Annotated in this window: 36 protein-coding genes and 3 pseudogenes (2 of these 39 running past the window's edge); 13 read left to right on the top strand and 26 right to left on the bottom strand. The window is 46.8% G+C overall.

Features of this window, described 5'->3' with window-relative positions; translation table 11 throughout:
* Both H6F73_RS15055 and petN read right to left on the bottom strand, forming a co-directional pair.
* Window positions 1–477 carry the 5' end (the start) of an AI-2E family transporter gene (locus tag H6F73_RS15055; protein ID WP_190759500.1) on the bottom strand. Its footprint begins 576 nt before the window's first position, so only the first 477 of its 1,053 coding nucleotides appear in the window; it begins with the start codon at window positions 475–477; its stop codon lies off the left edge, out of view.
* Window positions 478–1,010: 533 nt separating this feature from the next.
* Window positions 1,011–1,100, bottom strand: coding sequence for a cytochrome b6-f complex subunit PetN (gene petN / locus H6F73_RS15060; protein ID WP_190669395.1), 90 nt, complete (start codon window positions 1,098–1,100; stop codon window positions 1,011–1,013).
* Window positions 1,101–1,184: 84 nt separating this feature from the next.
* Between petN and H6F73_RS15065 the strand changes: the two genes are divergently transcribed.
* On the top strand, window positions 1,185–1,643 hold the full coding sequence (locus H6F73_RS15065; protein WP_190759501.1) for a hypothetical protein: 459 nt from the start codon (window positions 1,185–1,187) through the stop codon (window positions 1,641–1,643).
* Window positions 1,644–1,782: 139 nt separating this feature from the next.
* On the opposite strand, the pseudogene H6F73_RS15070 reads toward H6F73_RS15065, so the two are convergent.
* From H6F73_RS15070 to H6F73_RS27285, 4 genes and pseudogenes are all read right to left on the bottom strand, one after another.
* Window positions 1,783–2,427: pseudogene (locus tag H6F73_RS15070) on the bottom strand (SDR family oxidoreductase); the annotation flags it as partial.
* Window positions 2,428–2,820: 393 nt separating this feature from the next.
* The gene (locus tag H6F73_RS15075) at window positions 2,821–3,438 is read right to left on the bottom strand and encodes a class I SAM-dependent methyltransferase (protein WP_190759502.1); all 618 of its coding nucleotides are present in this window, start codon (window positions 3,436–3,438) and stop codon (window positions 2,821–2,823) included.
* 32 nt (window positions 3,439–3,470) lie between these two features.
* Window positions 3,471–4,211: pseudogene (locus tag H6F73_RS27280) on the bottom strand (adenylate/guanylate cyclase domain-containing protein); the annotation flags it as partial.
* 132 nt (window positions 4,212–4,343) lie between these two features.
* Window positions 4,344–4,958: pseudogene (locus H6F73_RS27285) on the bottom strand (DUF3365 domain-containing protein); the annotation flags it as partial.
* Window positions 4,959–5,131: 173 nt separating this feature from the next.
* Between H6F73_RS27285 and H6F73_RS15085 the strand changes: the two are divergent.
* Window positions 5,132–5,905 carry a methyltransferase domain-containing protein gene (locus tag H6F73_RS15085; protein WP_347239540.1) on the top strand — a complete coding sequence of 258 codons (774 nt, stop codon included), beginning with the start codon at window positions 5,132–5,134 and terminating at the stop codon, window positions 5,903–5,905.
* A gap of 79 nt (window positions 5,906–5,984) precedes the next feature.
* On the opposite strand, the gene H6F73_RS15090 is transcribed toward H6F73_RS15085, so the two are convergent.
* From H6F73_RS15090 to H6F73_RS15115, 6 genes are all read right to left on the bottom strand, one after another.
* Window positions 5,985–6,464 carry a nuclear transport factor 2 family protein gene (locus tag H6F73_RS15090; protein ID WP_190759504.1) on the bottom strand — a complete coding sequence of 160 codons (480 nt, stop codon included), beginning with the start codon at window positions 6,462–6,464 and terminating at the stop codon, window positions 5,985–5,987.
* A gap of 166 nt (window positions 6,465–6,630) precedes the next feature.
* A complete protein-coding gene (locus tag H6F73_RS15095) occupies window positions 6,631–7,380 on the bottom strand; it encodes an SDR family oxidoreductase (RefSeq protein ID WP_190759505.1) in 750 nt (249 codons plus the stop codon).
* Window positions 7,381–7,658: 278 nt separating this feature from the next.
* Window positions 7,659–8,576: a cobalamin-binding protein gene (locus tag H6F73_RS15100; RefSeq protein WP_190759506.1), complete on the bottom strand. Its 918-nt coding sequence runs from the start codon at window positions 8,574–8,576 to the stop codon at window positions 7,659–7,661.
* A gap of 42 nt (window positions 8,577–8,618) precedes the next feature.
* Window positions 8,619–9,848, bottom strand: a complete 1,230-nt coding sequence (locus tag H6F73_RS15105; RefSeq protein ID WP_190759507.1) for a DUF445 family protein — start codon at window positions 9,846–9,848, stop codon at window positions 8,619–8,621.
* A 171-nt stretch (window positions 9,849–10,019) separates the two neighbouring features.
* Window positions 10,020–10,715, bottom strand: coding sequence for a bifunctional demethylmenaquinone methyltransferase/2-methoxy-6-polyprenyl-1,4-benzoquinol methylase UbiE (gene ubiE, locus H6F73_RS15110; protein WP_190759508.1), 696 nt, complete (start codon window positions 10,713–10,715; stop codon window positions 10,020–10,022).
* 209 nt (window positions 10,716–10,924) lie between these two features.
* Window positions 10,925–11,863, bottom strand: coding sequence for a response regulator (locus H6F73_RS15115; RefSeq protein ID WP_190759509.1), 939 nt, complete (start codon window positions 11,861–11,863; stop codon window positions 10,925–10,927).
* A 545-nt stretch (window positions 11,864–12,408) separates the two neighbouring features.
* Between H6F73_RS15115 and H6F73_RS15120 the strand changes: the two genes are divergently transcribed.
* Entirely contained in the window at window positions 12,409–15,054 is a 2,646-nt protein-coding gene (locus H6F73_RS15120; protein WP_190759510.1) for an esterase-like activity of phytase family protein, read from the top strand.
* A gap of 583 nt (window positions 15,055–15,637) precedes the next feature.
* Window positions 15,638–26,392 (top strand): cadherin-like domain-containing protein, encoded by a 10,755-nt coding sequence (locus H6F73_RS15125; protein ID WP_190759511.1) that lies wholly within the window; start codon window positions 15,638–15,640, stop codon window positions 26,390–26,392.
* Between the two features lie 65 nt (window positions 26,393–26,457).
* Here the strand turns inward: H6F73_RS15125 and H6F73_RS15130 are convergent, their stop codons facing one another.
* The 8 genes from H6F73_RS15130 to purS all read right to left on the bottom strand — a co-directional run bounded on the left by H6F73_RS15130 (window position 26,458) and on the right by purS (window position 38,225).
* Window positions 26,458–26,976, bottom strand: a complete 519-nt coding sequence (locus H6F73_RS15130) for a chemotaxis protein CheW (protein WP_190759512.1) — start codon at window positions 26,974–26,976, stop codon at window positions 26,458–26,460.
* Between the two features lie 205 nt (window positions 26,977–27,181).
* Window positions 27,182–30,043, bottom strand: coding sequence for a hybrid sensor histidine kinase/response regulator (locus tag H6F73_RS15135; protein ID WP_190759513.1), 2,862 nt, complete (start codon window positions 30,041–30,043; stop codon window positions 27,182–27,184).
* 90 nt (window positions 30,044–30,133) lie between these two features.
* A complete protein-coding gene (locus H6F73_RS15140; protein ID WP_190759514.1) occupies window positions 30,134–33,721 on the bottom strand; it encodes a PAS domain S-box protein in 3,588 nt (1,195 codons plus the stop codon).
* Between the two features lie 725 nt (window positions 33,722–34,446).
* Window positions 34,447–34,968 (bottom strand): chemotaxis protein CheW, encoded by a 522-nt coding sequence (locus H6F73_RS15145; protein WP_190759515.1) that lies wholly within the window; start codon window positions 34,966–34,968, stop codon window positions 34,447–34,449.
* A gap of 81 nt (window positions 34,969–35,049) precedes the next feature.
* Window positions 35,050–35,409, bottom strand: a complete 360-nt coding sequence (locus tag H6F73_RS15150) for a response regulator (RefSeq protein ID WP_190759516.1) — start codon at window positions 35,407–35,409, stop codon at window positions 35,050–35,052.
* Window positions 35,410–35,796: 387 nt separating this feature from the next.
* Complete coding sequence (locus H6F73_RS15155; protein WP_190759517.1) at window positions 35,797–36,213, bottom strand: response regulator; 417 nt, start codon at window positions 36,211–36,213, stop codon at window positions 35,797–35,799.
* Window positions 36,214–37,144: 931 nt separating this feature from the next.
* Window positions 37,145–37,858 carry a phosphoribosylformylglycinamidine synthase subunit PurQ gene (purQ, locus tag H6F73_RS15160; protein ID WP_190759518.1) on the bottom strand — a complete coding sequence of 238 codons (714 nt, stop codon included), beginning with the start codon at window positions 37,856–37,858 and terminating at the stop codon, window positions 37,145–37,147.
* 85 nt (window positions 37,859–37,943) lie between these two features.
* Window positions 37,944–38,225 (bottom strand): phosphoribosylformylglycinamidine synthase subunit PurS, encoded by a 282-nt coding sequence (gene purS, locus H6F73_RS15165; RefSeq protein ID WP_190759519.1) that lies wholly within the window; start codon window positions 38,223–38,225, stop codon window positions 37,944–37,946.
* Between the two features lie 197 nt (window positions 38,226–38,422).
* Between purS and H6F73_RS15170 the strand changes: the two genes are divergently transcribed.
* Entirely contained in the window at window positions 38,423–38,827 is a 405-nt protein-coding gene (locus tag H6F73_RS15170; protein ID WP_190759520.1) for a Fur family transcriptional regulator, read from the top strand.
* Window positions 38,828–38,990: 163 nt separating this feature from the next.
* Here the strand turns inward: H6F73_RS15170 and H6F73_RS15175 are convergent, their stop codons facing one another.
* Both H6F73_RS15175 and H6F73_RS15180 read right to left on the bottom strand, forming a co-directional pair.
* Window positions 38,991–39,953: an SPFH domain-containing protein gene (locus H6F73_RS15175; RefSeq protein ID WP_190759521.1), complete on the bottom strand. Its 963-nt coding sequence runs from the start codon at window positions 39,951–39,953 to the stop codon at window positions 38,991–38,993.
* A gap of 132 nt (window positions 39,954–40,085) precedes the next feature.
* Window positions 40,086–40,517, bottom strand: coding sequence for an NfeD family protein (locus H6F73_RS15180; RefSeq protein ID WP_190759522.1), 432 nt, complete (start codon window positions 40,515–40,517; stop codon window positions 40,086–40,088).
* Between the two features lie 419 nt (window positions 40,518–40,936).
* Between H6F73_RS15180 and H6F73_RS15185 the strand changes: the two genes are divergently transcribed.
* Entirely contained in the window at window positions 40,937–42,880 is a 1,944-nt protein-coding gene (locus H6F73_RS15185) for a protein phosphatase 2C domain-containing protein (protein ID WP_190759523.1), read from the top strand.
* Window positions 42,881–43,783: 903 nt separating this feature from the next.
* Window positions 43,784–46,441, top strand: coding sequence for a type I DNA topoisomerase (gene topA / locus H6F73_RS15190; protein WP_190759524.1), 2,658 nt, complete (start codon window positions 43,784–43,786; stop codon window positions 46,439–46,441).
* A gap of 49 nt (window positions 46,442–46,490) precedes the next feature.
* Here topA and H6F73_RS15195 read toward each other — a convergent pair whose 3' ends face one another.
* From H6F73_RS15195 to ald, 3 genes are all read right to left on the bottom strand, one after another.
* The gene (locus H6F73_RS15195; RefSeq protein ID WP_190759525.1) at window positions 46,491–47,876 is read right to left on the bottom strand and encodes a tyrosinase family protein; all 1,386 of its coding nucleotides are present in this window, start codon (window positions 47,874–47,876) and stop codon (window positions 46,491–46,493) included.
* Window positions 47,877–48,622: 746 nt separating this feature from the next.
* Window positions 48,623–49,759, bottom strand: coding sequence for a tyrosinase family protein (locus H6F73_RS15200; protein WP_190759526.1), 1,137 nt, complete (start codon window positions 49,757–49,759; stop codon window positions 48,623–48,625).
* A 1,232-nt stretch (window positions 49,760–50,991) separates the two neighbouring features.
* The gene (gene ald, locus H6F73_RS15205; protein WP_190759527.1) at window positions 50,992–52,086 is read right to left on the bottom strand and encodes an alanine dehydrogenase; all 1,095 of its coding nucleotides are present in this window, start codon (window positions 52,084–52,086) and stop codon (window positions 50,992–50,994) included.
* Between the two features lie 90 nt (window positions 52,087–52,176).
* Here ald and H6F73_RS15210 point away from each other — a divergent pair, with 90 nt between their 5' ends.
* The 5 genes from H6F73_RS15210 to H6F73_RS15230 all read left to right on the top strand — a co-directional run bounded on the left by H6F73_RS15210 (window position 52,177) and on the right by H6F73_RS15230 (window position 54,926).
* A complete protein-coding gene (locus H6F73_RS15210) occupies window positions 52,177–52,443 on the top strand; it encodes a TOBE domain-containing protein (RefSeq protein WP_242072451.1) in 267 nt (88 codons plus the stop codon).
* Between the two features lie 94 nt (window positions 52,444–52,537).
* On the top strand, window positions 52,538–52,708 hold the full coding sequence (locus H6F73_RS15215) for a hypothetical protein (RefSeq protein ID WP_190669447.1): 171 nt from the start codon (window positions 52,538–52,540) through the stop codon (window positions 52,706–52,708).
* Between the two features lie 243 nt (window positions 52,709–52,951).
* Entirely contained in the window at window positions 52,952–53,245 is a 294-nt protein-coding gene (locus H6F73_RS15220) for a hypothetical protein (RefSeq protein WP_190669450.1), read from the top strand.
* 133 nt (window positions 53,246–53,378) lie between these two features.
* A complete protein-coding gene (locus H6F73_RS15225) occupies window positions 53,379–53,816 on the top strand; it encodes a heavy metal-responsive transcriptional regulator (protein WP_190759528.1) in 438 nt (145 codons plus the stop codon).
* 3 nt (window positions 53,817–53,819) lie between these two features.
* The gene (locus H6F73_RS15230; protein WP_190759529.1) at window positions 53,820–54,926 is read left to right on the top strand and encodes a WD40 repeat domain-containing protein; all 1,107 of its coding nucleotides are present in this window, start codon (window positions 53,820–53,822) and stop codon (window positions 54,924–54,926) included.
* An 81-nt stretch (window positions 54,927–55,007) separates the two neighbouring features.
* On the opposite strand, the gene H6F73_RS15235 is transcribed toward H6F73_RS15230, so the two are convergent.
* Window positions 55,008–57,191, bottom strand: a complete 2,184-nt coding sequence (locus H6F73_RS15235; protein ID WP_190759530.1) for a nuclease-related domain-containing DEAD/DEAH box helicase — start codon at window positions 57,189–57,191, stop codon at window positions 55,008–55,010.
* 467 nt (window positions 57,192–57,658) lie between these two features.
* On the opposite strand from H6F73_RS15235, the gene H6F73_RS15240 reads away from it, so the two are divergent.
* A protein-coding gene (locus tag H6F73_RS15240) for a putative Ig domain-containing protein (RefSeq protein ID WP_190759531.1) crosses the window boundary here: on the top strand, window positions 57,659–57,671 show its beginning. The gene runs 3,182 nt beyond the window's last position; the window shows 13 of its 3,195 coding nt (coding positions 1–13); the start codon lies at window positions 57,659–57,661; its stop codon lies off the right edge, out of view.

The raw sequence follows: 57,671 nt of genomic DNA on the forward strand, positions 1-57,671 counted from the left end.
TGCTAAAAATATTTGTAAAATAGCCATACTTGAAACAACGCCGGCTAAAGCTTGAGTCCGCAGTTGTTCTTCCACAACACGCAAATTCACTTGAAGACTTCGCGCTCGCAAAAAGTTTTCTATCCGTTCTGAGAGTGGGGCGAGAGCGTTGACAAAGTCAGTGACGCTATCAATCAATTGCTGCCCTTGGGATAAAAGTGCGACACCTACGGTAACAGTCATACCGCCAATCACCAAAAAGCCCAGCAAAAAAACAACGCCAACTGCGGCTCCGTGAGGTAAAAACCGGCGCAGCCATCTCACGGGATAGCTCAGCAAAAAAGCAAGAATTGCTGCAATTGTAAAAACAACAATAACCGTTTCAAAATACTGTAAAAGCCGCAGGCCAGCCCATCCAGCAGCAAAGAATAGTAAAAAACGAATTAATGCTAAGTTACTTAGCCTATCCCAAAAATTTTTAGTAGCAGGATTACTCATTTTTATCACCGGCCCTGAATAAATATATGAAATAGTTTTTTATGTAACAGACATTTAAGCACTGGCAAAATGGCCAGCAACTTTAACAGCACTCGTCGTGGGTACAGAAGAAATTTAATAAGCCCATAATGGCCGGCAATTCCTGCCCGCTTTTGAGTCCTATTAATTGAAAACTCTAACAGCAGCCGATTAGACCACTATCCTCAGAATAAATTAACACCAAGGGCGGCTTTGGCAAATCTATCGCCCGGTACATCTAGCTTTTGCCTCTCCCTGCGTCTGGGTGGCTGCAAATTTTACTGTTCAGATATATTTTCACTCAGTAATCTATTGGCTTGTGTATCGCAGACATCTAATGCTTGTTGGCTGCAAGCATCGAATATTCACCTCGAACTTTTCAGCCAAAAGCCGGCAGTCTCACCCCACAAAATCCGTTGTTCCCCAAATTGCAGCCAGAACCGCACAAAAAAGGGGCCGACAAACAGCCCGCCCCACAAGACATTCAGGGGAGTCTCTCCCTTGTTGCCCCGATTCTACAAACCGTTGCGGCCCCAGACCACCATTGCAATAGAGAACGTGAATACAACTAGCAGCGAAGTCCAACCAAGCGTCAGAATATCCATAGCTATGCCTTAAGAAAAACCGTCCAAAATAACTCCAAGCCTTATATTATGTCAATTTGAGCCATCTCGGTCAGTGACATTATCGTGAACAACTCCTCAGAACTCGATCTCGCAGCAGAACGTATAGAATCGCTCAAAGCCGGCATCTTGTCTGCTTTTGCCTTATTGCTGGCTTTTGGTGCAATCACCGCGATTAATCAGCTAATCTTGGCCAAGCAGTTTGACCCCCTTGTCGGTTTGCAGATCGCAACTGTCGATATTCATTTGCTCATTAGTAGCGCAGTTGCGTGGCTGAGTGGCTTTCTCTTTGGCATCACTTACCGCTACATTATCCGGCAAGACAATAATTCTCACCTTCAAGAGGGCGCGGTGCTCGCCTTCGGACTGGTGCGCGGATTGGCCCAGCTAGATGTGGGACTGAAGTTTCAGGACAGCTTTTGGCCATTTGTCGTTCTGGCGCTGGAGAGTGTGCTGCTGTTTGCGATCGCCCGTTTCACCCTCGACTTGGCCATTCAGAGCCGGTGGGTTAAGCCTTTTAAATGAGCCGGTGAATTTGAAAGGCTTAACCCCTATCCGCTTAAGTGTGAGGGAAGGGAACAAAATCTTCCCTTAAAAACCCTTTTTTAAACCGGCTAGGGGGATTTCAAAACAGCAAAAAGAAAAGTCTATTTTGCCGGCACACTTAATTTAACTTAAATTCTGCGAACTCTGGCTGACCGTACATCATATTGCGATCAACTGCTGACAAAATTTTATTATTTGCCGCTTCTGAAGCCAGACACTGACACACTAAATGCGCCACATCCGCCCGATGAATGGTGCCGGCAACCCGATGATCTTCGGTGAGGATGCCATTGCCGGTTGCCGGTTCCGATTTTAACCCGCCCGGTCGAATAATCGTGTAAGTCAGTCCACTATTGATCAAATGTTGCTCAGCTTTTTCTTTCTCAACTAAAACCGGCCCTAAAGTTTGTAAAGCTTGCGGCGGCAATGCTACCACACTATCGCCGGCACCAATTGAAGAAACCAAAATAAACTTTTGCACACCTGCTTTCACGGCAGCATCAATCAGGTTTTTATTGCCTAAATAATCCGCTCTTTCCCCCTCTTTGGGCAAACCGCCAATTGTGCTAATCACGGCATAAACCGGCTCATCTCCCTGCATCGCCTGCTCAACAGCCGCCACATCCAAAGCATCGCCCATCGCGACTTTAAGACCCATCGATTCCAGTTGAGTTCGGTTTGTCTCGCTTCTCAGTAGTGCTTTCACCTTCACCGCTTGGTTCATCAAACAGAAAGCGATTTGCTCACCCACTCCCCGACTCGCGCCGGCTAGAAAAACATAAGATTATGTTGTCATTTTCTCATCCTTTAGTTAACCCTTCTTGATCACAATATACAATAGTGCCGGTGTTAACTTGCCGATCAGATGTAGGTTGGGTTGACATAGGAACCCTCCGTTTCACTTCGCCCAACCTATGATCATGGGTTTGCCCTTGAATCATATTAAATACATACGCAAACACTGCTGCTGCCCTATTCCAATCCAACACTAGACCTATTAAAAAATTTTAAAAGCCCACTGTTAAACGCATTAAATTATTAACTTAATCTGCGCTTATCTGCATTTATCTGCGCTTTAAAGATAAAAAAAGTAGATTAAATTTTTAACACTGACATCGAATAATTTATACAGTATTATCTTAAAAATACATTAATTTCATGAATGACTTTTACGCCCCACAATAACCAGCCAAGATTGCTGTTCACAGGGCAATCCCGGCGGGCGATAATAATGATGCAAAATCTCGAAACCGGCAGTTTCTAAACAAGGAGAGAGGGTTTCATATTCCCAGCCGGCAACGTAGCGATAGCCGGTAGGACGTGCACTGTAACCCTCCGTATCGCCGCGACACAGCGACATCACAATTGCACCACCGGCAACTAGGGAGTTGTGCAAATTCTTCAGTACCTTTACCATTTGGCTGCTAGGAACGTGAATCAGCGACGCATTCGCAAAAATCCCATCAAACGTTGCCTGGGGTAGATCCAGACTCAAAAACGACTGCTGCCAAACCTCACAACCGGCTGCCTGCTGCGCCATTTCCACAAATGCCGGTGTCGCATCCAAACCAATCACCGTATGTCCCTGACCTTTGAACGCCACCAAATCGCGTCCAGGGCCACAACCCACATCCAGAATTTTACCGGGATTTCTGGGCATTGCTGCAACTAATGCCTCCCGATTTTGGGACACATCATGATCCCAAGTGCCGGCGCGAAACGATTCAGCCGTTAATTGGTACTCCGCGATTGTCAGTTGTTCGTGTTTCTCCAAAGTTCCGCACCCTTTTGAACCTCACTCACATCTTACTCTGCCGTTCTCCCACTCGCCTGAAGCTCACTTTTTATCCTGCCGGTGAGTAAATAAGTTGTCATCTTTCCTTTGCCTTTAATTTCCATTACACCCCGTTCTTGGAAGGCAAATTTATCTTGCAAACGTTCGTATGTGCTTTCTGTGACTTGAATTGCACCTGGAATACCGTGAGATTCCATGCGGCTAGCAGTATTCACCGCATCACCCCAGAGGTCATAAATAAACTTTTTCGTGCCAATTACGCCTGCAACAACCGGCCCGGTATTGATGCCAATGCGGATGCTAAGTTTGGCTTTGTACTTGGCATTAAATTGCTTGATTTCCTGTTGCATATCCAGCGCCATTTCAGCAATCGCTTCAGCATGATACGGGCGCTGGGTGGGAAGGCCGCCGGCCACCATATAACTGTCACCAATTGTCTTGATTTTTTCTAAGCTGTATTTCTCACTTAATTGGTCAAATCCTGAGAAAACTTCATTAAGAACATTCACTAATTCTGTTGGAGAAATTTGCTCAGACAATTGCGTAAAACCAACAAGATCAGCAAAAAGAACGGTGACTTCTCCAAACCAATCGGCTATTGTATGGTGTCCTTGTTTCAACTGATCGGCAATCGGCTGGGGCAAGATATTCAGCAACAATCGCTCGGATTTTTCTTGTTCTAAGGTTAGTTCTTGATTGGTTTCTTGCAATTGTGCAGTGCGTTCTACAACGCGCCTTTCTAACTCTTTAGAAGTTTGACGCAGCCGGCCAATGACCAGCGTCAATCCTGAAAGTGCCAGCACAGATAATATGCTTAACATGGCGAAGGTTCCCCCTAAGCCGGTGCGCGTCTTAGCGATAAAGCTATCGAGGGGAGTAACAATTTCTAAAATTCCCCGCACATCTCCCACTTTCCAATCTTTTTTAGGACTATCGGGGTGAGTATTATGACAGCCAACGCAGTTAGGTTTAAGGGTGTCTGCCTCTGCATATCGGAAGGAAGGCCGGCCTTGATAATTTTCGATGCGAGCAAATGTTTCTTTAGGATATTGTCTCAAATATTGCAGTGCTTCTTGTTCAAATTTATCTTTTGCGCTGCCTTCCTCTTTTCGCCAGGGAAAGGGATAGTCACTATATACTCGGACTGACATTCCATTATTTTTTTCACTAAGACTGTGACCGAGTTCTAGCAAGTACGTTGCCGGCACAGGAATTCCCCCGGTGTACTTTGGATAGTCGTGGGTAACAGTTACGCCCTTAATGTCTTTTAAACGATCTACAGTTTCTGAAGTATAGAGTGTGCGTGCCTCTTTCATCGCTTGAGCATAGAGGGCGGCATTCTGGCGTGCTTGTGATTCAATTAAATCCGACGAGAGACGGGACATATTCGACATCGCCACCGCAACGCCGGCGCAAAATAAAATGGCCAAAATCAGAATAATTCGCTTATACAGCAGGCGTGTGAAGGTAGCTAAAAATTTATCAATTAACTGGCGCATAGCATTCCCAACACAAAGGGGTTTCTTGCTTTATCCTTTCACAGCTTTAAAGCATCTCCGCAGAATTACGGTGAATCTTAATAACTTCAGAAAAATCCAGCCGGCCAATACTCGGAGTCATTCCGTAAATTTAGCTACCATATTTTTGGTAGTTGTCACCCCCATTAGCGATTGTGAATTCGAGTTTAACGTCTCAACCAAACGATCACCCCCCTCAAACACCGACAGCCGCAGGCAAACAGATATTTCCCGGCGAAGTATTTGGCAATACGGCTGATTTTGATGCCGGCATCCGCCAACTTTTGCCGCGATACGATGAAATGCTCGATACAATTGTCCGCTGTATTCCCAGCAACAGCCTTCGCATCCTTGAACTTGGCTGTGGTACCGGCGAACTTAGTCTGAAAATCCTTAACCGCTATCCCACTGCCCAGTTAGTCGCTGTGGATTATTCGCCCCGGATGCTTGAATTTGCCCAGGAAAAAATCCACGCAGCGGGATATGCCGGCAGAGTCACTTGGGTTGAAGCTGATTTTGGTGAATTGGCAAACAATCAAAAATCGATGGGAGAGGGTTTTGATTGCGCTGTTTCTTCCCTCGCCATTCACCATCTCAGGGATGAGATGAAGTTGAAATTATTGGATTGGATTAACCAAAATCTGAATACCGGCGGCTGTTTCTGGAATGCTGATCCGATTTTGCCTGAATTGCCGGCAATGGCGGAAGTTTATAAAGCCGTACGTGAGGAGTGGGCAAGCACTCAGGGAAAAAGCCTGGCAGAGGTTCGCGCCAAGATCGGCAACAGCACCCCACAGGGACATTCTAATCCCGATCAATTAGCCACTTTAATGGCTCATTTAGAAATGCTAAAAACGGCAGGATTTGAGCCGGTTGCCGTTCCTTGGAAATATTACGGCTTGGCTGTTTTTGGCGGATTTAAACCCTAGAAATAAACGACAAAAAAACTTTATCAAAAAGGAATCTGAGTAAACGGATTGAGTATAATAGGGTCGTTGCTCCGGCTTCTCAAAGATTGAGGTCGGACAATCCGGGATGATCATCAGGACGACGACCTAATATCCAGTGATATTTGCGCTCACTCTCCTGAATTGGCAGGTCGTTGATGCTGGCAAGACGCCACCGCATGAATCCGTGTTCGTCGAATTCCCAATTTTCATTGCCGTAGGAACGGAACCAGTTGCCGGCATCATCATGCCATTCGTAAGCAAACCGGACAGCAATTCGGTTGTCCCGAAAAGCCCAAAGCTCTTTGATCAAACGGTAGTCCAATTCTTTAAGCCACTTACGCGTCAAGAACTGTACGATCGCTTCACGACCAGATAGAAATTCTGAGCGGTTGCGCCAAACGCTATCCGACGTGTAAGCGAGTGATACTTGTTCTGGGTTACGTGTGTTCCAAGCATCTTCTGCAATTCGGACTTTTTGGATGGCGGATTCATGATCGAAAGGCGGCAGGGGTAGTCGAGGATTTTCGGGTTTGTTCATAGCATGGTGCTGTAAAACTAGCATTTCAAGCGTTTCTATGAGCTAGCCCCAACTTAAAGGGGCGATTTCCTCTGGTTTATTCCTCCCTGCTTGAGTGCTTTGAGTTCAGGGGAAAGTGAACGATACACAGTCCGCTTGCAACATGACCAACCGCTTTTAGGGCACTTCAAATCTGAGCCATACCGCCATCGACAAACAGCTCGATGCCGTTAACAAAGCTGCTATCGTCACAAGCGAGAAAGACAACGGCTTTGGCAATCTCATCGGGCGTCCCGACTCTTCCCAGGGGGATAATGTTGGCTTGGCTGTCTATGAATTCCTGCACCTGCTCATCACTCACTCCCAGGGCATTGTAAGCAGGAGTAGGAACCACGCCAGGACTAATGGCGTTAACCCGAATTTTGCGCTCTTTGAGGTCGAGCATCCAATTACGGGCAAACGAGCGCACGGCGGCTTTGGTCGCGCTGTAAACACTGAAGGCTGGGGTGCCTACCGTAGTCGTCTGAGAGGCGTTGAGGATGATGGAAGCGCCCTCTGGCATCAGAGGCAGTGCCTTCTGCACGGTGAACAGCAGACCTTTGACGTTCGTGTTGAAGGTTTTGTCAAAGTGTTCTTCTGTAATTGCTCCGAGTGGGGCGAACTCTCCACCGCCGGCATTGGCAAAGACGACATCAAGGTGTCCTTGCTCTTGCTCGATTGTGGCGAATAGGCGATCAAGGTCTGCCAGATTAGAGACATCGCTCTGAACACCCGTGACGTTTTCACCAATCTCTTTGACGGCGGCATCCAGTTCAGCTTGGCGACGACCTGTGATGAAGATATATGCACCTTCGGCGACAAAGCGCTTAGCAGTGGCAAGACCGATGCCGCTGGTGCCGCCGGTGACAAGAGCGACTTTTCCTTCTAGTTTTTTCATGATGATGAGTCCTGTGATTATTGACTTTGAAAGAGTCGTCCGCAACGGGTTGCGAAAACACGAGAACTGACCCTCGTTATGTAATGTTTAATACTAAATCCGGTTGACTCAGACTCTTTGTTTCAGGCTCGAACCCTTGATGCAGCCAGGGTTAATCAGTAGGCTAATCATAACCGGATTTGGTATGACACAGACTCAATAGGTCGGCACAGGTTGTCAAAGTCCGCATCGGCGGATAGCGTAGCGTTGCGCCAACAATTTTCAATCGCCTGGGACTTCTAGCTAAAAAATTCCCAACCGGCACCCCGATAGCCAAAATTAAACGTATCAGGATGCAAAATTTCTGCCAAAATTTCTAGGGAATCAACTAGCCGTGGCCCTGGCCGGTTAAAGTATGAATTGCCATCTGTGATATAAACTTTGCCGGTTTTAACAGCTTGCAAATTTTGCCATTCTGGTTTTTTAATTAATGGCGCGGCATCTTGGCGCGTGCGTTCCAAATCAAAACCGCAAGGCATAAAAATAATCACTTCTGGATCGGCGGCTGCTAATTCTTCCCATTTCAACCAAGGAGAATGTTTGCCGGCTACCCCAAAAACTGACTCCCCACCGGCAAGGGAAACTAATTCGGGAATCCAGTTACCGGCAGCCATCAAAGGTTCCGTCCATTCGATACAAGCAACGGTGGGTAAATGACCCCTCACCAATGAAGAAACCGCTTCAACACGAGACTTTAACTGCTCAATTACCGGCTGACTGTCAACCTTAAGATTGCCGGCAACCCGTTCGATATCTTCCCAAACCTCCGCTAAAAGATCCGGCTGTAAGGAAATAATTTGGGGTTGAATGCGGAGAGATTTACTAACAGCCTCTTCAACATCTTGCAACGTGCAAGCACAAACATCGCACTGCGCTTGGGTGATAATGTGGGTGGGGTTCAGTTGCTCTAAAACATCCGTTTTTATTTCATAAACACTGAGGGCCGATTTCAATAAATCTGTGACGCGATCATGGATTTCCCGACTGCTGCCTTCAGGATTCATTTTAGGCTGCGTACACACCGGCAACTGCTCAACGCCTACTGGAAAATCGCATTCATGGGATCGCCCCACAAGCGCGTCCGCCAAACCTAATGAGGCGACAATCTCAGTTGCACTGGGTAAGAGAGAAACGATTCTCAACGGTTCGCTGTTCATAGTTTACGGTTACTTGCAACGCCTTTTTACCTAAAGTTTCTACTACCGAAATAGCAGCAAAATGGTTTGAATAAAACCCACAACCACCCCTAAAACACCACCTAAATTAACAATGGCTTGCAATTCACTTTTGACAATACCTTGAATTGCCAGTTCAAGGTCTTCGGCAGAGGTGGCCTTTACCCGATCTATAATGACTTGGTCGATATTTAAAATCGGAATTGTTTTAGCCACAATATTTTCAAGATCCCGCTCTAAATATCGCTCCAAAATCAAGGCTAGCTCGACACTGACAAGCTGTAAAGATGAACTCACCACCGCCGAAGAACGTAGCCGGCTCAGAATTAATTTGGCAATATTTTCCCAGTCGAGAGATTGCGTTAATCCCGCCATTAAGTCTGTGCCGCGACTTTGAATATAACCACGAACACTATCTCGCAGCGTTTTGCGTAACTGTCGCACGGTAGAAACCGGCAGATTTTGCAAAGAAACGTTTTGCAGCCACTCTTTCAAGCGCGAACGAACTCCCAGAGATTTAATTAATTCTGCTAAGCGAGCGTTTGCCTCTTCTTTCTCATCTAAACAAAAAGTCCGCAGACGCGTTAAGGTGTTACGCAAGCCAAGCAAATTGGCAACCACCCAATAAGTGCCACTGGCTTTTTCCCGAAAGCCTTCATCAATTACTTGAATATTGCGATCCGTTAAAAAATCGACCAAAGCCTGACGCAACACTTCTGGGGGTAGCACTGCCTGAAGCAGCCAATCTGAAAGCTGGCTTGCTTGCGCTTCACTAAGCTGGAAGTCTAGTAAAACTTGGTCAAAAATTTGATTGAGTTGTGCTTCTAAAAAATCTTCGCGACGAGCTAAAACTTTTAGAATTCGGGGAAAAGATTGACCTAGCAAATCGCGCATAACACCGGCCATAATTTTGGCGGTTTTCTGCTCAGTATCCGACCTTACTTGATCAAGTGCTAGTTGTAGTAACCAAAGAATTGCCGCTTGCATTCGTTCTGTTTCTAGCAAGCGACGCGCCAAGTTTTGCAGTTCTTGTGGCGTCAGCAACGATCCCATAATCGTGCTGGAAATTTTATTGGCTAAACGCTCTTGGTTGGCAGGAATTAAACCCGGTGTAAAGGGGATCTGCCGGCCAAAGGCATAGTAAGCTCGGTAAGGACGAAATAACATCTTGATGGCTATATCGTTGGTGAAATAGCCAATAATGCCACCGGCGATCGGCGGGGTGAGATAAAGCCAGAGATCAGAAAGGTTCATCAGCTATCAGCTTTTTGTCATTTGTCATTTGTCAGGCGTCCCCAGTCAGGTGTCTATTGCCTTCTCAGTTGCCGGTTGCCAGTGGTTTTTGTAGGAACCGCTAACCGATGACGACATGGTGACGAATGACCGGCCCTTTAGGGTGGTGTAACCTGAACCAATGACAGAGAGTTATTTAGTAACGACTAATACTCCCATCATGCCACCTGCTATCGGGTAGTGTGTTGCGCCGGCAAAACCGGCTTGATGGGCCAACACCTCTTGCTCGCTGCCGGTGGGAAATTTATCTAAGCTGGGACTGATGTAAGCGTATTCCTCTGTCAGGCCAAAGTGCTGCGCCATTGGCACCACAATATTGTTCAGATACCACTGCTGGGTGCTTCGCAGCAGCGGGTTGCTAGGCCGGTGAAAATCGAGAATGGCGGCTTTGGCTGCCGGCTTGAGGACGCGGTGCAACTCTTGCAGACACCGGCAGATATCTGTAACATTCCGCAACCCGTAACCCACCGTGGCGGCGTCAAAATAATCGTCGGCAAAAGGCAAATTCAGCGCGTCTGCCTCAACCCAACTAATCGCAGCCGATGGCCACAGCCAAGGTTTCTCGCGTTTTTGCGCTACCGCCAGCAAAGCCGGGGAAAAATCCACCCCATACACATGGCCGGCAACCCCGACTTGCTGGGCCAACACCTGTGCGAGATCGCCGCTGCCGCAGCACAAATCCAGGCAAGTATCTCCAGAACTCGCACCACTCCACTTCACCGTCATCTGCTTCCAAATGCGGTGCTGGCCCACACTCAGCCGGTCATTCATTTGGTCATAAACCGGCGCAATGCGGTTGAATATCGCTTGAACTTGTTCAGCACTCATCGGGCATTAAACCTCTTGCAAAAATCTTTCAGTACCCATTAACACATCGCACCAACCATTAACGCATCTGTGTATGCCTGCCGGCACGCTGCGCTATCATCTTTGGTTAAAAAAGACTTTTGCCAGAAGTGTACGCAGAGTGAGTAAAAATCACTCCCGTCCCGAATAAGATGAGCCTAATAGAGGACAAGCGACGGTGTAACTTACCTTTAGCGGGTGCTGTTGAGCGCCAGGGCCACCTGCTTGGCGGATAAATGAATCAGGGTGAGTTCGTCTTCTCTCAGGCTGCAAGGTTGCTTCCACTGCAGCGATAACAGTGCCAAAACCGCGTCTCGGTAAGTGACGGGGATCACTAAATGGGCTTGGATACCTGAAGATTGGTAATGAGCCACATCGGCCAGTTCTGGTTCCGCCGGCACGTTCACCGATCCTTGGATTTTATGAGAAGCCATTGCTTCACTAACCAAGGGATCGCTCGCCAGCCAGTTGTCTTCCATGCCATCTGCGCTGTAGGTGCCTTGGCTGGACGCTAAAGCACTGCTTTCCACCAGTTGCAAGATACAGACATCGGTGGAGAAGCTTTTGCCAAATGCCGTTGCAATCGGTTCTAAACAAGCTTCTGTGCTGTCAGCATCTTGGGCGACTTGCAAAATCGTTGAGATTAGGTTGGTTTGCGTCTGGGCGCGGCGCAAATCTTCCATGCGTTGCATTTGAACGTCGTAGTTTTCTGCCGCCCGTTCCACCACGGCTTTTAGTTCATTGGGGTCCCAAGGCTTGGTGATGTACTTATACACCTGTCCGGAGTTAATCGCTTCGACCAAGTCTTCGATGTCGGTGAAGCCGGTTAAAATAATCCGCACAGTGTTCGGGAACTGAGGTAACGTTTTTTTAAGAAATTCCGTTCCCTTCATTTCAGGCATCCGTTGATCGGAGATGATCACGGCCACCTCGCCCTCTTGTTGCAGCACTTCCAAGGCGCGAACCCCGCTTTCCGCCTTGAGTACCTGAAATTCACGGCGGAAGGTGCGGTAGAGCAGGTCGAGATTATCAGGCTCGTCGTCTACCACCAACATTTTTGGTTTTTTCGGTCGCGCTAGACTCATTAACTGGCGTCTAATGGTTTCAAGTTCTGGAATAGCATTATCCATACGTTATAACAAACTCCTTAAGCAAATCTGGATTGGCAACCGAATCCTTTAATAAATGCTAACTATGATTGATGGCGCAGTGAATGAGTCATCTAGATGTCTTTACGTTTTGCTCGCTCAAACTTTCATTCATGACTTGTCCCCTACGCCCTTCACCAACATAAACCTTTTATTGATCCAGCTATACATAACTTTATGATAATGTTGGCTTCACAATATCTTTATATAAAGTTCCGCAACAACTCGGATTCAATTTAATTGCGGACAGGTTAAGACTGTAGATAACAAATGCAAGGCTTGAGTAATTTCTAGGAGTGTTTGTTGGGGCTATCGATTTTATAGGCCGACACCGGCTCTGTGAATAAGGAATTTCCCTTGGTAGGGTAGCACAACTGTGCGAACCCTTTGCGGTCAGAGGCCCGGTGACACCGGCATCTTTGCCCCAATATTTGGCACGCGCCAGCCACCCCTGAACTTTAAATCGGTTTGACTCAGGCCAGAAATCTCGCGGATATTTTTGTAGCTACTAAGGGTAAGGATAGAGGATGATGCCACTATTTGACGAAAATCTGCTGTCTTTTGGGAACCAATCGCTGAATCACACTCCCAATTTATTGCCAGCAGATGCCGGTGGTGCCTTGTCCTCTGGAATTCACCCGTTCTTGCCACCGGCATCTGGAAGTTTACCTGACAATCCGTTCCTTGGTCTTACAGAAAGCTCTGCCGGCACCAATCAGACAGAAGAATTTGATTCACAATTTTTTCTAAATGTCAATAGTTTGCCGCTCAAATCTGCGGTGGCCAGTCGCCCCTGGGGACAAGATCCACTAACAGGAAGTGGCGATTTGCTAGTTGGCAAACCGGCAGATGTGGCGGCGGTTGGCGAGATTATTTTTGTTGACACAGCCGTTGAAGATTACCAAAGTTTGGTTGCCGGCATTCAAGCAGGGACGGAAGTTGTTATTCTCAATCCCAACCGCAACGGCACAGATCAAATTAGTGAAGTTTTAGCGCAAAAAACCGATATCTCTGCGGTTCACATTGTCTCCCACGGTGAACGCGGAAGTTTGAGATTAGGTAACTCAACTTTAAATTTGGCCGGGATTACCGAAACGCAACAGTGGGCAAATGCCCTGAACCCAGATGCAGATATCCTGATCTACGGTTGTGATGTGGCATCGGGGGCGCAAGGTGAAGCTTTTGTCGAAAAACTGAGGGAATTAACCGGCGCGGATGTTGCCGCCTCCACAGATAAAACCGGCAGCGCAATAGAAGGTGGAGATTGGTTGCTGGAATACGGGGCTGGCAGCATTGAAACAGACTTGGCATTTAACGAGCCGGCCAGGTCAGCTTATGACTCGGTTTTTGCCGTTATTAATTCAATCGGCCAATCCACCTTTGCTTCTAACGCAACCTTTGGGGGCACGTTAATCGGTGGGTTGTCGGGCATTACGTACAATAGTGCGAACAATCAATATTACGTGATTGCCGATGCTCGCAACATCCCAAGCTCACCCGGCCCGGTTCGTTTTTATACTTTTAATATAAATGTCAGTTCTGGAACCCTGGCAGCCGGAGGCGCAACGGCAACGGGTGTGACATTACTGGGAAATCCGGCACCCTTTGCTGCGAACACGAGTGATACCGAAGGAATTGCCCTTGCACCCGGTGGGACAACCGCATTTATCTCTTCAGAAGGGGTTTTTAGTGGCAGCACCCCTACAGCACAGCCGTTTATCAACGAGTTCAATATCGCAACAGGAGCTCAAACTTCAACAGTGCTGCCGATTCCGAGCAAGTTTACTGCCACAAACACCACCAGTGGCATTGTCAGCAACGCAGCCTTTGAAAGCCTCAGCATCAGTCCAAGTGGGCAGTTTTTGTTTACAGCAACGGAAAACGCCTTAAAACAAGACGGTGCAGTTCCCACCGCTTCCACCGGCACCCGTTCTCGGATTTTGACCTATAATTTGGCCACGAGCACGGCAGGCGCGGAATATCTTTACAACACGCAAGCCGGTAACGGAATTTCTGAAATCTTAGCGCTCGATAACACGACGCTGCTGGTGCTGGAACGCTCAATGAACCCAACAGCTGGAACAGGGAGTTTGCGGCTGTACCAAGCATCTTTAACCGGCGCAACCGATATTTCAGGCTTAAACGCCCTCACCGGCAGCCCGACAGCGGTTAGGAAAACGTTAATTGCCGATTTTGTGACTTCGGGTTTCCCGATTAATAATTTTGAAGGGATGACACTTGGCCCGACCTTGCCGAGTGGGAAGCGCTCGCTTGTTTTGGTCAGCGATAACAACTATACGATGACCACACAGGTTGCGGCATTTGCCGTTAACAGCGCCCCGGTGCTGGATAATACCGGCAGCCCTACCTTAACGGCAATTAATGAAGATGAGCCGGTAGCCTCGAACACCGGCACACTGGTTTCTACTCTCATTGGTAGCAGCATCACGGACTCTGACGCTAGCGATGCGAAAGGCATTGCGGTGACAAGGTTAAGTACCACTAACGGCACTTGGCAGTATTCGACGAACAGCACCACTTGGACAAGTTTAGGCACTCCCTCTGAAAGCGCAGCGCGGCTTTTGGCGGCAGATGCGAATACTCGAATTCGGTTTATCCCGAATGCCAATTACAACGGCGTTGCGGGTAATATTACATTCCGTGCTTGGGATGGCACAACCGGCACGAATGGCGCTGCGGCAAATATTACGACTCTGGGAACTGGCGGGTTAACGTCTTTTAGCACCGCAACGGAAACCGCCAGCATTAGAGTAAATGCCGTGAATGATGCGCCGCTTCTCACCCTTCCTGGCGCTCAAACGATTAACCAAGATACAAATTTAGCGATTTCTGGCATTAGTACCGCCGATATCGATGCCGGCACAAGAAATTTACAAGTGACGCTTTCTGCCAACAATGGAACTCTCACTTTTAGTTCACTCACGGGCCTTACTTTTTCAACGGGTGATGGCACGGCGGATGGCAGCATGACTTTTGCTGGATCTCTGACCAATATTAATGCCGCACTTGCAAATCTCATATATCGCAGCCATTCAACCTATTCCGGAATTGATAACATCAACCTCAGTGTCAACGACTTGGGGAACATCGGCACGGGAGGCGCTTTAACGGCATCGGGTTTTATTGCGGTTAATGTTACTTCTGTAAATTGACGGCAGAAGGTGCGGTAGAGCCGGTCGAGATTATCAGGCTGCGTCGTCTAATACCAACATTTTTGGTTTTTTAAGTCACGCTAAATGCTAACGACGATTGATGCCGGCAGTGAATGAGTCATCCAGATGTCTTCACATTTTGCTTGAGTGAACTTTCATGGATGACTTGTTCCCCTGCGCCCTACAGCAACATAAACCTTTGCGTGATCTGGTTTTACAGAACTTCATGATAGTATTGACTTCACAATATCTTTATATAAAGTTACGCAACAACTCGGTTTCAATTTAATTGCGGACAGGTTAAGACTGTAGAGACCAAATGAAAGGCTTGAGTAATTTCTAGGAGTGTTTGTTGGGGCTATCAATCCAAGAGGCTGACACCGGCTCTGTCAATAAAGAATTTCCCTTGGTCGGGTAGCACAAATGTGGTGCCTTCTTGTTGTAAGAGGCCACGGTTTCAGCGGCATCTTTGCTCCCACATTTAGTACGATCTAGCCACTCCTAGACTTTAAATGGGTTTGACTCAGCCCAGAAATCTCGCGGATATCCGTTGTTGTGCAGCTACTAAGGGTAAGGATAGAGGATGATGCCACTGTTCGATGAAAATCTGCTGTCTTTTGGGAACCAAACGCTGGATCACACTCCCAATTTACTGCCAGCAGATGCCGGCGGTGTCTTGTCCTTTGGAATTCAGCCGTTTTCGCCATCGGCAGTTGGAAGTGCGCCTAACAATTTCTTTTTTTCCTTAATAGAAAGCATCGAAGAATTTGATGCACAAGTTTTTCCAAATGTCAATTATTTACCGAACACATCTGCCGTCGCCAATCCCATCGGGGGGCAAGATCCGCTAACAGGAATTGATCTGCGGGAAATGAGGAGTGCCGGCAATTTGCTACTGGGTAAACCGGCAGATGTGCCGGCGGTTCGCGAGATTATTTTTGTTGACGCAGCCGTTGAAGATTACCAGAGTTTGGTTGCCGGCATTCAGCCTGGGGCAGAAGTTGTCATCCTTGACGCCAACCGCAACGGCACAGATCAAATTAGTGAAGTTTTAGCGCATCGTGCTGATATCTCTGCGCTTCACATTGTCTCCCACGGTGAACCCGGAAGTTTGAGATTAGGCAACTCAACTTTAAATTTGGCCGGTATTGCTGAAACCCAACAGTGGGCAAATGCCCTGAACCCAGATGCAGACATCCTGATCTACGGCTGTGATGTGGCATCAGGGACGCAAGGTGAAGCTTTTGTCGAAAAACTGGGGGAATTAACCGGCGCGGATGTTGCCGCCTCCACAGATAAAACCGGCAGCGCAATAGAAGGCGGAGATTGGTTACTGGAATACGGGGCTGGCAGCATTGAAACAGACTTGGCATTTAACGAGCCGGCCAGGTCAGCTTATGACTCGGTTTTTGCCATTATCGATTCAATCGGGCAATCCACCTTTGCTGCAGACGCAACCTTTGGGGGCACGTTAATCGGTGGGTTGTCGGGCATTACTTATAATAGTGCGAACAATCAATATTATGTGATTGCTGATGCTCGCAACAACGGAACTGGCCCGGTTCGCTTTTATACTTTTAATATAAATGTCAGTTCTGGAACCCTGGCAGCCGGAGGCGCAACGGCAACAGGGGTGACATTACTGGGAAATCCGACTGCCTTTGCTGCGAACACCAGTGATACCGAAGGAATTGCCCTTGCACCCGGTGGGGCAACTGCATTTATTGCTTCAGAAGGGGTTTTTAGCGGCACCACGCCTACAGCACAGCCGTTTATCAATCAATTTAATATTGCAACCGGCGTTCAAACCTCAGCTTTGCCGGTTCCTAGCAAGTTTACTGCAACCGCCGGCACCAGTGGCATTGTCAGCAACGCCGCCTTTGAAAGCCTCAGTATCAGTCCCACTGGGCAATTTTTGTTTACAGCAACGGAAAACGCCTTAAAACAAGACGGTGCAGTTCCCACCGCTTCCACCGGCACTCCTTCCCGGATTTTGACCTACAATTTGGGCACTAGCACAGCCGGCGCAGAATATCTCTACAACACGGATGCCGGTAATGGAATTTCCGAGATATTAGCGCTTGATAACACAACCCTGCTCGTGCTGGAACGCTCAATGAACCCAGCAGCCCAAACGGGCAGCTTGCGCTTATACCAAGTATCCTTAACGGGTGCGACAGATATTTCAGGCTTAAACGCCCTCACCGGCAGTCCTACAGCGGCTCAGAAAACGTTGGTTGCCGATTTTCAGACAACAGCGGGTTTTCCGATTAATAATTTTGAAGGGATGACACTTGGCCCGACCTTGCCGAGTGGGAAGCGCTCGCTTATTTTAATCAGCGATAACAACTATGGGGCCGGTTTTCTTCAGCTTGCCACACAGGTTGCAGCATTTTCCGTGAATAGCGCCCCTGTGCTGGATAACACCGGCAACCCGACTCTCACAACTATTAACGAAGATCCGATCATCAACACCGGCACACTGGTTTCTACCCTGATTGGCAGCAGCATCACTGACTTAGACTCTGCCGATCCAGAAGGCATTGCTGTGACAGGGTTAGACACCACCAACGGAATTTGGCAGTATTCTACTGACGGCACCACTTGGACAAGTTTAGGCACTCCCTCTGAAAGCGCAGCGATGCTTTTGACGGCAGATGCGAATACCCGAATTCGGTTTAGCCCGAATGCCAATTACAACGGCGTTGCGGGTAATATCACATTCCGCGCTTGGGATGGCACAACCGGCACCAACGGCACTACGGCAAATATTACGACTCTGGGAACTGGCGGATTAGCTTCTTTTAGCACCGCAACGGAAACCGCCAGCATTACCGTAAATGCCGTGAATGATGCGCCGGTTCTCACGGTTCCTGGCGCTCAAACGATTAACCAAAACACAAATTCAGCAATTGCCGGCATTAGTCTAAGCGATATTGATGCCGGCACGGGCAATTTACAAGTTACGCTTTCTGCCACCAATGGAACTCTCACATTTGGTACGCTTACTAGCCTCACTTTTTCAACAGGTGATGGTACGGCTGATGGCAGCATGACTTTTACGGGATCTCTCACGAATATTAATAGCGCACTTGCCAATCTCACATATCAAGGCAATGCAAATTATTTCGGAATTGATAACATTAACCTTAGTGTCAGTGACTTGGGGAACACCGGCACGGGAGGCGCTTTAACGGCATCGAATTCTATTGCGGTTAATGTGACTGCTGTTCCCTACGCTGCCGGTTCGGTACTGATCAATGAAGCGGTTACCGATCCTCAGCGAGACTGGAGTAGCAATAATTTTAATGGTGTTGTGGGTGCTGGTGCGATTACTGCCGGCACCGATGAATGGGTGGAACTTTACATCAGGCAAGCCGGTTTAGACTTAACAAACTGGACAATTGAACTTCTTGACGGCACCAATGTTTTCGGCAGTTTGAGTAATAACGGTGCATTTCAGTTTTCTAATTACATCAGTGCCGGTGGTGGTAGCTTCACGAATACTGCTGCGGGAGATTATCTCGTATTGGGAGATGTAATTGGCACCGGCGCGATGAACGATAATATTACGCTGGTGATTAAAGATCACACCGGCACGATTATTGATCAAGTAATTGTGGGTGGTGCCGGTGCGCCTAGTGGCGTTGCAACGGGGGTTACGAATGAAGCAGTTGCTCGTGTACCGAATGGCAATGATGCTATTGACTTTCGCAAGCAAGCGGCAACACTTGGCACGTCTAATAATATTGGACAGTTGGCTTTAGCAGAACATATTTCCGCTCAAGTTAGCGATCAATTTGCTGCACCAACTTCACTTGTGCCGGCGGGGACTGTTTTGCACCGCTTCCGTCTCACTGCTACGAATGAACCTATTAACATAAGCAATCTCACATTCACTGCCTCACAAACTGGCATTGCGAATACAGATTTTACCGGCTTGCGGCTAGTTCAAGATGCCAATAATAACGGTGTCGATGATGCCGGTGATGTGGTAGTGGGAACGGTTGAAAGTCCGGTAAATATTGCGGATGGTTTGACATTTAGCAATATTACAGCGCCGGTTGGAACGAGTAATTATTTATTGAGTACCGGAGTTAATAATTTACTCGCCGGTGATCGCTTAACCTTTAATTTAACAACGGCAAATATTACGGCTGCCGGCAACACAAGTTTATTACCTTTAGCAACCACCGGCACGGTTTCTGGCACGGTTCATACAGTAGATGTGCCGCCACTTGCGGTGGTTATTAACGAAGTTGCTTGGATGGGAACGCAGGCTGCGGCGACGGATGAATGGATCGAACTTTATAACCCAACAAATAATGCAATTGACCTCACCGGCTGGACATTACAAAGTTCGGGGGGAGGAACACTTAATTATACTATTCAAAATGGAGTTATTGCAGCGGGTGGATATTTCCTTTTAGAGCGCACAGCAAATACAACTGTTAGCAATATTGCAGCGGATGCTATTTTTACAGGTGGAATTAATAATACCGGCGGAATCTCTTTAGTTTTAAGAGAAAGTGCCGGCAATACGATTGACACCGCTAATGGAAATGGAGGTGCATGGCCGGCAGGTTCTAACACAGCAGCAACTGTTCGGTTTACAATGGAGAGGATCGATCCGACTTCTGCTGATATTGATGGCAATTGGTTAACAAATACCGGCTTAATTCAAAATGGGTTAGATGCCGGTAATAATGCGATTCATGGCACCCCAAGAGCGCAAAATTCGGTATATGCAATTCCGGAAGTTGTGATTACCGAATCTGGGGGAAATACAAATATTGCGGAAGGCGGAGTCACGGATACTTATACAGTTGTCTTAAAAACTCCAGTTACAGCGCCGGTGACGATTAATTTAGGGACAGCTTTTGGGCAAACAAGTGTTAGCAACCCATTTTTAACGTTTGATATCAATAACTGGAATATAGCGCAAACTGTTACGGTTTCTGCCGTTGATGATACGACTCTTGAAGGCAACCATATCGGTACTATTAATCACGTTGCTAGCAGTTCCGATTCGCGATACAACGGCATTACTATCGCTTCGGTTAATGCCAACATTACCGATAATGAATCAACCCCACCAACGATTAACTTTTCAACCGGCCCGCTCAATTATACTGAAAATAGTGGTTCAGTATTAGTGGATGCCGGCGCGACTGTAACCGATCCAGATTCACCTGATTTTAATGGCGGTGTTTTAACCGTACAATTTGCCAGCGCGACAGGTTTAGCCGAGGATAGTTTATCCATTCGTAACCAAGGAACAGGTGCCGGTCAAATAAGCATTGTCGGTAATGTGGTAAGTTATGGAGGAGTCGCAATTGCTACCTTTAGCGGCGGGACAAATGGCACGACACCTTTAGTCATTAATTTCAACAGCAATGCTAATATCACCTCAGTTTCGGCATTGCTGCAAAATATCACCTATCAAAACAGTTCAGAAAACCCCTCAACTGCTTCCCGCACCTTACAATTCCAAATGACGGATGGAGATACAGGAATTGGACTGCCGGTAAATAAAGCCATTAATCTGACGGCAGTAAACGACGCGCCAACGATCAGCGCCATCGCACCTCAAACCACAAATGAAGACACTACAACCACTCCCATTACTTTCACAATTGGGGATATTGAAACCGCAGCAGATGCTTTAATTTTGACTGCAATTTCATCTAATACAACTTTAATTCCCGATGCAAATATCGCGTTTGGCGGATCGGGAAATAACCGCACTGTCACCATGACTCCCGCCGCGAATCAAAATGGCAACGCCACAATTACAATTAATGTTAACGACGGCATCGCAATTAACAGCACAAGCTTTAATTTAACCGTTGATGCAGTAAACGATGCGCCGGTTTTAGCCACAAATGCCGGCTTAACTTTAACTGAAGGTACGAGTGGAATTATTAACACCGGCACATTACAAGTAACGGATAGTGATACTGCGCCGGCACAACTGATTTACACGGTTAGCAATTCACCAACTAACGGCACTTTATTCTTAAACAACGTCGCCACAACCAGCTTCACCCAAGACGATATCAGTAACAACCGCATCACTTATCTGCACTCTGGAAATGAAACCGCATCTGACAGCTTTACTTTTACGGTTTCTGATGGCACAAATACCGTAGGCGCTTCCACGTTTAATTTAACCATCAATGCAGTTAACGATGCGCCGGTTTTATCAACCAATGCCGGCTTAACTTTAACTGAAGGTAGTAGCACAACTCTCTCATCAGGAGTATTACAAGTAACAGATGTTGATACTGCGCCGGCACAACTGATTTACAGCGTTACCAATTCACCAACTAACGGCACTTTATTCTTAAACAACGTCGCCACAACCAGCTTCACGCAAGACGATATCAATAATAACCGCATTACTTATTTGCATTCGGGAAGCGAAACGAGTACAGACAGCTTTATCTTCACGGTTTCTGATGGTACAAATACCCTAGGCGCTTCTACGTTTAACTTCGTTATCAATGCAGTAAACGATGCGCCGGTTTTAGCCACAAATGCCGGCTTAACTTTAAATGAAGGTACGAGTGGAGTTATTAACACCGGCACATTACAAGTAACGGATAGTGATACTGCGCCGGCACAACTGATTTACACGGTTACCAATTCACCAACCAACGGCAGTTTATTCTTAAATGGAGTCGCTACAACCAGCTTCACCCAAGACGATATCGATAACAACCGCATCACTTATCTGCACTCTGGAAATGAAACCGCATCTGACAGCTTTACTTTTACGGTTTCTGATGGCACAAATACCGTAGGCGCTTCCACGTTTAATTTAACCATCAATGCAGTTAACGATGCGCCGGTTTTATCAACCAATGCCGGCTTAACTTTAACTGAAGGTGGAAGCGCAAATGTCTCATCAGGAGTATTACAAGTAACAGATGTTGATACTGCGCCGGCACAACTGATTTACAGTGTTACCAATTCACCAATTAACGGTACTTTATTCTTAAACAACGTCGCCACAACCAGCTTCACGCAAGACGATATCAATAACAACCGTGTCACTTATTTGCATTCGGGAAGCGAAACGAGTACAGACAGCTTTATCTTCACGGTTTCTGATGGCACAAATACCGTAGGCGCTTCTACGTTTAACTTCGTTATCAATGCAGTAAACGATGTGCCGGTTTTAGCCACAAATGCCGGCTTAACTTTAAATGAAGGTACGAGTGGAATTATTAACACCGGCACATTACAAGTAACGGATAGTGATACTGCGCCGGCACAACTGATTTACAGCGTTACCAATTCACCAACTAACGGCACTTTATTCTTAAACAACGTCGCCACAACCAGCTTCACCCAAGACGATATCAACAACAACCGCATCACTTATCTGCACTCTGCAAATGAAACCGCATCTGACAGCTTTACTTTTACGGTTTCTGATGGCACAAATACCCTAAGCGCTTCTACGTTTAACTTCACCATCAATGCGGTAAACGATGTGCCGGTTTTATCAACCAATGCCGGCTTAACTTTAAATGAAGGAACAAGTGCAAATGTTTCATCAGGAGTATTACAAGTAACAGATGTTGATACTGCGCCGGCACAACTGATTTACAGCGTTACCAATTCACCAACTAACGGCACTTTATTCTTAAATGGAGTCGCCACAACCAGCTTCACGCAAGACGATATCAATAACAACCGTGTCACCTACTTACACAACGGCAGCGAAACCACAACTGACAGTTTTACTTTTACAGTAAGCGATGGTGCAAATACGTTGAATGCTGCAACTTTTGCAATTAATATCACGCCTGTAAATGATACGCCGGCAGCTAATAACGACAGTTATATTGCAACCGAAGATACTCCCCTCACCGTTACTTTGGCAAACAGTGTTTTAACCAACGATACGGATGCAGAAAATAACTCCCTAACAGCACCATTAGTAACCAACCCAAATAACGGCACAGTTGTTTTCAATGCAAACGGCACTTTCACCTACACTCCCAACGCAAACTTTGCCGGCACAGATAGCTTTACTTATCAAGCAAGTGATGGTACTGCCAATTCAAATATTGCCACGATTACCCTTACGGTAAACCCGGTTAATGACGCGCCGGTTGCTGTGAATGACAGCTATAGCACTAACAAAAATCTCCCCCTCACCATAGCCGCCGGCACCGGAATTTTAGCCAACGATAGCGATGTTGAAAATAACCCCTTAACAGCGGTACTAATAACGGAAACAAATAATGGCACACTGAGCTTAGATTCTAACGGTTCCTTTACCTACACACCGAATGCCGATTTTATCGGAAACGACAGCTTCACCTATCAAGTAAACGACGGTTTGTTGAATTCTAATGCTGTGACTGTCTCCATTACCGTTAACGAGGCAAATGCAGTGCCGGTGTTGGCGAGAAATGCCGGCTTAACTTTAAATGAAGGTGCCGATGTCATTCTCACTTCTGGACTATTACAAACAACCGATGCAGATAACCTGCCGACACAGTTAATTTACACAGTCACGGCTTCCCCAACTAACGGCACTCTGTTATTAAATGGAGTCGTCACAACCAGTTTCACCCAAGACGATATTGATAACAACCGCATTACTTACACACACAACGGCGGAGAAACGACTCCCGATAGTTTCACTTTCACCGTTTCTGATGGTGCCGGCGGCAGTATTAACAGCACAACGTTTAATATTACTGTCAACCCGGTAAATGACGCACCCGTTTTAGCAAGCAATGCCGGCATTACACTGCTCGAAGCGGGAAGTTTTACCCTTACCAATAGCCAGTTAAACGTAACTGATGCAGAAAATAACCAGCTCACTTACACGCTGACAAATTTGCCGATAAATGGTGCGTTAAACTTAAATGGCGTGGCGCTAAAAATTGGCGATATTTTTACCCAAACAGATATTAATAATAGCTTGCTTTCCTACACCCACAACGGAAGTGAAACGACAAGCGACAGTTTTAACTTCACCGTTTCTGATGGTGCCGGCGGATCACTCAGCAATACATTTAACATCACAATAAATCCTGTGAATGTTGCGCCGGCAGCCAACAACGATAGCTTAACGCTGAATGAAAATGCGCCGGCAACGACAATTAACGTACTAGCAAATGATACCGATGCCGACGGAGATCCGCTAACAATTGCAAGTTTTACTCAACCCAGCAACGGCATCTTGCTAAGCAATGGCGACGGCACCTTCTCCTACACCCCCAATTCCAACTTTGCCGGCAGCGATAGCTTTACCTACAACATCAGCGACGGCAAAGGCGGCATAGACACCGGCATTGTCACCCTTACTATCAATCCAATTCCCACACCCACACCGGAACCAACTCCCACACCAATTCCGACACCGGAACCGACACCGGAACCGACGCCAATTCCCACACCGATTCCGACACCGGAACCGACGCCAATTCCCACACCCACACCGGAACCAACTCCCACACCAATTCCGACACCGGAACCAACTCCTACACCAATTCCGACACCGGAACCAACTCCCACACCAATTCCGACACCGGAACCGACGCCAATTCCCACACCAATTCCGACACCGGAACCGACGCCAACACCAATTCCCACACCGATTCCGACACCGGAACCAACACCCATCCCCACGCCTTCTCCGGAACCGGCACCCATTCCCACTCCCATACCAATTCCTTCCGAGTCTCCACTGCCGAATAACCAGCCGGGGACAACGCCAAATGCCGGTTCTGGTGCGTATTACTTTGAAAATTTCTTCCAGTATTTCGCAACTCGTCAGCGAGATTTTATCAACTTATTCTTTGATGAAAACTACTATCTTGCTAATAACCCTGACGTTGCCGAAGCGGTTGCAAAAGGCGTTTATCACACCGGCTTTGAACATTTCTTAGATTTTGGATTATTTGAAGGTCGCAATCCCAGCGAACTCTTCGATAATCAGCAATATGTATCCGCCAATGCTGACGTTGCCGAAGCCATCGCTGCCGGTGTTTATCAGAGCGGTTTTGAACACTTTATTCAGCACGGATTGTTTGAAGAACGCGATCTAAAATTGCTGCTGTTTGATGAAGCCTATTATCGAACGATGAACCTTGATGTTGCCGAAGCCATTGAAAGCGGTGTCTATGATAGTGGCTACGAACATTTCATCAAGCACGGTCAATTTGAGGGAAGAAACCCCAGTATTCTGTTTAACGAAAGCTATTATCTTGCCCAAAATCCTGAAGTGGCTGCTGCTGTCGCTGCCGGCACTTATCGTTCTGCGTTTGAGCATTTCATCCAAGTTGGTTTATTTGCCGGCTTAAATCCTAGCGCTTTATTCGATAACCAAGCCTATCTCACCCAAAATCCTGAAGTGGCTGCTGCTGTGGCTGCCGGCACTTATCATTCTGGATTTGAGCATTTCCTAAAAATCGGCTTATTTGAGGGAAGTTCGCCTCAAATATTGCTGAGTAAGCAAATGTTTGCTTTTGAAAGCATGACCGAGTATTTATCAACTGCCGGTCGAGGAGCAGTGGCTTTATTCTTCGATGAAAATGTTTACTTAGCTGAGAACCCAGATGTCAGAGAAGCCATTGCAAACGGCGATTTTAACACAGGGTTAGAACACTTTCTCAAATTTGCGCCGCCGCAAGGGCGAGGCTTAATTTCCTTATTCTTTAACGAAGAAACTTATCTTGCTGAAAACCCTGATGTCGCCTATGCAGTCGCGCAGGGAAGCTATGTCAGCGGGTTAGAACACTTCTTGCAATTTGGTTTATTTGAAGGCCGCGATTCCCGATTCTTATTATTTGATGAACGCTTCTATCTTGCCAATAATCCAGATGTTCAAGAAGCAGTTGATAAAGGTGTGTACCGTAGTGGGTTTGAACATTACGAACGCTATGGACAAGCTGAAGGGCGAAATCCTAGCAATTTATTTGATGAAAAATTCTATTTAGCAGAAAATGCTGATGTGGCTGAGGCTGTAGCTGCCGGCATTTATCGCAGTGGGTTTGAACACTTTGTTGAGCATGGTTTGTTTGAAGGGCGCAATCCCAGCGCTTTATTCGATAGCCGGCGCTATTTGGCTGAAAACCCAGACGTAGCGGAGGCTGTCGCTGCTGGAGAATACCGCAGTGGGTTTGAACAATTCCTGAAGGTGGGTTTACAAGCTGGGCGCGACTCGCAGTTTTTGCAGTTTAATGAAGCGGCTTATTTAGCAGCAAATGCAGATGTAGCGGCTGCTGTGGCGGCTGGAGTTTACAGCAATGGGTTTGAACATTTCAAACGGTTTGGCCGGTTTGAAGGTCGTGCCGGCTTGATTGGATAGAGGCTGAAATTCAGACATACAGTTAACAGCTTGATAGTAATAAATGGGAGATTTTAAGATGCTTACTAAAGGTTTAGTTTCTCGCGCTCATTGTGTAGATTAGGGAGGACTTCTTGAATTAACAGATCAAGGTTAATGTAAAAGAATACTTTACCTTCCGGTGTGTTAATTAGGTTTTGGATAGCTGGTGCGAGGTTGCCTTGCCGGTATAATTCCGGAATTTCACTAAATTGGTCTTTCGGTACTTCCAAAATAGCCGGCATTTCCGGAATAGGAATCCCAAGCCGTTCGCCCTGATAAACAGTGCAGACGATGAGATAGTGACGTTCTCGCTCATCATGACTGCTAATAAATAGCGTTGATAAATCAATAATTGTAATCGTTTCATCGTGGTCTCGTACCAACCGGCAGCCGGTTTGAAGTGTCCCGTGAGCAGTAAATTCCTTAAGAACACGCTGAACCCGCTCAATCGGAATCGCATAGTATTCGCTTCCCAATTGAAAGGTAACAAGTTTCTGAACTGCTATTCGAGAGCGTTCATCGTGCCTAGTGCGAAATCGGCGGCTGTACTTAGGACTATTCATTGTTATTGATAAGTAAGTGGAATAACTATGAAAACTTCGCTTGTAAAAACCGTCTTACATAAACACATTAAACCATCCTCTATGCCTAACGGCACGCTGCGCTATCATCTGCGTTTATCTGCGTGCATCTGCGGTAAAAAAAAAACCTTTTTAACTCACTCCTTCACTCCTTCACTCTTTAACTCTTTCACTCAGAACTCAGGACTCAGGACTTAACATAACCGGCAATCAATTGAGCAATCACTTCTAATAAATGTGGCTCACTATAAGGCTTCGTAAAATAATGAGAAGCCCCTAATTCCAAAGCCGTTTGCCGATGTTTCGCCCCACTGCGGGAAGTGAGCATCGCCACAGGGATAGCAGCAAACTTGGGATCAGACTTAATCTCACGTAACAATTCAAATCCATCCATTCGTGGCATTTCAATATCAGCAATCACTAAAGAGAAATCCACATTTGTCTGCAATTTTTCTAAAGCATCTTGACCATCTTTCGCCTGAACCACCCGATAGCGTGCGCGTGTTAACGCAAGTCCTAGGAGTTGGCGGATCGCGTAAGAATCATCCACCACTAAAATTTGCGGCTGTGACTTAGAAGGAGGCAACACCGGCACCGTCGCCGCCTGTCTAGCATGGCCGGCTGTTGGTCGCTTATCGGGAACCGCAACGGCTGTGGCATTTCTCGTCTGAAATTGACTGACTAAATCATCCACATCCAGAATCGTGACCACCCGACCATCCCCCAAAATCGTACAGCCAACCACCCCATGAGGCTTAGACAAGGGGGCCGGCAAGGGTTTTACGACAATTTCCTGCTGACCCACAATGCGCTCAACAGCCGTTGCCAAAATCCCTTCACTAGACGCTAAAACCAATACAGGGATGTAATCTTGAGCGATGGGATCGGGAGAAGGGCCATCAGGATGAAGAATGCTGTAGTGAATCAACTCCTGTAAACGCACCAAGCGAACAAATTCATCCCGCCAGCGCACCATCGGTTGGGTGCCGGCCCTGTGGACTTGATGAGCTTGAAGGTGCAAAATCTCTTCCACCGCATCCAAAGGCACCGCAACGGTATTGCGATCCGTTTTCACCAGCAACGCCTCCGTGATGGAAAGCATTAGCGGTAGCTTCAAAATAAAACTGGTGCCTTTCCCCGGACGTGAGTCTACTTTCACCGTTCCCCGCACCTGCCGCAGATTGGTGCGAACCACATCCAAACCCACACCTCGACCGGAAAGATCCTGCACTTTATCCACTGTGCTAAACCCAGGCCAAAAGAGAAATTCATAGAGTTCAGCCGTGGAAAGCTCTTGCGCTTGTTCCACCGTCATAAACTCTTTTGCCACAATTTGCCGGCGAATGGCTTCTGGATCAATGCCTTTACCATCATCCGTGACCGTAATAATGGTTTGACCGCCTTGATGACGCGCTTCAATTTCAATTTGGCCACTTGCCGGTTTCCCGACGGACTTGCGAACCTCCGGCGGTTCAATTCCGTGATCAAAGGCGTTACGAACCAAATGCACTAAAGGATCACGCAAAGCATCAAGCAAGCTTTCATCAATTTTTGTATCGCGTCCCAACAGCAGCAAATTCACTTCTTTATTGTAGGCTTGGCACAAATCTCGCAATGCTCTAGGCACATGATCCACCGCCCGACTAAACGCCACCACCCGCAGTTGCATCACTCGTGACCGCAGTTGGTCTGTAATGCGACGTAAATGATCGGTACTGCGCTCAAATTTGCTGGCTAACTCATCAATTTTACTCGCTGATTGGGAGATTGCTTGAGTGGTTTCTATCACTTCTTGAGCTGTGGAGTGGAATTCTGTATATTCATCCATCTCCAAACTATCGAATACCGAATTAAGAATTGATAAGGCAGATTTTTTTAAACCTATTTCTTCATTTTTAACTCTCCACTCTCCATCTCCTATACTCATCCGATCATACTCTTCCCGCAGTTGACCGCCGTAGTGATTTAAATCTAAAATCTTCCGGCGAATTCGCTTGACTTCTGAGCGTAATTGTGATTCTTGAAGTTCTAAATTTGTTCGATTAATCACCAATTCGCCGACCAAATTTACCAGCTCAGTCAGGCGTTCCAAATCAATCCGAATCGTTGGTCGCTGTACTGTGGTTGACGAGATAGGATTCGGTGCTGGGGGTTGGGGTTGCGGAATGACAACGGTTTCTTCTGCTGGAATGATTTTTTCTTCAGTTTTTAGCACCTCAGCTTCTGGGATCTGGGTGGAAACTAAATCTGCCTCCACCTGTACTTCTGCAACGGCTGCCGGCACATTAATCGCCTGCCCAGCACATATTTGCTCACGGGCCGTTTGCAAATTTTGTGCAACCGCCCATCCTGAAGACTTCAACTGTTCTAAACTGAGATTAGGAGCATCAATTAAAGGGCGCAAGCGGTCAGTAATTTCTCCAAATTCGGGCAATTGCAGCATTCCCGATAGCCCGGAAAGCTGATAATAAATTTCATTAATAACAACTAAAGTTTTGTCTAAAGTCTCTGTTTGCGCTTGGGAAATTTCTGATTCTAAGCGATTGATAATCGGCGGAACTTCATTTTCAAAGATGGCTTTAAGCAGGCCGGCACCGGCAGGATTTTTAGCAGCCGATACAGCAGGGGTAGTTTTTTTGCCAAATTCAGTTTCTAACTGTTCTTTAATCTGAGCAATTGCTTTAAAATCTTCTTCTATATTGCCGTCTCCTGACGAAGATTTACTGGTGATTTTTTTAAGGTGATCCACTCCTTCCAGTAAAGCTGTAATCGTTGCTTGGTTGAGGTTCGATATATTTGTTCCATCACGCACAATGGCGAAGCAATCTTCCAGTACATGAGCCGCTTTGGCAAGTTCTTCAAAGCCAAACATTAAAGCCGATCCCTTAATGGAATGAGCGGCGCGAAACATTTCCTTGACCAATTGCAAGCGAACGTCACTGGCGCTGCTGCTTTCCATCGCTAATAAATTTGTCTCTAGCAATTGGAGAAATTCCTGAGTTTCGCCAAAAAATGCACCAATTAGCTGATGAAAATCTTCAGAGTTCATGAGATTTTATTGCTCATTTGTCTTTCGTCTGAGAATTGCGAGGGCGAACTGATTGCAAAATTATTAGCGATTTTGCAATCAGTTTAATCGCTAACTACGAAAATTCGCCACAGAACTTTGGAGTTTAGTGACTGTAACAGCTAACCCATCAAGGGAAGTGCGAACTTCCAAAGATTTTTCCGCAGTGGTGGAGGAAATTGTGTTAACTTGTTGCATACTGCTGGCAATTTCTTCGGCAAAAGTTACCTGCTTAGTAGCAGCACGGGTAATGTTTTGGACAAGGGCATTAATTTGCCGGCTGACTTCAATGATAGCAATTAAATAAGTTTTGGCTTCTGTTGCTAATTGCGTGCCGGCAACGACTTCTTGAGTGCCGGCTTCCATTGCCTGCATCACCCGTCCAATTTCGCTGCGAATTTGCTCGACAATCTCGGAAATTTCCTCAGTCGCACTGCCAGAACGTTCCGCTAATTTTCGCACTTCTTCCGCAACAACCGCGAAACCTTGCCCCTGTTCGCCGGCACGTGCCGCTTCAATCGTTGCATTCAAAGCCAGTAGGTTTGTTTGTGCAGCAATTTGAGAAATAGAGGTAACAATTTTCCCAATTTGTTGTGAAGACTCACCCAAGCGTTTCATCATTTTAGAGGTTTGGGCAATCGTTTGGCGGAGCGTATTAATTCCTTCAACTGCCCGATCAACCGCAACGCCGCCGGCACCGGCTGTTTCGGATGCCTGCTGGGCAACTTGTTCGGTGCGGTTGGAAACATCACAAACATCTTTAATCGAATTAACCATTCGCTCAATTTGTTTGAGTGCTCCCTCAATTTGCTGCGCTTGCATCCGAGCTTGTGTGGCTAATTCATCTGTGTTGGTAATCGATTCACTCGTGGCAGAACGAACTTGATTTGCCACATCCTGAATACCGATAACAACTTTTCTCAAAGAACTGATCAGAAAATTAAAAGAATCCGCAATCGCTCCCAAGCTATCATTATTCACTTCAGCTCTGACTGTTAAATCTCCTTTAGCGGCCCCTTTCACTTCATTTAACAGTTTCAGCGCTTGCTGTGTAAGCGAATCTGCTTCAGCTTTGCGTTCGGCAGCGAGTTTTTCCAGTTGTTCCTCAGCAAATTGACGCTCGGTAATATCGAAACGAATGCTAATATATCTAACGATCTTGCCGAAGGGATCAAAGATCGGCGCGATGGTTGTGTCTACCCAATACAATGAGCCATCTTTGCGCTTATTTTTGATTTCTGCTTTCCAAACTCTCCCACGAGAGATCGTTGTCCACATCTCTTTAAAAAACGCGCTGGAGTGATAGCCAGCATTGAGAATCCGATGGTTTTGCCCGATCAGTTCTTCCTGTGAATAACCTGAAATTTCACAAAATTTGTCATTGGCAAATGTGATTGTTCCTTTTGCATCGGTTTCGCTGACAATGGCTGCCTCATCCAGGGCATTTTGGCGGTTTTTCAGCTCTTGCAACAATCGTTCCTGCTCGCCAGCCAACTGTTGCAGGCGTTCTTGGGCTTCCTTGGCCGACGTTATATCATAGAAAACAACAACGCCACCTTTCGCCACACCCGTTTCATCTTTTAGGGGGCTGCCATTAACTCTCGCCCAAATGCCTTCTGGTGCACCGGCATGACGGATTAATAATTCGCAATTGTCAACGACTTCTCCCCGGATTGCTCTAGCTAGGGGTAAATCGGCATCTGGGTAGCGCGTTACTCCATCAGGTAAATACAAGCCGTATTGCTCTGACCATTTGTTTGGGGTTATCGTCTTCTCACCTAAGCTAACCCCCATTATTTTTTCTGCTGCAGGGTTGAATAGCAAAAACTTGCCATTTTGATCGGCCACCATTACCGCATCCCCCATGCTGTTGAGGACAGACTGCAAAATTTGGGTTTGCTGGCGCAGATCCGCCTCGGAACGCGCTAATTCAGCGGCTGCTTGCTGCAATTCGGTTTCTGCTTGTTTGCGTTCGGTGATGTCATCGTGGACACCAACCCACTCTCGAACTCTGCCGTCATGCTCTAGGATTGGCACAGCCCGAACGCTCATATATCTGTATATACCGTCGTGCCGGCGCAACCGATGCTCTACTTCATAAACGCTGCGTTTAGTCAAGGCAACAGACCACCCTTGTGAGGTGTGGGCACGGTCTTCGGGGTGAATAGCGCCCAGCCACCCCCATCCTTTGTGTTCGCTATAAGTTTGGCCGGTGAAAGCAGTCCACTCAGTCTGTTCTGTGATAAATTCACCTTCGGCATTGGTAGACCAAACGATTTGAGAAGTCGCGGCGACTAAAGAGCGATAGCGCTCTTCTTTTTGGCGCAGGGCGTCTTCTGCCTGTTTGCTGTCGGTAATATCGCGGGCGATGGCGTAGATCAATTGATGTTCGACAGAAGCAAACGCATTCCAAGACAACCATCGATAGGAGCCATCTTTGCAGCGATAGCGATTTTGAAAAGATAGGGTGTCAGTCCCTGTCGATAATTTTTCAGATTCAGCAAGGGTTGCCGCTTGGTCGTCGGGATGGACAAACTCCACAAAAGGCCGGCCTATCAGTTCCTCTGTGGTATAGCCTAAAGTCCTTGTCCAACTGGGGTTGAGACGCTTGAAGGCACCATCAAAGCCGGCGATGCACAGCAAATCTAGGGAAAGGGTAAAGAAGCGATCGCGTTCTTCGGTAGAACGGCTTAATTCATTGCTGCGTTCGCTGATACGCGCTTCGAGTTCCTCATTGAGTTTACGAAGATCCGCTTCTGCTTGCTGACGTTGATTATCCAGCAATCCTAGGGATTTGGCATTCCACCAAATCAGGCCGGCAAAAACGACGATATTCAGGCTCGCCAGCAAGGAAATAGCGACTTCGGTGTCGTAAGACTTGGCACGATAGCCGTTTAAAATCAACCAACCCAAAATCGGTGGAACTGCAATCACTGCCGGTGACAGTTGCCGCACCATCAAACCGCCGGCATTATTCGCGGTGCCAATCACCATTAATCCCCGATCTGGACGAGCAAACAAAATGCCTAAGCTCAGCAGGATAAAGCCTAAAGCAGCGTGCAAGGCCATTTGGGTATAGGAACCAATGCCATACAGGGTTTTGACTTGATAAACGTAACCCAGTAACCCCAGCAATGCCACCAACAAGCCGATCAGGCTGAGAATTTGCATGGACTGGTAGTAGGCATAGGGTCCAAGCAACAGCAGCAGTGCCCCTCCCAAGATGACAAAATTGAAGGCTGTATTGGGTGCCATTCGGCCTGGGGCAGAGGTGCCAAAGGTGTCTGTTGAAGCTTTAAAGAGAAGTTCGTCGATGCCGAAGTTTCGCCCCAAGCCATACTGGAGCAAGGTCAGCAAACCGACGGCGAGAACAGTGCCGGCTAAGATTTGCGCCCACAGGCGCTTAGACTGGTCGGTGGGATGCCGGTGCCATAGCCACAACGCTGTGCCACTCAGGATGAAGCACGCTGCTGCGTTGGCTTTCATCGTGACTAACCCAGGCAATACGGTTTTGAGGGTGGGGATGTTTAACATCCAACCCACAATGACGATACTGCCAATGACAATAACGGCTACACTGGCTTTTCGAGAAAAGGTTTGGAGTGAAGGAATAAGGTTTGGGGTCTGCGCTTCCTGAATTTGCGGATATATCTGTTCCATTTTTTCGCCTCCTTAATGAATGTTTCTCTGGAGTTTTTAACGCTTTAACGGCATAAAATCTTAAAAACTGATTATTTTGTAAAATTATCTAAATTGCCAAATGTTTTAACTGATCACTTAGTTACAAAATATTAAGTTCAGAGAACACTAAGTTATCTAACGCTTCCCCTTTAACTTTTCAAGGTAAAGCGGTTGTTGCACTGAATCCACCCTGACTCACACCGTCATCCCGCCCTAGCCGGCACTTCACACCCTTTACACTTCCCTGGCTGATTTTTTAACACAATAACGATAAATTATCCACCTTTTTTACCAACTATTTTTTAATTTTGTAATAATATTGCAGCCGTTAGCTCCCATCCTTGATTACCCTCTGGACGGGAAGAGTTATGGATGCCGGTTTATACCCCATCCTATCTCTTGATTCAAAGTCAGCTTTTCTGCAAAGTAATAAGGTTGAGCTTGATCGCTATTGCAACCCCACATGACTGAATTTAAGATTTTTAATAAATTCACAAATAAATTCAATTTTTTTTAATTTTAAGCTTAGCATTTTCTGTTTATTCGCACTCAATTTTGCTGGAAATGCCGGCGAAAAATAGAAAGCGTATTTATTGAGTTAAGGCTAAACCATGTAATCGTAAATTTAGCAGCTACCTCATTCTTAATTTTCTCAAGATTATTAGCTAATTTTTCAGTGACTTTTAATGATGAAACCCTACAGCTTACCAGCGTTCAGATTGTGCGATCGCTTCAACATCCAAAATCATCACTAACCGTCCCTCAGAGTCATAAAGACCTTTTAGTAGAGGAGCAAGTTCTTCGCTCACTTCTACGGCAGAAACAATTTCCTCTGTATTCAGCGACAAAACCCCATCTACCTGAGAAACGGCTAATCCCATCCGCATCACTCTTAAGCTCACATCTTGAGGCTCTGGTGCTTCTATGACTAAGATTCGGCTATTAGAATGTTGGGTATCAACAGGTTCAGCTCCTATCAAGCGACCAAAGTCTCCCACTGCCAAGATTTCACCGCGCAAGTTGGTTAATCCTAAGACAAAAGGGAGGGCATTAGGAATGGGTGAAATCGATTGATCATTCAGGCAAAGCACTTCTCGAACGGTGATTAGCTCAACAGCAAACAGACTTCCTTCTTGCCCAAAAAGTAGGAATTGCTGCGTGGTAGCCGTGTGGTGGAAACCTGCCGATCCGTTTGAATTAGAGCCGGCAGAAACAGATACATTCATACTGCTTTTAAATTTGCCGCTTTAAATTTTTTCTGATTGCTTGGTTTTGGGTTTCCCATCTTTCCGCAGTTTTTGCTGTTCTCACGCCAAGCGTCGCACAATATTAAGCAATTGTTGCGGTTCAAAGGGTTTACCAAGATAGGCATCTGCTCCCAAATCTGTCCCCCAAGTTTGGTCAAGCTCAGTGTTTTTTTGCGTGCAAAATACCACCGGCAAGTTTTTAGTTTCTTGATTCTCTCGCAGCTCTCGGATCACTTCAAATCCATTCATCCGAGGCATCACAACGTCTAAAATAACCAGATCCGGCGGGGTTTTTCGGATGCTAGCAATCGCTTCCGCTCCATCACCGGCACGAATAACACTCATTCCCGCCTCTTGTAAAATCCGGCAAATTAGCTCCAATTCACTTGGAACATCGTCTACGACTAAAACTTTTAACATGGCTTGCTCCCTATTAATCAACTTTTGCTTACAAATTTTCTGCTACCAGAAAAAAGTTATTTTGAGATAACTTCTGTTCTTAGAAAAATTAATTTCCGCAATTTTACGAAATTCAGTTTCAATGTTTTTTCATTTTTAATATTTCACTCTCGCGCAACTTGTTCAAAATCGACAGGTTAATTTTGAAAGAACATCTAAAAGTTCTTTTCTTATTTTACAATTAAATATAACCTCCTCCAAAAATCTTTATATTAAACTTATAAATACCCGCATTTATGAAAAATCTGTGCCGGCGAAGCGAACACAGAACCCGCTCAATAGCGTTTCCGCACTTAGAGCCTACTCGAAGCGATTCAAAGTCGCTTAAATTAGACGTGAAACCGAATTTTAGAACGTTGGTTTCACATCAGGCGGCACCAAAGCTTCCGTAAATTTTTTAACCACCTGACACAGCTGCTCTGCCTCAAAGGGCTTAGTTAAATACTCTGTTGCGCCGGCAAGGCGTCCTTGTACTTTGTCAAACATTCCATCTCGTGCAGTCAACATAATGATTGGCAACTTTTGAAATTGAGGTAAATTCCGCACCGTGCGACAAAGTTCCAAACCATCAATTCCCGGCATAGAAACATCCAGCAACAAAACTGATATGGGTTCGTGGTAAATCAAAGACAGCGCATCCACTGCATTATCTGCCACTAAAACCCGATAATCCTCTTCCAACGCGCGTTTGACCAGGTTGTGCATCACAACACTATCATCCACAGCCATAATGGTTGGTTTCGAGTTACTACTTGTAGACGGCATATATTTCTCTCCTGAGTGTGGATCTATGGAAACCTACCTGAGACGGTTCGTGTAAACGATTGAGGCTGCTGTATTCGCCGGCTTTTTATTTGGGTTTAAGTGCTGTCCCGCAAGCGCTTGCCTCATCTGCTAATATCCGAGTCTATTTTCATCACCGTCTGCTGTAGACATTTTCAGAATGCCCAATTTTTGGTTAAAGTAACGATTGCTTAATGGTTTGTCACTATTAAAAGCATTAAAACACTCGCACCGCGAGCCGGCAGCCACGAACACAACAGCCCACTACTCATTTTAACGATTAAGTTTTCTATCTTTCTATTTTTAGGATATTTCTCATATTTGCAGAGGTTTGCAACACAGTTGAGGCAACCCCTCTCTTCAAGGGTAATCAGCTGCTTGTTGTACACTTTCCCTAAAACCCACAAACCCGCAAAACCAGCAAAGGATGTCAACATTACTGCAATCCCGCCGACCAAAAGACGTTGACAGGAAATGTTGCCACCCTTTTCTCCCGCCGGCAAGTTAGCGCAGATTGAGCGCTTAATATCTTGTAAGCTAATACTGAAATTAGCCAGCTCACAGAATTCCCTGTGGCACTACAGTCAATCTTGATTATAGGTAAAGCAAAAAGAGAATTGGGAATAAGCCTTCCTAACAGCCTTCTCTCTGGGATTTCAAGTCCTCATAACCCAATCCCCATCGCCTTACAGGGTCAAGACGCTCAACAGATCAACCCTTTTGGAGGGGGTTTGGGGGACGCAACCGTCAACGGCAGTTATGGGGATGGCACAGCACATAGGATACTGCCTCCCCAATGGGGGGTTTGGGGGGAACCCCCCAAGGTCTTTCAGGCGAACCCTAGCCTTTCATCCAAGCTGAAATCAATCGAGAGCAATAAAAATCCCCTTAGCGCAACAAGGCGATGAGTAGGCTAGGGCCGAGAGGCCACCCGCAAGCGCACCGCCGAGGCTAACAAACCCTCAAACAGCCCCACCCCATCTGTACCTCCCACCATTGGATCAGATGCCCGCTCTGGATGGGGCATCATTCCCAACACATTTCCCTTCTGATTGCAAATTCCCGCAATATTATTTAAAGAACCATTGCTATTGCCGGCCTTGCTCACCTCACCGGCTGCCGTGCAATAACGGAACAAGATTTGGCCATTATCCTCCAACTGAGCCAGCGTATCCGCATCAGCATAATACCGGCCCTCACCGTGAGCGATAGGCAACTCAATCACCTCACCCACTGCATAAGCAGATGTCCAAGGGGTGCCGGTGCGCTCAACCTTAACCGGCACCCGATCACAAATAAAATGCAAATCCTGATTCCGAGTCAGCGCCCCTGGCAAAAGTCCCGCCTCCGTCAGCACTTGGAAACCATTGCAAATTCCCATGACAAACTTCCCTTCAGATGCGTGCTTCACTACCTCCCGCATCACCGGCGAAAAACGAGCGATCGCCCCGCACCGCAAATAATCCCCGTAGCTGAAGCCGCCAGGAATCACCACCACATCAATATCAGAAAGATCCGTCTCTTCATGCCAGATCGTGCGCGTCGGTTGGCCAAGAATCCCTTGAGTCACCCAAACCACATCGCGATCGCAATTTGAACCCGGAAAAACAACAACCCCAAATTTCATAACCTAATCCGGCTAATGATTACCTGACTTTCCCTATTCCTAGAGGCGTGAGCGAGAAATGCCCCACACGCTAAAACCCAGAAACTTAAACACTCGTTTCCGCCGGCACCGCGATCTCAGTTAACTCAAACCGATAATTTTCAATCACCGGATTGGCGAGTAACTGATCGCAAATTTGCTCCAACTGCTGGCGTGCCTCATCCTCGCCGGCACACGAGAGCGTCAGCTCAACATACTTACCAATGCGGACTCGCCCCACATTGTCATATCCTAAATGCTTTAAGCCAGACTGCACAGCCACACCAGCCGGGTCTAAGACCGAAGGGCGAAGAGTAACATAGATTTGAGCGTGATAGGTTTGAGTCACAATAAAGCCCTAAATTTTATAGACAAAGCCGATGTCACCATTTCTCTATTTTAAAACCGAGAGCCGTTCAGTTTTATCAATTTTTTTGTGGGTGTTGGCCGGGGCGAATTTACCAAACCCAGCCATACTTGTCAACCCCCTGAGTTAGCCTAGAAAAAGCCCCTAATTTGACCAGAACAGATAAAGCACCCATTATCATGAAAGCCCCTCGCACCCGCAGTCAGGAACGCATTCTGAACCTGCTCAAGAACTTACAACAAGCCGTTTCAGCTCAAGATATTTATGTAGAGCTACGCAACCGCAGCCAAGGCGTGGGGCTAGCCACCGTTTATCGTGCCTTAGAATCCTTAAAACTAGAAGGGGTTGTTCAGGTGCGAACCTTAGCCAACGGCGAATCCCTCTACGGCTGCGTGCAGCAAGATCAGCACCACCTCACCTGTTTGCAGTGCGGCACATCCATTCCGATTGACGAATGCCCCGTTCATCAGCTCGAAACCCAGCTCCAACAGTCCCACCACTTCAAAGTTTTTTACCATACCTTAGAATTTTTTGGGCTGTGCGACCAATGCCAGCCGGTTCAAGTCACCGGCACAGAATTTTAAGGCACTATTTTAGGGGCATGGGACTAGGGGGAGAAGGGCTGAGCATTCTGTATTAGTTATGAACTATTCCTAATGCCCCATGCCCAATGCGCTATGCCCATACCGTTCTTGTTGGCGAAGCCTTGCCCAATGCCCAATGCCCCATGCCCCATGCCCCATGCCCCTATTCCCTAGTTTCTACGTGCTCTCCAACAATTGAGCGAATCCCCTCAAACGTTGCTGGGATACTGCGCGGGTCCATAAACATCACCTTGCTGCTGTCGCTGCTGCCAATTTTCACGCCCATATCTAGATAATTCTGAGCGAGTAAGAATTGCAGCGCTTCACGGGCGCTGGGATCAGACTTGAGGGTTTTAGCAATAATTTGCAGCGCCTCAGATGTGGCTTGCGCCTTCAGCACTTGCTGTTGGCGTTCTGCTTGGGCTTTAAGTATGATGGCCTGCTGCTGAGCTTCTGCATCCAGAACCGCCGCCTTTTTGCGGGCTTGTGCGTCGAGTTCTAGCGCCTCAGCCTTGCCTCTAGCGCTGTTCACGGCAGATTCCCGTTCCCCTTCAGACGTCAGAATTGCTGCCCGTTTGCGCCGATCTGCTGACATTTGCAATTCCATCGATTCCTGCACGGTTTTGGAAGGGATAATATCGCGCAGTTCTACCCGCGTCACCTTCACTCCCCAAGGATCAGTGGCAATGTCTAAATCCCGCAGCAACAATTCATTGATTTGCGAACGGGCGGTAAACGTTTGATCGAGTTCGAGTTGCCCCATTTCTGCGCGAATTTGAGTCAATACCAAATTCACCATTGCTGACTGAAGATTTTCTACTTTGTAATAGGCTTTCTCCAAATCCATGATCCGCCAGTAAACGACTGCATCAACCGTGATGGAAACGTTGTCACGGGTAATACACTGCTGCGGTGGAATGTCTAAGACTTTTTCCCGAATTGTTTGCTGGTAAACGACGCGATCTAAAAATGGGGTAACAAAATTAAGACCGGGTTCGAGTTTTTTACCGTTATATTTACCCAACGTTTCTACCAAGGCTGCGTTACCTTGATTGATAATTTTGACCGAGCCGGCAAGTGCAGAACCACCGAGAGCCAAAAATACCATAAGAAATAGCTGTTCCATTTTGAACCTCTTGCATTTGAATTTTGAAACAGGTTGAGCCTAGGAATTTAGGAGGTTATGTGGCATCACAGTGAGCGGGTTTCCTGACCCAAAAATTCCCATAAAAGTAGATACAACTTGAATGAGTGTAATTTAGGAATGCAGGAGATGTTCTGGGACTACAATCAGAGTGTTGCCTTCACGTCTGACTACCAGAACTTTTTGGTTCGGCGCAATGGCCATCTGGTAATCTTCACACCGGGCACGCCAAGAATTACCTTCATAAATCACTCGACCGGCCTGTCCGGGTAAAATCTCTGTCAGAGTTTCCGCTTCCTTCGCATCCTCGATGGTAGGCACCTTGCGGTTGGGCAGCAGCCGTCTGGACAGAAACACTAAAACCAGCGAAAGTACCATCCACAGCCCGATCTGCAAGCTCATATTCAACCCAGTCAGGGAGACAAGCGCGACGGCAAAGGCGCTCAGTCCCATTGTAAATTCCACAAAGGCGGTGGGGAAAAATAGCTCCATCAGGCAAAGAACCGCCCCTGCCAGTAACCAAAGTATTGTTGAAGTCAATAACATAGATAAAACCGATGGAGGTGATGCTGTTGCTGCCACCTGCGGAATTAACCAAATCACACTCAAACCTATTGACAGACCGGACTCTCCAGAGGGGGTAAGCTGCGACGCATTTAATTTTTCTATTTAGATAGGTGGGAGAGGAGGAAAAGGGAAGAGGAAGAGAGGAATTCAAGATTTCGCTCTTTCGCCTAAAATAGCAAAATAAATGTGCTTGAGCTGATTGATCAAGGCTAATTCGATGGGTTCAGCTTGATTGCAATGGCCAAGGGTTATCGCTCGCCAATCAATGCCGGTAATTTTTAATTAAGCTAGGTGATTGAAAATTTAGAGGTAGCTTTTTCAGTCTATGCTAGCTTTCAGTGATTCGCTATCTTGATCAACTTAACTTAAAAGTGTTTCTGTAGAAACTTCTGGGACGCATGAGCAGTTCAGAGCCGGCCATTTACTGTATTAATCCCGCTTGCGCGAATCCCCACAATTCTCTTGGGGGTCAAGTCTGTGCGAGTTGCCAAACGCCTCTGGTGTATCGCTATCTTTGGGCAGTTGGCCCAGAGGCAGGTCAGGTGGCCACTGGCCAAGTCATTCACAACCGCTACTGTGTGGTTGCACCGCAAATCTGGCTGGACACTCAGCCGGCACAGCAACCCTATGTTCCCCAAGATTTTCCTGAGGCAATTCTCCCTTACTTACATTTATATCCTCACCGGCTCCATGTTCCAGAGGTGTACGGGTTTGCCGAAGTTGGGGAGGGATCAGAGACAACTCAGATTCTCCTATTGGAAAATGTGCCGGTTGATCCGGTGGGAAACTTGTATCCTTCTGTGGTAGAAGCGTGGCCCACTGCATCGGCGGTGCGCCAGGTTTACTGGCTGTGGCAAATTCTGCAACTTTGGACGCCCCTATCAGAACAGGGGGTGACAGCGAGTTTGCTGGCTCCAGATAATATCCGGGTTGAAGGTTGGCGCGTGTGGTTGCAAGAACTTTATCTCGATGACACCGGCACCGGCAAAACGAAGGCGCTCTCTAAGATGCGCCTAAAAGATTTGGGATACTATTGGTTGAGTTGGATTTCTGGGGCACAGCCGCAAGTTGCCGACCAACTGAAAGAAATTTGCGAGATGATGCGGCGCGGTCATGCAACGCTGGAAGATATCTCAGCGCAACTTAATCAGCTATTACTAGAACAAGCAGCCCAGTTACCCTTACGTGTGCGGGTTGCCGGCGCTACAGATACCGGCCCGATCCGTGAACACAATGAAGACACCTGTTATCCCACAACGGCGGATGTAAAAGCGCGAAATATTCCGTCCAATAACCAGTTAATTCCTCATTTCTTCGTAGTTTGTGATGGAGTTGGGGGCCATGAGGGGGGTGAAGTGGCCAGTCAGTCGGCGGTGCACTCCCTGAAGCCCCTGGTACAGACTTTGCTGGCAGATACGGCTGAGGCAGCGGATATCACGTCTCCCGATGTGGTGATGCAGCAACTGGAAGAAAGCATTCGGGTGATCAATAATACGATTGCTGCTCAGAATGATGCTCAGGGTCGCTCATCACGGCAGCGCATGGGAACGACACTGGTGATGGCTTTGCAGCTACCGCAAAAAGTCAGGACGGCAGATGGGGTGGAGTTTGGAAATGCTCATGAGCTTTATATCGCTCATGTGGGGGATAGTCGCGCCTATTGGATCACCGGCGATTATTGTCAGCGGTTGACTGTAGATGATGATGTATCGGTTCGGGAAGTCCGCTTGGGACGTTGTCTGTATCGGGAGGCACTAGAGCGCTCGGATGCCGGTGCGCTGACTCAAGCGTTGGGAACGCGGGATGCTGAGTTTCTGCGTCCGAACATCCGGCGGTTCATTGTGGAAGAAGATGGCTTGCTGCTGTTGTGTTCGGATGGCTTGAGTGATAATGACTGGGTGGAGCTAGCTTGGGCGAATTACGCGCCGGCTGTGCTTAAGGGTGAAATGCCTCTTGAGGCGGCAGTCCAGGCTTTGATTGATCTGGCGAATGATAAGAATGGTCATGATAATACATCGGTGGTTCTGGCTCACTGCCGGTTCTCTCCTGAACCGTTGGTACTTTTTGAGACGGTGCAAATCCCGACTTTAAACAAGCCGGTGGAGTCTGAACTTTCAGAGGCTTCTAAAGCGCTTCTTTATGATGAACCGGCAGCCGGTGAGCAAACGGTGTCAGTTCAAGCACAACCCCCGAAACGTCAAAAAAGTTTGGTGCGCGTTGTGGTGGTGTTAGGCGTATTATTGGGAATCGGGGTTGTCGGGTTGTTTGCTTGGTCGCAACTTGATCGTCCGGGTTTTGATCGGCTGCGTGAGGGACTTTTCCCGCCGGCGCAATCTCAATAAACTTCCTTATGGCGGTTGAGATTTTTGTTTAAAAAACTACAGATGATTGCGTATCATGCCGGCAGGCAGGCATACACGCAGATAGCGCTTATAATTAAAATTTAAGCGGGGATTCGCCTTCTAAAAAGGTTGGTTGAAACATCTTGGAGCAAAAAATATAAATCAATTAGAGACGCTATAAAATAAAGATTTAAAGGGAAACAAATTACTTCTGATCTATATTTACTCTACCTAAAAATATCCTTTTTTATTTTTCATACTTCTTATTTTTAAAGAGGTTAACTGAATTTAAAATATTTCATTTCTGTCAATTTTTAGTGCGGACATCTTGCCTGTTTGCTGCCATCTGTACCAGCAAGATGATCTAATATTTTTGTCATATCAGGAAGCAAGATGCTCCCACAACAAATATTTTTGTCAATGTGTGATGCACCCCTTTAATTTTTATTAAAATTCACTTAAATACAGAACAGCTTGTGAATCTCCTGTTACAGCCGCACCACGAGCACTGATATAGGACGATTGTCATACAAAGTGTAAATAACCCAACGTTGCCGGCTCATAACCCAGGAACCCTGCACTCTGATGCAAACGCACCACTACAGCCGGCCTCGCACCCAAAAAAACTCGCTGCACAACAAAAAAACTTGACTTTTTAAGTAAATTATGTGTATTTGAAGAAACCCACTAAAGCGAGAAACCCGTCTGCCGGCAACACTTACATATTGGATATAAAGAGAATAAGGTAATTCTATAATCGCCCAGAACCCAAGGGCACGGCCAGGGCACTTGTGCCATCACAGTCGGCCCAGAAGTCCTAATATTTAAAAAGTCACCCTTGACATTTCGCCCAAAATCTCTCAAGTTGACTCTCTAGCCAAGCTGCTATCCAAAGAAGGTGCCATGTCAACCCTAGTTATCGTCGAATCTCCCACCAAAGCACGCACCATCCGTAATTACCTGCCTTCCACCTATCGCGTGGAAGCGTCAATGGGTCATGTGCGCGATCTCCCGTCGTCTGCCGAAGAAATTCCCGAAGCTGTTAAGGGAGAAAAATGGGCGCAGCTTGGGGTGAACGTGGACGCCGACTTTGAACCCTTGTATGTTGTCCCCAAAGACAAAAAGAAAATAGTCAAGCAGCTCAAAGATGCGCTGAAAGATGCGGATGAACTGATTTTAGCCACAGACGAAGACCGAGAAGGGGAAAGCATTAGTTGGCATTTGTTGCAATTGCTAAAACCCAAAGTGCCCACCAAGCGGATGGTGTTTCACGAAATCACGCAAGAGGCGATCCGCGAAGCCTTGAAAAACTGCCGCAACATAGATGAGCAGTTGGTACGCGCCCAAGAAACGCGGCGAATTTTAGACCGGCTTGTGGGATATACCCTGTCTCCCCTACTGTGGAAAAAAATTGCCTCTGGGTTGTCTGCAGGGCGAGTTCAGTCGGTTGCTGTGCGGCTTTTGGTGCAGCGGGAACGTCAGCGCCGCGCTTTCCGCCAAGGCAGCTACTGGGATCTGAAAGCGACTTTGACCCACGAAAAAACGCCTTTTGATGCCAAAATGGTCACGTTAGCCGGCACCAAGTTAGCCACCGGCAGCGATTTTGATGAAGCTACAGGTCAAATTATTGCCGGTCGTCGGGTGGTTTTGCTCAACGAAGCCGAGGCGAGAGCATTACAAGATAGACTATTCGGCAAAACCTGGACAGTCTCTAACTTAGAAGAACGCCCTGTCACTCGTAAGCCGGCCCCTCCGTTTACCACGTCAACCCTGCAACAAGAAGCGAACCGCAAACTGCGGATGTCTGCCCGCGATACGATGCGAACCGCTCAAAGTCTGTACGAGCAAGGGTATATTACCTATATGCGGACAGACTCAGTGCATTTATCTGACCAGGCGATCACGGCGGCACGGAGTTGTGTTGAGGAAATGTACGGTAAGCAGTATCTCAGCCCGCAACCTCGGCAATATACGACTAAGAGCAAAGGTGCACAAGAAGCCCACGAAGCCATTCGTCCTGCCGGCAGCAGTTTCCGTACCCCGCAACAAACTGGTTTAGCCGGTCGAGAACTGCAACTGTATGATCTAATTTGGAAACGCACCGTCGCCTCCCAAATGGCAGACTCGCGCCAAACTCACATCACCGTAGAAATGCAAGTCGAAGATGCCGGCTTTCGTTCTAGTGGCAAGCGCATCGACTTCCCTGGTTTCTTGCGGGCTTATGTGGAAGGTTCCGACGATCCCGACGCCGCCATTGAAGATCAAGAAGTGATTCTGCCGGCCCTCAAAGTCGGAGATCGCCCCAAATGCCGCGATCTAGAAGCGATCGGTCACGAAACCCAGCCGCCGGCACGTTTCACGGAAGCTTCTTTGGTAAAAACCCTGGAAAGTGAAGGCATCGGGCGTCCCAGCACCTACGCCAGCATTATTGGCACCATTATTGATCGCGGCTACTCCCAACTCATCAGCAATGCCCTGATTCCCACGTTCACAGCGTTTGCAGTCACTAGCTTGCTGGAAAAACACTTTCCCGAATTGGTAGACACCCGCTTTACCTCCCGCATGGAACAAACCCTGGATGACATTTCCACCGGCGAAGCGAAATGGCTGCCCTATTTGCACGAATTCTTCCTGGGCCAAAAGGGTTTAGAAACCCAAGTTAAAGAACGGGAAAACCAGATCGACCCCAGTGAAGCGCGGACGGTGGAACTGGAGAACTTAGCGGCTAAAGTGCGGATCGGGCGTTTTGGCCCCTACATTGAAGTGGAAAATGGCAATGGGCCGGTGACTGCCTCGATCCCCAAAGATTTGACACCGGCAGACTTAGATCCACAGAAGGTCGAGGTGCTGCTGCGCCAAAAAACTGAAGGCCCGGATGAAGTAGGCCGGCATCCCTTAACGGGCGAATTGATTTACCTCAAAATCGGCACTTACGGCCCTTATGTGGAATTGGGTGAAGTTTCTGAGGAGAACAAGAAGCCCAAACGCGCCTCTTTGCCCAAAGGCGTGAAGCCGGAAGACGTAACGCTAGAAATGGCAGTGGGATTGCTTTCCCTGCCGCGCACCTTGGGAACCCATCCAGAAACCGGCGGTAAAATCCAAACGAGTCTGGGGCGGTTTGGCCCTTATGTCGTGCATGACCAAGGCAAGGAAGGAAAAGATTACCGTTCCCTGAAAGCCGGTGACGATGTCTTGACTATTGAGCTTAAACGTGCATTAGAACTACTTTTGGAACCGAAGAAGGGCGGGCGCGGCACCCGAAGCAAGACGAAGGCAGCTTTGCGAGAACTCGGCCAGCACCCAGCCGATGGGGAGCCGGTGAATGTCTACGATGGGCCGTATGGGCCGTATGTGAAGCACGGGAAAACCAATGCTTCTGTACCCGAAGACCAATCTGTAGATAATTTGACGCTGGCAGAGGCGGTGGAACTGTTGGCGGCGAAGGCTTCATCTGGCAAGAGTTCGTCTAAATCGAGTGGCTCGAAATCGAGTAGCGCGACCAAAACAAAGGCTGCCGGCCAGAAGTCAACAACCCGCAAAACAACTCGTAAAAAAGCTTAGATGGCAAAGAGTTAATTGCTCAGTGTTGATCACACTGAGCGATTGGCTATTAGCTATTTGCCTTCGCCAATGCCTTACGTTTGCGCTTGAACTGAGAGCCGGCACCCAAGGCTCCAAAGGCCAGCAACCCTAAGGCGACAGAAGGTTCAGGGACGTGTTCTGATTGATGGCAAGGCATATCGCAGGGCATAGCGATCTCGTCAGGACACGGTTCAGTCCCATCTCCGTGATATGCCATGTGGCCCCAAGGGTTGTACATATAACCGTTTTGACTTTGTTCGATTGTGTTGTCCGACAAATCTGATGGGGCGTTGGCCATCATAAATAGAGACGAATCTGTAGGAGTAGCCGTTGCGGTAACTCCCGGCAAACCGGGCATTAAATCTCTCAAATCATTGGCGATGGGAATGTTTGCTGTGTTCCAGGGGAACATTGGGTCAAGCAGGTTGTGTCCATAAGGCTGACCACTGGAGGGATAAAAACTGTTACCCCAGCGTCCGTTCAGCTGCCATTGTCCCCAAAGGCGATCCACATTGGCATGATGCAGCCAGAACATCGGATCGTTGGGAGAATGTTGAAAGCCCATCGTACCTCCGATCCAATTGTGCATACTGTTGTGCAGCCCGGTGCCGGTTTCTAGGCGCGAGCGAAATGCGTTATAAGTCGTCTGGGCAAGTGCACCATTTACCTGAGTTTGTGTGGTTAAGCTGGTTAAAGCACCCAGATTGCGCGTGAGGTCTCGCGGTGTGCCGGTGGATAGTCCTGTCCACGCGCCCCTGTTAAGGGTATTGCTCAAGTCTCTTCTTAACACCCATCCATTGGCGCGGGAGAAAGGCCCAGACTGAACTGTTCCGCCTCCGACACCCCCAGCCCCGCCATTGGGACCCATAAAGTTATTTTGAAAAATAATGTTTCGTGTGGCGCTTTGATTCGTCGAATCCCAGTAAGGAATTGTCACGCTGGGATCTACTGTTTGTAAGGCTCTTTCAAATTCATCTAAAAACTGCCGGTGCCAGGGTAGAAATGCCGCATTGCCATGAGCGCCATTCACTAATGTTGTGCCATTTGGAGCTCGCCGGCCCGTCATATCCATTGTTGCTAAATGGGTGGCCACAAACTGGTCATACTCGCTGATGCGAACGCCGTTAGGGGTGGTAACAAATCTTTGGGTTTTTAACGTGACGACGGCATTGACGAACCGATCTATCTCAGTCTGGGTCATCGTCGCGGCATTTGTTCTCACCTGCAAAGTTCCACTGGTATTCCCAGAGTTGGGCATGGTGTCATATCTGTAGCCCAGGTTTGTGAAATCTATAACGTCTGCCGGTCTAACAAGGCTTCTAGAAAAAGTATAGGCTTGAGCAGGATTCGCACAAAAAGCTACAACAGTGCCGGCGACTAAGCCGATCCAGGTGAAAGTTTGTTTGAAAGCCATAAAATTACCTCGATGAAAAGCGCAAAATTAATGTATTAATACGTTAAAGCGCCGGTCGTGCTAAGCGAAGATTGCTTAGCTAGCGCCTAGGCGATAAGTTCCAATATCCTGCTTCGCTGAATGACGCTAGTAGTTTTGCTTCACTCAACGCAAAGCCTCTCCTGTTGAAAGTTGCCACACATTTCTTCTCAACAGGATTAGCAACTATGTTTAGTTGGTTAAATTGGCAAGTCCGAGAGAGCTGTTTTTTGGAGTTTTGACGAGCGCAAAGGCTCTGGAACGCCCAATCTCAGGGGCCTTGACCTTTTATGTTATCTATGCATTTAACAATAAACTCATACTTCCCCATTTTGTTGCCAAAATGGCAGAATTTTTTTGTATAAAACAAGCCCCCATTTAATTTTTCCACTGAGGGGGCAATTAAATGGCTGCCGGCTTATCGAAACATAACTTTTTTTAACGGATTGGTGCTTAAGTTCAGGGAAACGGCTCAATAAATTGCGAATCTGAGCCGGCTCAGAATCGAGCAAGCTGGAGATTAAACTGCCCTAAAAATAGCGTAAGCGTGGGACGGGGCAGTTATTAAAGAGTCATGAAGACTCGGCTCGTTCAAAACTACTGACTTTCTTAATATTTTTTTACGTCATGTGTGATGTATGGAAGGTTGTTGAAGTTTAATAGAGGGTGTGTGGTCGCCAACTAACAAACTGATGAGTGAGCTTAGGTCGAGTTAGCCGGCAGTTATTTTAAGCTTTTTGTGGTTGTTTACCCTTACGCAAGCGACCGGCACCCAATGCCCCAAATGCCAATAGACCTAATATAGAAGCCGGTTCTGGAACGTTTTCTGATTGATGGCAGGGCATATCACAGGGCATATTTACTTCGTCAGGACACGGCTCATCCCCATGATAGGCATGATGGCCCCAAGGATTGTACACATTGCCGGTCGTATCTGAGAATAAGTCTTCCGGGGCGCTGGCCATCAGGAACGATGAGAAATTAGTATTAGTGGGAGCAATACCCGGTAATCCGGGGATTAGGGCGGCTAAGTCCGCAGCAACCTTCGATTGACCTCGATCCCAAGGCCACATCGGGTCGAGCCGGCTGTGTCCATAGCCCTGGAAACTATTAGGATAAGCCTCTGCACCATTCAAACGACCAGTACCCGCAACAGCAGTCTGCCATCTAGCCCAAAGGCGATCAACGTTGGCATGAAGCATATAAAACATGGGATCGTTGTTAGAGGCCATCGTGTTCATAGAGCCTCCCACCCAGTTGTGCATGGGGTTGTGGATGTTTAACTCTAGCCGAGAGTTTAAAGTCTGGTAGCTAGGTGTAGTGAGCGCTGCATCTTCCTGGGCGGCAGTGATCAACCCCCGTGGATTCGCTGCAGTTCTTGGGGCAAAATTCCCCAAATTGCGTGTCAGTGCCTGTGTGCCGGTGGAGGTTCCCAGCCAAACATCGCCACTCAAGTCACTTCTCTGAACCCATCCGTTGGCAGTTGTGAATGGCCCGGTCCGAACCGGCCCCCCAGGGTTTCCATTGGCGTTAAACCCATTACCTCCCATAAAATTTTGGGAAAGAATCACATTTTGAGTGGCATTAGCATCCGTCCAATCCCAATAAGGAATGGTTACAGTCGGATCTACTGTTTGCAATGCCCTTTCAAATTCATATATAAACGTCCGGTGCCACGGCAAAAAGCCGGCCCTGCCATGCGCTGCATTAAATAAAGGACGCCCATCTGGCCCAGGACGACCGGCTAAATCCATCGCTCCCAAATGGGTGGCTACAAATTGGTCATACTCACTGACAACAACGCCGTTAGCAGCCCTCACTGTTCTTGTTTTTAACGTCTGGATAGCATTTACGAATCTTGACATCTCATTCGCACTCAAGCTAGCCGCGTTTCTTCTGACCTGTAAACCTGCTGTGCCGCCCGGAACATTTATACCGGTGTATGTGTAACCCAGCGCCCTAAAATCCAGAACGTCATTCGGTCTGTAAAGGTTGCGGCTAAAAGTATATGCTTGCGCTTGTACTGCACCAAACACGATAGCACTGCCTGTTATTAAGCTAAGCCAGCTAGAAGCGCGTTTTAGATTCATGTAATTATCCTTCCAACACAATACAAATTCAGGGGTGGGATGCTAACCGGCATTCGCAATTTTCTCGGCTGACCCTGAGTTACAAATATTTAGTGAATTAAGCCCGCGTTCTTTTGAGATTTGTTGTTACGCTTATCCCAGGATAGAGCCATCTCGACATATTCACTCTCAAAATCTCTGTATTTTTACGGAATCTTTATAAATTTAAACCGGAAAAAATAATTTCCCCTTTAAAACGAAGGCAGTAATTTTCATAGTAATTTTTCTATTTTTACTTAAAAACTATCATTAAAAATTAATACAAATTGTAAACTTTCTTATGAAGACTGAATATTTTGGTAGGTTATAACTTATAATTAAGCCTTAAATTAGAGCCTTAATAAATTTCTATAAATTCATTGTAAGCAATCAGCATCTTTTACGTTAAAAGCTATGAAATGCTTATACAGTAAGCGATTTTATTCGTGACAAAGGTCTAAAAAAGTGCTTTTTGCATTATTAATAGAACGAAATCCGGATTAATCAGACGAGTAAAGCTGTCAATTTATTTTATTGTTTAAGTTAAAATTATTAAATTTTTGTACTTGTACTTAAGTACAGGATATTTTTAACAGCTACTAGATATAGGTTATTTAAAAAAAATTAATAACTGAGTAATGGGTAGTTTTTTTGAACGAAAGCTCTGTAAAGATTTTGTAAAGCTACATCACTACATGACTAAAAAGATATTATAGAAATATAAGAAATACAAATAGTAAATCCGACAGATTAGTTAAATGACTTGATGAATGCTTCCAAAAAGCAGACCTTTATAAACTCACCCTAACCCGCAACTTATCACCTGAGCGTCCCCCTACGCAATTACCCGGAGTGCAGGTTAGTGGTGAGTCTTGAGTGGTGAGGGAGTAACCGAGTGTATTGCTCAAACCCTTGGACTGAATAAGTTTATAGAGCGCTCCACACTCAGCACTCACCACTCAGCATGAGAAGAAGAAAATGCTTTAGACTCAGGACATCGCAGCTAAATCGGGAAAAACTTCCCGCACTGCCGGATGCACGAGCTGGTGGTTTCGCACATTTAGCCCACTTGCCAAAACCGGCTCAGTGTCTAAAGCTGTGATCCCCTGATTTGCCAACTTAAGCACATAAGGTAAAGTGCTGTTATTAAGGGCTTGGGTTGCAGTCCAGGGAACCGCCCCAGGCATATTAGGCACGCCATAGTGGACAACGCCCTCTTCTACATAAGTGGGATGGGTATGAGAAGTTGGGCGCAATGTTTCCACACAGCCACCCTGATCTACTGCAACATCAATAATCACAGAACCCGGACGCATTTTTCCGACAAGATTTCGAGACACAAGCACCGGCGCGCGTCTTCCTAATACTAAAACAGCACCGATCAGCAAGTCGGCATCTGGAACGAGGGACTCAACTTGCAAAGGCTGGCTGTAAAGTAGCTGAACTCTAGAACCAAAGAGGGTTTCGAGATAGGCTAACCGCTCAACGTTGATATCCAAAATTTGAACTTGAGCGCCCATCCCCACCGCCATTCGTGCCGCTTCTGTGCCAACAATACCAGCACCTAAAATCACCACTTTACCCGGCATTACCCCAGGAACGCCGCCTAAGAGAACGCCTCGCCCTCCCTGCTGGCGCTCTAAAAATCTTGATCCAAACTGCACTGCCAACCTGCCGGCGATGATGCTCATCGGCGTGAGTAGAGGCAGTCGTTTATCTGGCAGTTCGACGGTTTCATAAGCGATCGCGCTGACGCCAGAATCAATCAGATGTTCTGTCAAAGTCCGATCAGCGGCTAGGTGCAAATAGGTAAAGAGCAACTGCTCTTTCTGGAGAAACGGGTACTCTGGCGACAGCGGTTCCTTGACTTTAACAACCAGTTCCCGATCCCAAGCGTCTTTGGCGCTGCCAACAATTTTAGCGCCGGCCTGAATATAATCTTCATCCCCCAAGCCGGCACCGGCACCCGCGCCGGTTTCCACAAACACCGAATGACCCTTTTCACACAATACCCGAACGCTGCTCGGACTCAAGCCGACACGAAACTCCTGATCCTTCGTTTCCTTAGGAACGCCAATTTCCATCTGCCACCTCTTTATGACCCATGCTTTTAGCTTATGTCGTTACTGACTTGCGCTGAGAATACTCTCACTGTATGACAGCCGGCTCATGGTTTGCTGCTATCCTATCGACAGAGTTTGGCGATATTTGAGGTGCCGGCGGTGACGATTAAAATTAGCGGGCGCAATCAGCTCACAGGTAGAGTGACGGATATTCAACTCGGAGATATCCTGGCAGAAGTCACAATTCAAGTTGGAGATAACTTGATCGATGCTGTAATCACGCGCCGGTCTGCTGAAAATCTTAAAATTGCGATAGGGGATGAAGTGACAGCCCTGATTAAAGCAACAGAAGTCATGGTCATCAAAGAGGTTGATTAGATTCAGTTCCTCAAAGTCGTGGTTGACGGGATACCAAGCATCTCTACAATGGAAGACAATAAAAGGTAAAGAATTGTAACTAAGCGACAAAACCATGACTCAACCACAACCCACCACCACACCCAAACTAGAGGAGCCGAAGTTTGGTTTTAATGACTACGCTGAGCGCTTGAACGGTCGAGCTGCCATGATTGGCTTTGCGCTAACCGTAATCATTGAGTATGTTACCGGCCAGGGTTTGCTGGAATGGCTTGGACTTAAGTAAGCTAAGCAAGCAACCCTTCCCAAACTGAAACAAGCAGCCGTTGCTGCAAGTCTTTGCACTTAGAAGCTGGTTCGGGAAGGGTTACTGGCTTAACACCGATTGAAGGAATCCAAGTTTTGTCAAGATTCCCTACACTTTAAGGTGTAAGTTTAAGCTAGAGTATCGTTGAGCTAGAAGCGTTAAAGCGTTGTTGGCACTGTAAGTCTTAAGATTCGGAAATAAATAGGAACCAAGCAGACTGTGATGAACGTTGTATGGCCTCGAATTTTGAAGTCAGCCTATCGTAGAGAACCCATTACCAGCTTTATCATTACGGTTGGAGCCGTAGATGCTGTAATTGGGGGGATCGGCTCTCGCGGATCGTTGCTCACCTTCGGACTCACTATGGCAGGCGTTGCCCTCGCACTGCGTTGGTGGCAATTCCAGCGCAGTCAAGTTGAACAACCAGAACGAGTTCCGGAACTTTATCTGCCGGCAAGCTCATCCCGCCCTCAGTTGCCCCAGTTAGCGCCCGCTAAGAAACGCCGTCCTCAATAGAGAATACAACCGTTGGTCAAGGCGGGTTTATTGATAATTTTGACTGTGTGATTAACACTGTGGTTAAACCCGCCCATTACAAGAGTTGCAGATTGAATCAGCTCATTGAGCAAATCTTATTGGCATAACAGTTATGGGCACTCGTGCTATCGCCAAATTGCTTAAAATTGGCGAAGTCGCCGCCGGCACAGGGTTGCCGGTTAAAACTATTCGCTACTACGATGAAATTGGTTTGCTGGCTCCTACCGTAGAACGCTCTGATTCAGGATACCGGCTGTTTACCGAAGCGATCATGAACCGGCTCGCATTTATTAAACGAGCGCAATCTTTAGGACTCAGTCTCAGTGAAATTCAAGAACTTCTAAGCGTCCATGATCGCGGAGAGTTACCTTGCGGTGAAGTTAAACACCGGCTGCAAACTAAATTAGAGGAAATCGCAGAACAAATTGCCGCGTTAGAAATGCTAAAAGCTGAATTGCAAGGGTTACTGAGCGGATGGGAAGAACAACCGCCGGCTCACCTCATTGCTCAAACAATATGTCCGAACATTCAATCGAATAATGATGAATGAAGGATGAGAAAACTTTTGCATTCTGTATTTTCAATTTTGCATTTTCTTAAATGGAAGACTATTTTATTAGGCGTTTTTCTTGCCGTTAGCATTGCTAATATTTCTCACACTTCATCGGTTAGCGCTACGACAAAAAGTTTAATTTCCAGCACGGAAATTTCCCGAATTATCCCGCGTCCCAGTGCTTGGGAAAGTCCGCAACTGATTCGGATTTTGGAAGATCATAAAGGGACTGTTGAAACCCTTTCCTTCAGCCCAGACGGACAGATACTTGCTAGTGGTGGCGGCAGTTTAGATCCCAGAATTAGAATTTGGGACTTGCAAAAAGGGGAAAAAATCCGCACGCTTAAAGGACATAAAACAAGGGTGCTGGCTTTAGCAATCGCGCCTGATGGTGAAACACTCACCAGCGGCAGTGATGACTCCCTACTCAATATTTGGAATTTTAAAACCGGCAAGCTCAATCATACGTTCTTAGAGCCGGCTAGCAATATTTTATCTCTAGCGATTAGTCCAAACGGTCAAACCCTCGTTAGTGGCGGTTTGGATGGGATTAAATTATGGGATTTAACCAAACAGCGACCCTTGCAAGATTTTGTGCGCTATGAGATTTTTTATTCAGTTGCGATTAGTCCCGACAATCGTCTGCTAGTGAGTGGCAGCAAAGACGCAACGGTGAAAGTGTGGGATTTGTCCACCGGCAACTTCATCGGCACCCTCAAGGGACACACACAGCCGGTGAGTGCGCTTGTTTTCACACCAGACAGTCAAACTTTAATTACCGGCAGTTACGATACTACGATTAAAGTGTGGAATATCCAAACAGGGGAACTGATACACACACTTTTTGACCATACCAGCCAAATTGATTCTTTAGCGATGAACCCAGACGGGCAAACCTTAGCAAGTGCCGGTCATGATGGTATCCGGGTATGGGATTTAAACACTCAGCAGCTAATTGTTAAGTTTCCCGCCCATTCCGACTGGGTGCAATCCCTGGCATTCAGTCCAGATGGGCAAACGCTTGCCAGTGGGGGATTTGACAAGTTGATTAAGATTTGGCAAGCGAGTCCACCGCCTCAAGAGGTTTTAACCGGCAACGGAATTTAAACTTTTATTTGAAAAGCTTGTAGTGCCGGCATCTTGCCCGCTAGAAATATTACAATTTACTTAGATTGCTATAACCCTCGATCAAACGGCTTCTCTGTCACCAATATCTCGTTTTAAGGGGCGCTTATAAGTAAATGAAAAAGTGTCTCCACTATCCATCACCTGTTGGATTTCCCCATACATTGGATAGTCACCAACCCCACTAAGATTTGCCCAACCTCTGGCCCGTGTTAAGGCAATAAATAGCTGGTTACGCAAGCTAACATCACTGTCATTTCGAGCGACATTATCACAGCCAACCACATAAACCATGTTTGCCTCATTGCCTTTGGCGCGGGGAACACGAGACACTGTAACGCCACCCTCCATCCAAAAACAATTGGGTTCGTGATGTGGCCATTGAGGTTTGAGTTCATTTAATTCTAAAGCAGTCGGAATATAGATATCAATGCCTTTTTCTACCAGGAAATTCGCTACTTGGTTTTCTAACTCAATTGCATCCTCGCTAGCGCCTAAAACGATAACTAAAATATCTCGGCTCGGCTTAAGTTCGTCTTCGCTAAGGTTATGCAAAATCTTCTCAGCAAGTGCGCTCATTTCTGCTTTGCGAGAGCTATAAGTATTAAATTCTAATACAGGTTCTCCCCACAGTTCACCTATAGGATTTGGCGAATTATGAGGAGGCCGGTGAAGCGTGATTTTCTGACCTGAAATAAACTTGCCGGTGACTTCATAGCCGATTGCTTTCCAGTCCTCTGCACGGGTAATTCCTGTTAGCATTCCCTCTGGACGAAGCAATCCCATTCCTATCGCATGAGCTGCTGTAAGAATTGGCCCTGGAGTGCGATAACACCGGCGCATCACTTCATATTTTTTAATTCCCCCTGGATATTGCCCTCCTTTGGTTAATAATCCACTGATATTTTCACCAAACAATTCTTTAGTGGTGGGAATTTTTAAGCTATCTAAACTTTGCGCTTCATCATACGCCCAAATTAACCGACGCTGCTCTGGATGTTCCGGATCGGCGGGGCGCAATGCTTGATAAGCCAGCCAGTAAATTGCTTGTTTATCTTGATGTTTTAAATCGCCATCAGCAACTAAATCTTGCCCTTCATCAATCAAAATTGCATCAAAAAGCGGTTGAATTTCTATTTCTTCAGCTAACCGTTTGCACAAGTCTGCTAATCCGCGTCCAGGCTGTTTTTCCCTGGTGTCTCCTGTTGTCTTACGTCGAATTCCGTGGAATTCACAAATTGTACTATAAAGTCCCGGTTGCTCTTTCGCTCCCCACGCATGAAGCACTCGCAGCTTTTTATTTGTTTTTGGATCATAGTGAATATCTCCTCCGCTAAAGTGACGCAACCATTTATCGACCGATCCAATCATTAAATCGTAAAGGGTGCGGGTAAAAAATACTAAGGCAATATCCCAGTCTGGATGTTTTAAATGTATATGCGCTGCTTTTTGACACAGCAGAACTGTTTTTCCTGAGCCGGCAATTCCCCGCATCCGCTGAATACCTGGAGGAATTCCTTTACCAATATGTTCTTGTTGAAAATCTAATTCATAAAGTTTTTCTTGCAAAGCGGCAATAATGCTACCGCGAGTTTTATTATTGCTAGATCCAAGGGTGCGGGAGGGTTTTCTTAACACGGTAGTCCCGCCGATCACTGCCAGCATTAACTCCCACTGTTGCTCATCTAAATTGCTCCCCGCTATGGCTGGATTGCTTTGTTGAATTCGTTCCAGTAAGCCAGTTTCACTCAAATGTTCTTGGAAGATTATAGGAGGGCAATTGGGAAGCTGATCAAAGCCTTTTTCCTGCCATTCTTTTTGTGTGATCAAAGGCAGTGCAACAAGCGCTCGTCCTGTAACTTTGCCACAAATCGCCGTCTCCCGATCACAGTAGGCAATTAAAGCTTTAAGTTGACCTTCAGCTTGTTGATAAGGGTTCGCTTCTGTTGTAGAAAAATTCTGAAATTGCCACAGATTATCGTCAATTTCAATAATTTGATCAAGGGTTATAGATAAAACTTCGATTACGATTAAATTGAATTCTTTATCAGCAATAAGAATATCTGGCTCTTTTCGAGTTTCTCCAACTTTGGAAAAAAGAGGATAGCGCCAATAGCCGATACAATTTCTATCAGCGAACGCACTCCGCACTGCATCCCAAACTTTCTGTTCACCGGCTTCTGTGCTTGCTTCTAGCGGTTCTGTTGTGATGAACTTGCGACCCTGAGCTTCGTTACCAACGGCCATTTGGCTTACCAAACCCTACTTGCTCAAAGCTACTCCACAAAGGGTTAAAGCCGGCTCTATTTCAACATTTTGTAAAATATCGCGCTGTAAGTCCCGCAATACTGCCGGCAAGCCCAAGCTCACACCCGTGGGCAGTCAAGGGTGCCTAAAACGGCAACTTTTATATAAATTGTTGGCAAAGTGAGATATTGCTGGAGTCAGCATTTTTCCGTGAACTTACTATGTGAGAAAAAATTTTACTGTCAAGCCCTCTGTTTTAACACTTAATATCATTCTAGAATCGCCCCAAATTTGATCACTAACTATTAAAGCTGTCAGTATTTCTACGGTATAACCCTCAGTTTCATACCAAGAAATTTTTACAAAGCCAATTGCACTTAATTACAACCTAAACAAAGTGCGAAAAATTTCTTGACAAAATTCTTTCCAAACATTAAATTTATACAAAGTTACTCAAAGGCAAAGTCATGGCAACCGACA

Origin of the sequence: Microcoleus sp. FACHB-68, from assembly GCF_014695715.1 — a bacterium.
Taxonomy (GTDB): domain Bacteria; phylum Cyanobacteriota; class Cyanobacteriia; order Cyanobacteriales; family Oscillatoriaceae; genus FACHB-68.

What these genes read in the sequence shown, in the direction of transcription:
- H6F73_RS15200 (WP_190759526.1), bottom strand. Translation starts at nt 49,759, where the DNA reads ATGTCAAGATTCGTAAATGCTATCCAGACGTTAAAAACAAGAACAGTG.
- H6F73_RS15185 (WP_190759523.1), top strand. Translation starts at nt 40,937, where the DNA reads ATGAGCAGTTCAGAGCCGGCCATTTACTGTATTAATCCCGCTTGCGCG.
- H6F73_RS15195 (WP_190759525.1), bottom strand. Translation starts at nt 47,876, where the DNA reads ATGGCTTTCAAACAAACTTTCACCTGGATCGGCTTAGTCGCCGGCACT.
- H6F73_RS15220 (WP_190669450.1), top strand. Translation starts at nt 52,952, where the DNA reads ATGAACGTTGTATGGCCTCGAATTTTGAAGTCAGCCTATCGTAGAGAA.
- H6F73_RS15230 (WP_190759529.1), top strand. Translation starts at nt 53,820, where the DNA reads ATGAGAAAACTTTTGCATTCTGTATTTTCAATTTTGCATTTTCTTAAA.
- H6F73_RS15180 (WP_190759522.1), bottom strand. Translation starts at nt 40,517, where the DNA reads ATGTTATTGACTTCAACAATACTTTGGTTACTGGCAGGGGCGGTTCTT.
- H6F73_RS15100 (WP_190759506.1), bottom strand. Translation starts at nt 8,576, where the DNA reads ATGAACAGCGAACCGTTGAGAATCGTTTCTCTCTTACCCAGTGCAACT.
- H6F73_RS15120 (WP_190759510.1), top strand. Translation starts at nt 12,409, where the DNA reads ATGATGCCACTATTTGACGAAAATCTGCTGTCTTTTGGGAACCAATCG.
- H6F73_RS15130 (WP_190759512.1), bottom strand. Translation starts at nt 26,976, where the DNA reads ATGAATAGTCCTAAGTACAGCCGCCGATTTCGCACTAGGCACGATGAA.
- H6F73_RS15235 (WP_190759530.1), bottom strand. Translation starts at nt 57,191, where the DNA reads ATGGCCGTTGGTAACGAAGCTCAGGGTCGCAAGTTCATCACAACAGAA.
- H6F73_RS15135 (WP_190759513.1), bottom strand. Translation starts at nt 30,043, where the DNA reads ATGAACTCTGAAGATTTTCATCAGCTAATTGGTGCATTTTTTGGCGAA.
- H6F73_RS15115 (WP_190759509.1), bottom strand. Translation starts at nt 11,863, where the DNA reads ATGGATAATGCTATTCCAGAACTTGAAACCATTAGACGCCAGTTAATG.
- H6F73_RS15095 (WP_190759505.1), bottom strand. Translation starts at nt 7,380, where the DNA reads ATGAAAAAACTAGAAGGAAAAGTCGCTCTTGTCACCGGCGGCACCAGC.
- ald (WP_190759527.1), bottom strand. Translation starts at nt 52,086, where the DNA reads ATGGAAATTGGCGTTCCTAAGGAAACGAAGGATCAGGAGTTTCGTGTC.
- H6F73_RS15105 (WP_190759507.1), bottom strand. Translation starts at nt 9,848, where the DNA reads ATGAACCTTTCTGATCTCTGGCTTTATCTCACCCCGCCGATCGCCGGT.
- H6F73_RS15170 (WP_190759520.1), top strand. Translation starts at nt 38,423, where the DNA reads ATGAAAGCCCCTCGCACCCGCAGTCAGGAACGCATTCTGAACCTGCTC.
- H6F73_RS15155 (WP_190759517.1), bottom strand. Translation starts at nt 36,213, where the DNA reads ATGCCGTCTACAAGTAGTAACTCGAAACCAACCATTATGGCTGTGGAT.
- H6F73_RS15225 (WP_190759528.1), top strand. Translation starts at nt 53,379, where the DNA reads ATGGGCACTCGTGCTATCGCCAAATTGCTTAAAATTGGCGAAGTCGCC.
- ubiE (WP_190759508.1), bottom strand. Translation starts at nt 10,715, where the DNA reads ATGAGTGCTGAACAAGTTCAAGCGATATTCAACCGCATTGCGCCGGTT.
- topA (WP_190759524.1), top strand. Translation starts at nt 43,784, where the DNA reads ATGTCAACCCTAGTTATCGTCGAATCTCCCACCAAAGCACGCACCATC.
- H6F73_RS15090 (WP_190759504.1), bottom strand. Translation starts at nt 6,464, where the DNA reads ATGAACAAACCCGAAAATCCTCGACTACCCCTGCCGCCTTTCGATCAT.
- petN (WP_190669395.1), bottom strand. Translation starts at nt 1,100, where the DNA reads ATGGATATTCTGACGCTTGGTTGGACTTCGCTGCTAGTTGTATTCACG.
- H6F73_RS15125 (WP_190759511.1), top strand. Translation starts at nt 15,638, where the DNA reads ATGATGCCACTGTTCGATGAAAATCTGCTGTCTTTTGGGAACCAAACG.
- purQ (WP_190759518.1), bottom strand. Translation starts at nt 37,858, where the DNA reads ATGAAATTTGGGGTTGTTGTTTTTCCGGGTTCAAATTGCGATCGCGAT.
- H6F73_RS15175 (WP_190759521.1), bottom strand. Translation starts at nt 39,953, where the DNA reads ATGGAACAGCTATTTCTTATGGTATTTTTGGCTCTCGGTGGTTCTGCA.
- H6F73_RS15150 (WP_190759516.1), bottom strand. Translation starts at nt 35,409, where the DNA reads ATGTTAAAAGTTTTAGTCGTAGACGATGTTCCAAGTGAATTGGAGCTA.
- H6F73_RS15215 (WP_190669447.1), top strand. Translation starts at nt 52,538, where the DNA reads ATGACTCAACCACAACCCACCACCACACCCAAACTAGAGGAGCCGAAG.
- H6F73_RS15145 (WP_190759515.1), bottom strand. Translation starts at nt 34,968, where the DNA reads ATGAATGTATCTGTTTCTGCCGGCTCTAATTCAAACGGATCGGCAGGT.
- H6F73_RS15140 (WP_190759514.1), bottom strand. Translation starts at nt 33,721, where the DNA reads ATGGAACAGATATATCCGCAAATTCAGGAAGCGCAGACCCCAAACCTT.